The 56,184-nt window shown below is 64.2% G+C and carries 56 protein-coding genes, 1 tRNA gene and 1 pseudogene (1 of these 58 only partly in view); 28 read left to right on the top strand and 30 right to left on the bottom strand.

Going from position 1 to position 56,184, the window contains the following annotated elements; all coding sequences use genetic code 11:
• The 3 genes in view from ACZ4TW_RS19220 to nudC are tightly spaced (at most 54 nt apart) and all read left to right on the top strand, a layout consistent with a single transcriptional unit that may run on beyond the window.
• Positions 1-1,235: the 3' end of a UvrD-helicase domain-containing protein gene (locus tag ACZ4TW_RS19220; protein WP_465545358.1), read on the top strand. The gene continues 2,149 nt to the left of window position 1, outside the view; the window shows 1,235 of its 3,384 coding nt (coding positions 2,150-3,384); its start codon lies beyond the left edge, outside the window; it ends in the stop codon at positions 1,233-1,235.
• Positions 1,236-1,289: 54 nt separating this feature from the next.
• Positions 1,290-2,357 (top strand): potassium channel family protein, encoded by a 1,068-nt coding sequence (locus ACZ4TW_RS19215; RefSeq protein WP_465545356.1) that lies wholly within the window; start codon positions 1,290-1,292, stop codon positions 2,355-2,357.
• Positions 2,354-3,283 (top strand): NAD(+) diphosphatase, encoded by a 930-nt coding sequence (nudC, locus tag ACZ4TW_RS19210; protein WP_465545354.1) that lies wholly within the window; start codon positions 2,354-2,356, stop codon positions 3,281-3,283. Before ACZ4TW_RS19215 ends, nudC begins: the two co-directional genes overlap by 4 nt.
• Before the next feature lie 39 nt (positions 3,284-3,322).
• On the opposite strand, the gene ACZ4TW_RS19205 is transcribed toward nudC, so the two are convergent.
• Positions 3,323-4,222: a hypothetical protein gene (locus ACZ4TW_RS19205; RefSeq protein WP_465545352.1), complete on the bottom strand. Its 900-nt coding sequence runs from the start codon at positions 4,220-4,222 to the stop codon at positions 3,323-3,325.
• A 499-nt stretch (positions 4,223-4,721) separates the two neighbouring features.
• Here ACZ4TW_RS19205 and ACZ4TW_RS19200 point away from each other — a divergent pair, with 499 nt between their 5' ends.
• The 5 genes from ACZ4TW_RS19200 (at position 4,722) to ACZ4TW_RS19180 (ending at position 10,014) form a co-directional block, all read left to right on the top strand.
• Positions 4,722-4,946, top strand: coding sequence for a mycoredoxin (locus tag ACZ4TW_RS19200; RefSeq protein WP_465545457.1), 225 nt, complete (start codon positions 4,722-4,724; stop codon positions 4,944-4,946).
• A gap of 51 nt (positions 4,947-4,997) precedes the next feature.
• The gene (locus ACZ4TW_RS19195; RefSeq protein ID WP_465545350.1) at positions 4,998-7,121 is read left to right on the top strand and encodes an ATP-dependent DNA helicase UvrD2; all 2,124 of its coding nucleotides are present in this window, start codon (positions 4,998-5,000) and stop codon (positions 7,119-7,121) included.
• Positions 7,122-7,686: 565 nt separating this feature from the next.
• Complete coding sequence (locus tag ACZ4TW_RS19190; protein ID WP_465545455.1) at positions 7,687-7,944, top strand: WhiB family transcriptional regulator; 258 nt, start codon at positions 7,687-7,689, stop codon at positions 7,942-7,944.
• Between the two features lie 227 nt (positions 7,945-8,171).
• Positions 8,172-8,927, top strand: a complete 756-nt coding sequence (locus tag ACZ4TW_RS19185) for a methyltransferase domain-containing protein (protein WP_465545348.1) — start codon at positions 8,172-8,174, stop codon at positions 8,925-8,927.
• Complete coding sequence (locus tag ACZ4TW_RS19180) at positions 8,914-10,014, top strand: polysaccharide deacetylase family protein (protein WP_465545346.1); 1,101 nt, start codon at positions 8,914-8,916, stop codon at positions 10,012-10,014. The genes ACZ4TW_RS19185 and ACZ4TW_RS19180 overlap by 14 nt, the downstream gene beginning before the upstream one ends.
• Here the strand turns inward: ACZ4TW_RS19180 and ACZ4TW_RS19175 are convergent.
• From ACZ4TW_RS19175 to ACZ4TW_RS19165, 3 genes are all read right to left on the bottom strand, one after another.
• The gene (locus tag ACZ4TW_RS19175) at positions 9,980-11,296 is read right to left on the bottom strand and encodes an ABC1 kinase family protein (RefSeq protein ID WP_465545344.1); all 1,317 of its coding nucleotides are present in this window, start codon (positions 11,294-11,296) and stop codon (positions 9,980-9,982) included. The genes ACZ4TW_RS19180 and ACZ4TW_RS19175 overlap by 35 nt on opposite strands.
• 91 nt (positions 11,297-11,387) lie before the next feature.
• Complete coding sequence (locus ACZ4TW_RS19170) at positions 11,388-12,281, bottom strand: hypothetical protein (RefSeq protein ID WP_465545343.1); 894 nt, start codon at positions 12,279-12,281, stop codon at positions 11,388-11,390.
• 76 nt (positions 12,282-12,357) lie between these two features.
• Positions 12,358-13,830 (bottom strand): zinc-dependent metalloprotease, encoded by a 1,473-nt coding sequence (locus ACZ4TW_RS19165; RefSeq protein ID WP_465545341.1) that lies wholly within the window; start codon positions 13,828-13,830, stop codon positions 12,358-12,360.
• A 76-nt stretch (positions 13,831-13,906) separates the two neighbouring features.
• Here ACZ4TW_RS19165 and ACZ4TW_RS19160 point away from each other — a divergent pair, with 76 nt between their 5' ends.
• Positions 13,907-14,947: a YlbL family protein gene (locus tag ACZ4TW_RS19160; RefSeq protein ID WP_465545339.1), complete on the top strand. Its 1,041-nt coding sequence runs from the start codon at positions 13,907-13,909 to the stop codon at positions 14,945-14,947.
• 9 nt (positions 14,948-14,956) lie between these two features.
• Here the strand turns inward: ACZ4TW_RS19160 and ACZ4TW_RS19155 are convergent, their stop codons facing one another.
• Entirely contained in the window at positions 14,957-15,571 is a 615-nt protein-coding gene (locus ACZ4TW_RS19155) for a PPA1309 family protein (protein ID WP_465545337.1), read from the bottom strand.
• Positions 15,572-15,683: 112 nt separating this feature from the next.
• On the opposite strand from ACZ4TW_RS19155, the gene ACZ4TW_RS19150 reads away from it, so the two are divergent.
• A complete protein-coding gene (locus ACZ4TW_RS19150; RefSeq protein ID WP_465545335.1) occupies positions 15,684-18,653 on the top strand; it encodes a UPF0182 family protein in 2,970 nt (989 codons plus the stop codon).
• An 88-nt stretch (positions 18,654-18,741) separates the two neighbouring features.
• Here the strand turns inward: ACZ4TW_RS19150 and ACZ4TW_RS19145 are convergent, their stop codons facing one another.
• A complete protein-coding gene (locus ACZ4TW_RS19145) occupies positions 18,742-19,026 on the bottom strand; it encodes a hypothetical protein (RefSeq protein WP_465545333.1) in 285 nt (94 codons plus the stop codon).
• A 106-nt stretch (positions 19,027-19,132) separates the two neighbouring features.
• Positions 19,133-19,417 (bottom strand): hypothetical protein, encoded by a 285-nt coding sequence (locus tag ACZ4TW_RS19140; protein WP_465545331.1) that lies wholly within the window; start codon positions 19,415-19,417, stop codon positions 19,133-19,135.
• A gap of 319 nt (positions 19,418-19,736) precedes the next feature.
• Here ACZ4TW_RS19140 and ACZ4TW_RS19135 point away from each other — a divergent pair, with 319 nt between their 5' ends.
• The 3 genes from ACZ4TW_RS19135 (at position 19,737) to ACZ4TW_RS19125 (ending at position 21,394) form a co-directional block, all read left to right on the top strand.
• Complete coding sequence (locus tag ACZ4TW_RS19135) at positions 19,737-20,765, top strand: Mce/MlaD family protein (RefSeq protein WP_465545330.1); 1,029 nt, start codon at positions 19,737-19,739, stop codon at positions 20,763-20,765.
• A gap of 98 nt (positions 20,766-20,863) precedes the next feature.
• Positions 20,864-20,940, top strand: a tRNA-Met gene (locus ACZ4TW_RS19130).
• A gap of 325 nt (positions 20,941-21,265) precedes the next feature.
• Entirely contained in the window at positions 21,266-21,394 is a 129-nt protein-coding gene (locus tag ACZ4TW_RS19125; RefSeq protein ID WP_465545328.1) for a hypothetical protein, read from the top strand.
• 324 nt (positions 21,395-21,718) lie between these two features.
• On the opposite strand, the pseudogene ACZ4TW_RS19120 reads toward ACZ4TW_RS19125, so the two are convergent.
• The 13 genes and pseudogenes from ACZ4TW_RS19120 to ACZ4TW_RS19060 form a co-directional block, all read right to left on the bottom strand.
• Positions 21,719-22,681 (bottom strand): annotated as a pseudogene (locus ACZ4TW_RS19120) (recombinase family protein); the annotation flags it as partial.
• Positions 22,682-22,731: 50 nt separating this feature from the next.
• Positions 22,732-23,382, bottom strand: a complete 651-nt coding sequence (locus ACZ4TW_RS19115; protein WP_465545326.1) for an ImmA/IrrE family metallo-endopeptidase — start codon at positions 23,380-23,382, stop codon at positions 22,732-22,734.
• A gap of 26 nt (positions 23,383-23,408) precedes the next feature.
• Positions 23,409-23,801, bottom strand: a complete 393-nt coding sequence (locus ACZ4TW_RS19110; protein WP_465545324.1) for a helix-turn-helix domain-containing protein — start codon at positions 23,799-23,801, stop codon at positions 23,409-23,411.
• Positions 23,802-23,993: 192 nt separating this feature from the next.
• Positions 23,994-24,263 (bottom strand): hypothetical protein, encoded by a 270-nt coding sequence (locus ACZ4TW_RS19105; RefSeq protein ID WP_465545322.1) that lies wholly within the window; start codon positions 24,261-24,263, stop codon positions 23,994-23,996.
• A gap of 126 nt (positions 24,264-24,389) precedes the next feature.
• Entirely contained in the window at positions 24,390-24,977 is a 588-nt protein-coding gene (locus ACZ4TW_RS19100; protein ID WP_465545320.1) for an antirestriction protein ArdA, read from the bottom strand.
• Positions 24,974-25,999 (bottom strand): DNA-methyltransferase, encoded by a 1,026-nt coding sequence (locus ACZ4TW_RS19095; RefSeq protein ID WP_465545318.1) that lies wholly within the window; start codon positions 25,997-25,999, stop codon positions 24,974-24,976. Before ACZ4TW_RS19095 ends, ACZ4TW_RS19100 begins: the two co-directional genes overlap by 4 nt.
• Positions 25,996-26,958: a replication-relaxation family protein gene (locus ACZ4TW_RS19090; RefSeq protein WP_465545316.1), complete on the bottom strand. Its 963-nt coding sequence runs from the start codon at positions 26,956-26,958 to the stop codon at positions 25,996-25,998. Before ACZ4TW_RS19090 ends, ACZ4TW_RS19095 begins: the two co-directional genes overlap by 4 nt.
• Positions 26,955-29,078, bottom strand: coding sequence for a type IV secretory system conjugative DNA transfer family protein (locus tag ACZ4TW_RS19085; RefSeq protein ID WP_465545314.1), 2,124 nt, complete (start codon positions 29,076-29,078; stop codon positions 26,955-26,957). The genes ACZ4TW_RS19090 and ACZ4TW_RS19085 overlap by 4 nt, the downstream gene beginning before the upstream one ends.
• Entirely contained in the window at positions 29,071-29,274 is a 204-nt protein-coding gene (locus ACZ4TW_RS19080; RefSeq protein ID WP_465545313.1) for a hypothetical protein, read from the bottom strand. Before ACZ4TW_RS19080 ends, ACZ4TW_RS19085 begins: the two co-directional genes overlap by 8 nt.
• 161 nt (positions 29,275-29,435) lie before the next feature.
• Complete coding sequence (locus ACZ4TW_RS19075; protein WP_465545311.1) at positions 29,436-29,630, bottom strand: hypothetical protein; 195 nt, start codon at positions 29,628-29,630, stop codon at positions 29,436-29,438.
• Positions 29,627-30,199 carry a hypothetical protein gene (locus tag ACZ4TW_RS19070; RefSeq protein ID WP_465545310.1) on the bottom strand — a complete coding sequence of 191 codons (573 nt, stop codon included), beginning with the start codon at positions 30,197-30,199 and terminating at the stop codon, positions 29,627-29,629. The genes ACZ4TW_RS19075 and ACZ4TW_RS19070 overlap by 4 nt, the downstream gene beginning before the upstream one ends.
• Positions 30,196-30,453, bottom strand: coding sequence for a hypothetical protein (locus ACZ4TW_RS19065; RefSeq protein WP_465545308.1), 258 nt, complete (start codon positions 30,451-30,453; stop codon positions 30,196-30,198). Before ACZ4TW_RS19065 ends, ACZ4TW_RS19070 begins: the two co-directional genes overlap by 4 nt.
• Entirely contained in the window at positions 30,453-30,812 is a 360-nt protein-coding gene (locus tag ACZ4TW_RS19060) for a hypothetical protein (RefSeq protein WP_465545306.1), read from the bottom strand. Before ACZ4TW_RS19060 ends, ACZ4TW_RS19065 begins: the two co-directional genes overlap by 1 nt.
• A 118-nt stretch (positions 30,813-30,930) precedes the next feature.
• On the opposite strand from ACZ4TW_RS19060, the gene ACZ4TW_RS19055 reads away from it, so the two are divergent.
• From ACZ4TW_RS19055 to ACZ4TW_RS19020, 8 genes are all read left to right on the top strand, one after another.
• Positions 30,931-31,317 (top strand): site-specific integrase, encoded by a 387-nt coding sequence (locus ACZ4TW_RS19055; protein WP_465545304.1) that lies wholly within the window; start codon positions 30,931-30,933, stop codon positions 31,315-31,317.
• 183 nt (positions 31,318-31,500) lie between these two features.
• Entirely contained in the window at positions 31,501-33,069 is a 1,569-nt protein-coding gene (locus ACZ4TW_RS19050) for a type I restriction-modification system subunit M (RefSeq protein WP_465545302.1), read from the top strand.
• Positions 33,066-35,126, top strand: a complete 2,061-nt coding sequence (locus ACZ4TW_RS19045) for a DUF262 domain-containing protein (RefSeq protein WP_465545300.1) — start codon at positions 33,066-33,068, stop codon at positions 35,124-35,126. The genes ACZ4TW_RS19050 and ACZ4TW_RS19045 overlap by 4 nt, the downstream gene beginning before the upstream one ends.
• Positions 35,123-36,355: a restriction endonuclease subunit S gene (locus tag ACZ4TW_RS19040; protein WP_465545298.1), complete on the top strand. Its 1,233-nt coding sequence runs from the start codon at positions 35,123-35,125 to the stop codon at positions 36,353-36,355. The genes ACZ4TW_RS19045 and ACZ4TW_RS19040 overlap by 4 nt, the downstream gene beginning before the upstream one ends.
• Complete coding sequence (locus ACZ4TW_RS19035) at positions 36,352-39,474, top strand: type I restriction endonuclease subunit R (protein WP_465545296.1); 3,123 nt, start codon at positions 36,352-36,354, stop codon at positions 39,472-39,474. The genes ACZ4TW_RS19040 and ACZ4TW_RS19035 overlap by 4 nt, the downstream gene beginning before the upstream one ends.
• A gap of 31 nt (positions 39,475-39,505) precedes the next feature.
• Complete coding sequence (locus tag ACZ4TW_RS19030; RefSeq protein WP_465545294.1) at positions 39,506-40,402, top strand: nucleotidyltransferase-like protein; 897 nt, start codon at positions 39,506-39,508, stop codon at positions 40,400-40,402.
• The gene (locus tag ACZ4TW_RS19025; protein ID WP_465545292.1) at positions 40,403-41,050 is read left to right on the top strand and encodes a Cap15 family cyclic dinucleotide receptor domain-containing protein; all 648 of its coding nucleotides are present in this window, start codon (positions 40,403-40,405) and stop codon (positions 41,048-41,050) included.
• Positions 41,047-42,480: an ATP-binding protein gene (locus ACZ4TW_RS19020; protein ID WP_465545291.1), complete on the top strand. Its 1,434-nt coding sequence runs from the start codon at positions 41,047-41,049 to the stop codon at positions 42,478-42,480. The genes ACZ4TW_RS19025 and ACZ4TW_RS19020 overlap by 4 nt, the downstream gene beginning before the upstream one ends.
• A gap of 25 nt (positions 42,481-42,505) precedes the next feature.
• Here the strand turns inward: ACZ4TW_RS19020 and ACZ4TW_RS19015 are convergent, their stop codons facing one another.
• Both ACZ4TW_RS19015 and ACZ4TW_RS19010 read right to left on the bottom strand, forming a co-directional pair.
• Entirely contained in the window at positions 42,506-42,637 is a 132-nt protein-coding gene (locus tag ACZ4TW_RS19015; RefSeq protein ID WP_465545289.1) for a helix-turn-helix domain-containing protein, read from the bottom strand.
• Positions 42,638-43,039: 402 nt separating this feature from the next.
• Entirely contained in the window at positions 43,040-43,759 is a 720-nt protein-coding gene (locus ACZ4TW_RS19010; RefSeq protein ID WP_465545287.1) for a nucleoside/nucleotide kinase family protein, read from the bottom strand.
• A 67-nt stretch (positions 43,760-43,826) separates the two neighbouring features.
• Here ACZ4TW_RS19010 and ACZ4TW_RS19005 point away from each other — a divergent pair, with 67 nt between their 5' ends.
• The 3 genes from ACZ4TW_RS19005 to ACZ4TW_RS18995 all read left to right on the top strand — a co-directional run bounded on the left by ACZ4TW_RS19005 (position 43,827) and on the right by ACZ4TW_RS18995 (position 46,771).
• Positions 43,827-44,444 (top strand): MSMEG_1061 family FMN-dependent PPOX-type flavoprotein, encoded by a 618-nt coding sequence (locus ACZ4TW_RS19005; protein WP_465545285.1) that lies wholly within the window; start codon positions 43,827-43,829, stop codon positions 44,442-44,444.
• A gap of 37 nt (positions 44,445-44,481) precedes the next feature.
• Positions 44,482-44,730 carry a DUF2630 family protein gene (locus tag ACZ4TW_RS19000; protein ID WP_465545283.1) on the top strand — a complete coding sequence of 83 codons (249 nt, stop codon included), beginning with the start codon at positions 44,482-44,484 and terminating at the stop codon, positions 44,728-44,730.
• 160 nt (positions 44,731-44,890) lie between these two features.
• Entirely contained in the window at positions 44,891-46,771 is a 1,881-nt protein-coding gene (locus tag ACZ4TW_RS18995) for a propionyl-CoA synthetase (RefSeq protein ID WP_465545281.1), read from the top strand.
• A gap of 9 nt (positions 46,772-46,780) precedes the next feature.
• Here the strand turns inward: ACZ4TW_RS18995 and ACZ4TW_RS18990 are convergent, their stop codons facing one another.
• Complete coding sequence (locus ACZ4TW_RS18990; RefSeq protein WP_465545279.1) at positions 46,781-46,981, bottom strand: hypothetical protein; 201 nt, start codon at positions 46,979-46,981, stop codon at positions 46,781-46,783.
• 202 nt (positions 46,982-47,183) lie between these two features.
• On the opposite strand from ACZ4TW_RS18990, the gene ACZ4TW_RS18985 reads away from it, so the two are divergent.
• Genes ACZ4TW_RS18985 through crcB form a run of 3 tightly spaced genes read left to right on the top strand, consistent with a single transcriptional unit; the run spans position 47,184 to position 48,396 of the window.
• A complete protein-coding gene (locus tag ACZ4TW_RS18985; protein ID WP_465545278.1) occupies positions 47,184-47,558 on the top strand; it encodes a winged helix-turn-helix transcriptional regulator in 375 nt (124 codons plus the stop codon).
• Positions 47,555-48,031, top strand: a complete 477-nt coding sequence (locus ACZ4TW_RS18980) for a fluoride efflux transporter FluC (RefSeq protein WP_465545276.1) — start codon at positions 47,555-47,557, stop codon at positions 48,029-48,031. The genes ACZ4TW_RS18985 and ACZ4TW_RS18980 overlap by 4 nt, the downstream gene beginning before the upstream one ends.
• The gene (gene crcB / locus ACZ4TW_RS18975) at positions 48,028-48,396 is read left to right on the top strand and encodes a fluoride efflux transporter CrcB (protein WP_465545274.1); all 369 of its coding nucleotides are present in this window, start codon (positions 48,028-48,030) and stop codon (positions 48,394-48,396) included. The genes ACZ4TW_RS18980 and crcB overlap by 4 nt, the downstream gene beginning before the upstream one ends.
• An 83-nt stretch (positions 48,397-48,479) precedes the next feature.
• On the opposite strand, the gene ACZ4TW_RS18970 is transcribed toward crcB, so the two are convergent.
• Both ACZ4TW_RS18970 and ACZ4TW_RS18965 read right to left on the bottom strand, forming a co-directional pair.
• The gene (locus tag ACZ4TW_RS18970) at positions 48,480-49,709 is read right to left on the bottom strand and encodes an acyl-CoA dehydrogenase family protein (RefSeq protein WP_465545272.1); all 1,230 of its coding nucleotides are present in this window, start codon (positions 49,707-49,709) and stop codon (positions 48,480-48,482) included.
• 28 nt (positions 49,710-49,737) lie between these two features.
• Positions 49,738-51,108, bottom strand: a complete 1,371-nt coding sequence (locus ACZ4TW_RS18965) for an acyl-CoA dehydrogenase family protein (protein ID WP_465545270.1) — start codon at positions 51,106-51,108, stop codon at positions 49,738-49,740.
• A gap of 167 nt (positions 51,109-51,275) precedes the next feature.
• On the opposite strand from ACZ4TW_RS18965, the gene ACZ4TW_RS18960 reads away from it, so the two are divergent.
• Positions 51,276-51,770, top strand: coding sequence for a DUF2752 domain-containing protein (locus tag ACZ4TW_RS18960; RefSeq protein ID WP_465545268.1), 495 nt, complete (start codon positions 51,276-51,278; stop codon positions 51,768-51,770).
• Between the two features lie 4 nt (positions 51,771-51,774).
• Here ACZ4TW_RS18960 and ACZ4TW_RS18955 read toward each other — a convergent pair whose 3' ends face one another.
• The 5 genes from ACZ4TW_RS18955 to ACZ4TW_RS18935 all read right to left on the bottom strand — a co-directional run.
• Complete coding sequence (locus ACZ4TW_RS18955; RefSeq protein WP_465545266.1) at positions 51,775-52,890, bottom strand: LLM class flavin-dependent oxidoreductase; 1,116 nt, start codon at positions 52,888-52,890, stop codon at positions 51,775-51,777.
• The gene (locus ACZ4TW_RS18950; RefSeq protein ID WP_465545265.1) at positions 52,887-53,618 is read right to left on the bottom strand and encodes an ABC transporter ATP-binding protein; all 732 of its coding nucleotides are present in this window, start codon (positions 53,616-53,618) and stop codon (positions 52,887-52,889) included. Before ACZ4TW_RS18950 ends, ACZ4TW_RS18955 begins: the two co-directional genes overlap by 4 nt.
• Positions 53,615-54,487, bottom strand: a complete 873-nt coding sequence (locus ACZ4TW_RS18945; protein ID WP_465545263.1) for an ABC transporter permease — start codon at positions 54,485-54,487, stop codon at positions 53,615-53,617. The genes ACZ4TW_RS18950 and ACZ4TW_RS18945 overlap by 4 nt, the downstream gene beginning before the upstream one ends.
• Entirely contained in the window at positions 54,484-55,362 is an 879-nt protein-coding gene (locus ACZ4TW_RS18940; RefSeq protein ID WP_465545261.1) for an ABC transporter substrate-binding protein, read from the bottom strand. The genes ACZ4TW_RS18945 and ACZ4TW_RS18940 overlap by 4 nt, the downstream gene beginning before the upstream one ends.
• A 321-nt stretch (positions 55,363-55,683) precedes the next feature.
• Positions 55,684-56,184 (bottom strand): hypothetical protein (locus ACZ4TW_RS18935; RefSeq protein ID WP_465545260.1); only part of this gene is annotated, 501 nt, incomplete at its 5' end.

Below are 56,184 nucleotides of genomic sequence, written 5' to 3'. Positions count from 1 at the left end.
CACCCGCCGAGGATCCCGATGCCACCGGCGAGGGATTCCCGCGCCTGGACCTGCGTCACCCCTTCAACGACCGGAAGGAACTCGAACAGGCCATCGACGATCACAAGGCGGCCATCGCCGAACGCCGCCTTGAGGAGGATCGTCGGCTGCTCTACGTCGCCCTCACCCGAACAAAGGACGCGCTGCTGCTGTCGGCCCATCACTGGTCGCCGGGCAGGGACAAACCGCGCGGGCCGTCGATCTTCTTCGACGAACTGCACACCGTGATGAGTGAGTCGATCGCCGATCCGACGACGGACTCCTCCGGGCTGATCATCGATCACATCGCCCCCGACCCCGAGGACGGCGCGGAAAACCCACTCGACGACGAGGACACGAGCCGAGTCTGGCCCTACGATCCGCTCGCCGAGCGGCGCCACACCATCGAACGCGCCGCCTCCGCGGTGGTGAGCGAGCTCGCGGCGCGGGACGTGCAGACCCTCTTCGACGACGGTCCGGGAGCTGCGGTCGCGCAGGCCCCCGAGGAGCCGGACCTTCTCGACGCCGCCGAATCCGACCCGGCGATGATCGAACTACTCGCATGGCGGGCCGAGGTGCGCGCGTTGCTCGCCGAACATCACTCGACCAACGTGGCCCTCGTCGACGTCGCGCTGCCCGCCCATCTGTCGGTGAGTCAACTCGTCGAACTCGATTCTGACGAGCAGGGTTTCGCGCAGCGGCTGCGTCGGCCGATTCCGTTCGCGCCCAACCCGACTGCACGCCGCGGCACGGCGTTCCACGCGTGGGTGGAACGCTTCTTCGGCGCAACCAACCTGCTCGACATCGACGAGTTGCCCGGCGCCGCCGACGCCACCGCCACCCCCGACGCCGATCTCGACGAACTGCGCGACCGCTTTCTCGGGTCGGTGTGGGCGCAGCGCAGTCCCACCGAGGTGGAGGTGCCGTTCGAGACGGTCATCGGGACGACGGTGATCCGCGGACGCATCGACGCGATCTTCGCCGAACCCAACGACGGCTGGTTGGTGATGGACTGGAAGACCGGTGCGGTTCCCGAGGGCGCGAAGCGGACCTCGGCGTTGGTTCAGCTCGCCGCGTACCGGATCGCGTGGGCCGAACTGGCCGGCGTCGCACCGGAACGTGTGCGGGCGGCGTTCCATTACGTCCGCAGCGGCTACACCCTGGAACCCGATGACCTGCCGGATGCCGCGGCACTCGCGGGAATGCTCGCCACATGAGTTAGATTCGTCGAAGAATTATGAGACTGGTTCAACCTGGCTGCGGGAGGCGTCATGCGTAACCGGATTCGGCGGCGCCTCTCGCGTGGTGAGCTCGCCGACCGCCCCGACTATGCGCTCGTCGGAGTCGTCCGGATTCCGGAACTGCAGTCGAGTCCGGGACGGGCGATCGGCAAACGCGTCGTCTTCGCGATCATCGCGCTCTTCTTCACCGCGACGATCGTGTATCTCGACCGCGACGGGTATCGGGATGTGCAGGACAACTCCCTGTCCTACCTCGACGCGCTGTACTACTCGGCGGTCACGCTCTCGACGACCGGCTACGGCGACATCACCCCGATCACTCCCGAAGCCCGCCTGCTGAACGTCCTGATCATCACGCCACTGCGTGTGCTCTTCCTGATCGTCCTCATCGGAACCACTCTCGAGGTGCTCACCGAGCGCTCCCGGCAAGCACTCAAGATCCAGCGCTGGAGGAACACCGTGCGTAATCACACCGTGGTCATCGGATACGGCACCAAGGGCCGCACCGCCGTCGACGCCATGATCGGTGACGGCACCAAGCCCTCGGAGATCGTCATCGTCGACGCCGATCCGACGGTGCTCGAGTCCGCCGCCTCCGATGGCCTCGTCACCGTGCGCGGCGACGCCACCAAATCCGATGTGCTGCGTCTGGCGGGTGTCGCGCACGCGTCGTCGATCGTCGTGGCCACCAACCGCGACGACACCGCGGTGCTCGCGACCCTCACCGCCCGCGAGATCAATCCGCGCGCCAAGATCGTGGCGTCCATCCGTGAATCGGAGAACACCCACCTGATGCGCCAATCCGGCGCCAACTCGGTGGTCGTGTCGTCGGAGACGGCCGGCCGCCTCCTCGGCATCGCGACGGCCACACCGTCGGTGGTGGAGGTCATCGAGGATCTGCTCACTCCTGATCAGGGGTATGCCATCGCCGAGCGCGAGGTGGACCCGACGGAGACGGGCGGCTCGCCGTCGCACACCAAAGACATCGTGCTCGGCGTGGTGCGGGGAGGTGTGCTGCACCGTGTCGACGACAGCGAGGTGGAGCAGATCGAAGCCGGCGACCGTTTGCTGTACGTCCGGAAGGGGCCGTCGGAGTGAGCGCGAGATTCGAACTCACCCAACCGCCGATGCTGTCGCGGGCGACGTACTCGCGCGCCGACGAGATCCGCGACGAACCCGAGCGGATGATCACCGGATGGCCGAGTGCCCGCGTCCTGCTGATCGACGCCGCCGGACGCTATCCCATGCTGCCGAACGGGTCGTTGCGGTGGGTCGACGCGTTGACGGTCGCACCGCAACCACCCGCCGACGCGGCGTTCCTCGGCGTCCTCGGTACCGACCTGTGGGCGCTGCGCACCGACACGATCGACGGCGACTCCTCGGATCCGCGTCGTGGTGCCGCCCACCTCGACGCCGACGAGGCCGGGCTCCTCGCCGCCGCCCTCGGCATCCTGAATTGGCATGCGAGCGCGTCCTTTTCGCCGGTGAACGGGGACGAGTTGGTTCCCGCGCGTGGTGGTTGGGTCCGCCGTCATGCCTCCGGTCACGACGAGTTCCCGCGCACCGACCCGGCGATCATCACCGTCGTCCACGACGGCGCGGACCGTATCCTCCTCGGCCGTCAATCGGTGTGGCCCGAGGGCTGGTACTCGACCCTCGCCGGTTTCGTCGAGCCGGGGGAGTCGTTGGAGCAGTGCGTGATCCGTGAGGTCCGTGAGGAAGTCGGCATCGAGGTACACGATCCGCAGTACCTCGGGAGTCAGCCGTGGCCGTTCCCGCGCTCTTTGATGCTCGGCTTCGAGGCGATCGGGAATCCCGACGACGAACTGCAGTTCCTCGACGGCGAGATCGGCGACGCCATCTGGTTCGATCGCGCCGAGGTGATCGCCGCACTCGAGCTCGGCAACAACTGGTCCCGCGACGAGACCCCGGGCACGCCGGCCGCCGACGCCCCTCGCCTGCGCTTGCCCGGGTCGATCTCCATCGCCCACGCGATGATCACGGCCTGGGCCTACGCGAACTGACCCGGCCGCCGATCGCGTCGGCTGTTACCCGGGCAGATCTCAGGCGATCACCTGCGCGTAGGCGTCGCGCAGCCGGTTGAGGTCGGGGGACTGGACCTTGGTGGCCGTGTAGATGCCGTCGATCGTCTGCTGCTTCTCGGTGACGCACTGCTTGAAGTCCGCGGACGATCCCATCATCTCGATCATGCGCATCTCGTTATCGACCCCGTACGGGTTGATAAGTGCCATCGGCTCGATCTGCATCGGCGGCCCCGAGTCGGGAACCAGGGTGAGCTTGACGGCCAGGGCGAAGGGAACGTGAGTTTCCTCGGACAGCCCGACGGTGACCACCATCCGGTCGGTCGATCCGGGCTGCACGGTGAAATCGATCGGCGCGGACACGTTCTTCTGCACGCCGCCGGCCTGGCTGAACGGAATCGTGAGCGAGTACTCCGCCGACACCCGCGTCTCGCCGCCCTGCCGACCGCAGTCGACATTCTCCCCGATCAGCACGTCGGCCTTGATGGTGCCGATGTGCGCCGCGGTGCCGCCGTTGTTCTTGATGGTGATGTCGATCGGCGTCACGGTGCGATCGGTGACCGGAGTGGTGGCCGACGGATTCGTGACGTCGTAGGTGACGGCCTTGATCGGTTCGGGGTTCTGCAAGGTCACCGCCGCGAACTCGAGACTCCCGGCGGAGGCGCTGCCGTCCTGGCGCACCTGAAAGTAGGTCACGATCAGTCCGGCGACGGCGATCAGGGTGCCCAGCGAGATCCACACCGGATGCTTGAGTGCGCGCATCACCGACGACGACTTCTTCGGCGGCGCCGCATTGGGCAGGTACTCGGTGGGGCGTTGATCGAAACCCGGTGCGGTATAGCGCGGTTCGGGTTGCGGCGCGATCGGGATCTGCCACCCGTCGGGCGGCCCCGGGGCGTTGATCGAATGCGTCGGTTGCACCTCCGAGTACGCGGTTGCCGCCCGGATCGCTGTCGTCGGGATAGTCGTCGTCGGAGGGGCGTCGGGTTCGGGTGAAGCGGGTTCGGGTGCCGCGGGGTCGGGTTCGGGTGCGACGGTCGACGGCCCAGGTGTCGACGGCGCGTCCTCGAGCCACAACTCCCACCCGGTCGGCGGCGGACCCCACGCCGGATCGGGGCCCCAGTTCTCGGGCGGTCGCCAGTCCGGCGACGGCGGTGGCGGCCAGTTCGGGGGAGGGTTATAACGCACCGCGGCGGAGTCCTTCGGTTCGGTAACGATGTCGTGCGCGAATTATCGCGGAGCGATTCTCCGCATGGGTACCGTGCGGGTCGTCGACCCTCGGAATTAGTCCGTTCGGGCTCATGCCGCCGCTGCGTCGTTCATCCGGAACACGATCGCCGGACGTGGTGTTATGAACAGCATGAGCAACGTGATCGACGACGACGCCGGCGCCCGCACCTCCGATTCCGGCGAACTGACGATGTACACCACCTCGTGGTGTGGATATTGCGCCCGCCTCAAGACCGGGCTCAAGAGTGCAGGGATTCCGTGGCAGGAGATCGACATCGAACTCAATCCCGATGCCGCGGAGTTCGTGGGCAGTGTCAACGGTGGCAATCATGTGGTGCCCACCATCCTCTATGCCGACGGTTCGACTGCCACTAATCCGTCGATCGCCGAGGTCAAGGCCAAGCTCGGCGCCTGAGCGACCGATGGCTTCCGGTGAGTGTCGGGAGCGTCTGGGATAGTGGTCGGCGTGACCGATCCCAGCATTGTTCGCGGTGGTGCCATCGTCGCCGGACTCGATCCGGAGCAGAGCGCTGCCGTTCTCGCGCCTCGCGGACCGGTCTGCGTGCTGGCGGGTGCCGGGACCGGCAAGACCCGCACCATCACCCGTCGGATCGCGCACCTGATCGATACCGGTCAGGTCAATCCCGGCCAGGTACTCGCGGTGACGTTCACGGCGCGGGCGGCCGGCGAGATGCGCGGGCGGCTGCGGTCGCTGGGTATCAGCGGTCCGGGAAACTCGGTGCAGGCGCAGACTTTTCACGCGGCGGCGATGCGGCAGCTGCGGTATTTCTGGCCCCGGGTGTTCGCCGGGATGAGTTGGGAACTGCTCGACAACAAATTCCCCATCGTCTCGCGGGCTGCGCGTCGGGCCGGCCTACCGACGACCACCGAGTCCCTGCGCGACCTCTCCTCGGAGATCGAGTGGGCCAAGGCGTCGCTGATCTCGCCCGAGCGCTACACCGAGGCGGTGACGTCGGCCCGGCGTGATTCGCCCGCGCCGCCGGACAAGGTCGCCGCGGTGTACGCCGGCTATGAGCAGGCCAAGTTCTCCGAGACCGGTGATCGTCTCCTCGACTTCGACGATCTGCTCATCTACACCACCCAGATCCTCCGCTCGGATCCGGCGATCGCCGAGGAGTTCCGATCGCGATACCGCTGCTTCGTCGTCGACGAGTATCAGGACGTGACGCCTGCTCAGCAGGGCCTGCTCGACGAGTGGCTCGGGGAGCGCGACGATCTGACCGTCGTCGGCGACGCCAACCAGACGATCTACACCTTCACCGGCGCCACCCCGAAATACCTGCTCGACTTCACCCGCCGATTCCCCGACGCGACCCTCGTCCGACTCGAGCGTGACTATCGGTCCACCCCGCAGGTCGTCGATCTCGCCAACGAGGTCATCGGTGCCGCCCGCGGGCGGATCGCCGGTACCCGCCTGCGGCTGATCGGCCAGCGCGATCCCGGGCCGCGCCCCGAGTTCGCCGAGTATCCCGACGAGCCGACCGAGGCCGCTGCGCTGGCCACCAAGATCAAGCGCCTCATCGAGTCCGGCGTGGCGCCCGCGGAGATCGCGATCCTCTACCGCGTCAACGCCCAATCCGAGAATCACGAGCAAGCGCTGTCCGAGGCGGGGATTCCGTATCAGGTTCGCGGTGGGGAGGCGTTCTTCACCCGCGGCGAGGTACGTCAGGCAATGCGTAATCTGCAGGCCGCCGCCGCCCGTGACGATCTCCCGCCCGCGGAGGCCGCCGACGGCAGCAACACCGTGCCAACGCTGGTCCGGGCGGTGCTGGTCCCGCTGGGTCTGACCGATGAGGAACCCACCGGCGCGCAGGCCAAGGCTCGCTGGGAATCGTTGCGCGCCCTGGTGACGCTGGCCGAGGGCCTCGTCGAGGACACCCCGGATCTCACCCTGCAGGGGCTCGTCGCCGATCTCGCGGCCCGCGCCGAGGCGCGTCACCCACCGACGGTGCAGGGCGTCACGCTGTCGTCGCTGCATGCCGCCAAGGGACTCGAGTGGGATGCGGTCTTCCTCACCGGCCTGACCGACGGTTCACTGCCGATCAGTCAGGCCATCACGGCCGGCGACGACGAGGTGGAGGAGGAGCGTCGGCTCTTCTACGTCGGCGTGACGCGTGCCCGCGAGCATCTGCATCTGTCGTGGGCGTTGGCCCGCAACGAGGGCGGACGCTCCCGACGCCGGTCCCGCTTCCTCGTCGACATCATCCCCGACGATTCGCCGGCGTCGAAGATCGCCGAACCACGCAAGCAGAAGAAGGGCCCCGTCTGCCGGGTCTGCGGCACCCGCCTGGTCGGATCGTCGGCGGCCCTGCTCGGTCGCTGTGATCGGTGCCCGAGCGACCTCGACGAGGATCTGCTTGTCGCACTGAAGGAATGGCGTCTGGCCCGCGCCCGCGAGCGCGACGTGCCCGCATTCACCGTATTCAGCGACAAGACCCTCATCGCCATCGCCGAACAGCGCCCCGACGACGAGCAGGGATTGCTCGGCATTCACGGGATCGGGCAGAAGAAACTCGTCGACTACGGCGAAGAACTGATCGACGTCATCAAAACCGCAGGTCAAAAATAGGTTGTGCATGTCCGCCCGGGCGTTTTAGGCTGGTCGGGTCATCACGGGGAGATCGTCGTGTGTCCGTCGCAGTGCGGCGTGCACCTGACCGGTCTCCGACGACACACCACCGCACCAACGACGAGCAGAAAGGAAGGTCTTCGACGATGATCGGAATCGTGATCTCGGGCGTGACATTCGCACCGAAGCATGCACTGCCGGCGCAGACCCTCGCTCTGCCCATTCGTGGTCGTGCGTGGCATGCCGTCGAGAAGCTGCGCGCTGCAGCAGCAGTGGCCGCCAAGCCGGCACACGTGCACGCCGCACGAGCGCATCAGCGATTCCCCGTGTATCACCGGATCATCCCCCACGCGTCACACGCGTAAGGAGACCATCCGAGACATACAGGCCACGGGCGAATCGCGACCAGCGAACCCGTGGCCTTTTTGTCTGTGATCCCTCTCCCGCCTCACCGGTGAGTAAGAGATCCACAGTCGACGGGCACCCGGTTCGCACAGAGACCGAGAACAACCTGATCGATGTGGAGGAACAACTGATGAGTACCGGATTGGTGCTGGAGTCGTGTATGACGGCGGGGGACTCCCGCCGCTCCGTCGACGTCCCCTGCCAGGTCAGCGACGCCGACCTGTGGTTCGCCGAGGACCCCCGAGATCTGGAGCGCGCCAAGGAATTGTGCGTCGACTGCCCGTTGCGGTCGGAGTGTCTGGCCGCCGCGCTGGACCGCTCCGAGCCGTGGGGTGTGTGGGGCGGCGAGATCTTCGACCGTGGCACCGTCGTCGCGCGCAAGCGTCCGCGTGGACGTCCGCGCAAGAACGCCGCATGATCCCGCGCGCCGCGGGGGCGAGCACAACCGAACGGCCGACCACGCCGCGAGTGATCACCGCACTCGCGGCGTGGCCTGCGTTTCGGGGTCACGTGGTCCCTCTCTTTCGCGCGCTCCTTTCCGCGCTGTCGGACCTCCGAGGGGACATCCGATGCGGCGACCTTGCCGCCACACAGGTAAGGTTCACCTAACTCGCAGGAATGGGTCGGTAGCCGGAACGGGATGCGATGACGCAACTGCAGAGCACGCGGACCGCACTCGCACGCAAGGTGCTGGGCGAGGAGAAGTACCAGCGCGCGATCAAGGTCATCGGGGAACGCAAACAGCGCCCCCGGATCGGCAAGGTGAAGTTCGGCGATCTGCGTCGGCTGGAGCCCGTGTGCCGCGGCTACGGCTATGACCGCGGTCAACCCATCGACCGCTTCTACATCGAGAACTTCCTCGCCGAGCACAGCCCCCTCATCACCGGCGCCGTGCTCGAGGTCGGGGAGCGCACCTACACCGAACGATTCGGGACCGGCGTCACGCGCTCGGACATGCTGAACTACGTCGACCACGACGACGCGACCTACGTCGCCGATCTCACCGACGCGTCGGAGATCCCGGACAACTCCTACGACTGCATCATCATCACCCAGACCCTGCAGATGATCTTCGACGTCCGCGCGGCCGTGACCACGATGCATCGCATTCTGAAGCCGGGCGGCGTCGTGTTGTGCACCGTGCCCTGCATCAGCCAGATCGCCGACCCGGCATGGACCTGGTACTGGGGTTTCACCGAACTCGCTCTCACCCGACTGCTCGCCGAATCCTTCTCCGCCGACGGCGTGCGTGGGCGTGGCTACGGCAATGTGCTCTCCGCGACGTCGTTCCTGCAGGGGATGTCCGCGCGGGAGTTCTCCGAGCAGGAACTCGCCGTCGTCGATCCGGAGTATCCGGTGATCGTGGCCGCCGTCGCACGGAAAATCGATGTCACGCCGTAGCGCCGTGATCTCGGCACTTCGGTTGCGGGCGCGGCATTTTCGGCGGCGCGGCGGCATCCTGATGTACCACCGCATCGCCACCGAGAGTGTCGACCCGTGGGAGATCTGCGTCAGTCCCGCAGCCTTCGACGAGCAGATGAGGGTGCTCGCCGCCACTCGTGCCGCCGTCGACCTCGGGGCGTTCACCGCCGACCGGGGTGGCGTCCTCACCTCGGGCGGCAGCCGCCTCGCGGTCACCTTCGACGACGGCTACGCCGACAATCTGACCGCCGCACTGCCGATCCTCGAACGCCACGAGATCCCGGCGACGATCTTCATCATCGGCAACGGCATCGGCCGCACCCGCGAATTCTGGTGGGACGCACTGGAACGCGCGATCCTGTGCAGCGGCCCGCTGCCCGAGCACCTGAGCTTTCCGTTCGGCAGCGGTCCGCAGGAGTTCACGCTTGCCCGGCGCGGCTGCGATCGCAACGACGACCCGCGCTGGCGCGCCGACTCCTGCGAGCCGCGCACCGAGCGGCAGCGATTGTTCCGCACACTGTGGGATGGGATCGTCGTCCTCGAACCCGCCGAGCAGGATGCCGCGATCGATCACCTGCTGGCCTGGGCGGATCAGCCCGCGACATCACCGCCGCACCGACTCCCGGTCACCGACGAACAGTTCGACGTGCTGGCCGCGCATCCCCTGATCACCATCGGCAGCCACACCCTCGATCACGCCTCCCTCACCGATCATCCGCTGACCCGGCAACGGGTACAGATCGCCGGGGGACAGGCACTGCTCACCGAGCGCGTCGGGCGGCCGGTCACGCGATTCTCCTACCCCTACGGCAGATTCGACGACGCCACGCGTGCGCTGGTCGCCGACCTCGGCATCGATTCGGCGTGCACGAGTGTGCCGATGTCGGTCACCGCGGCCGATGATCGACACGCGTTGCCGCGGCTCCAGGCGATCGAGATGGACGGTGATCGGTTCGCCCGGTGGTTGCGGGTCGGGCACGGGCTCCTCGCGGACAGCTCGCCGAGCACCACCGGGATCGTCGAGAAGTCCGTCACCCGGCCAGGCCGGGCACCCACTCTTCCATGATCGCCCGGTAGGGGGCCTCGGCCTCGAGTTGGGCGGCGATACCCACGCAGCCCGCCAACACCCGGAACACCATCACATACTGCTTGGGCACGTTCAGGTTTCGTGACGTCTTGTACACGTCGCCGCGCACATCGGTGGCCTTGCCGGCCGCACGCTGCATCCACTTGCGGGTGAAGTGGAACGACTCGCTGTAGAGCGGATCGACGTAGGGCTTGAGGTACGCCTCGATGTCGGCGGCGCTCACCTTGTCCGCATGGGAGCGGCGGATGAACTCCGTCTGCACCATGAGCTCTTTGAGCTCGTCGTACTTGCGGTCGCGCGCGAGCCGCAGAATCGGCCCGGTCTCGGGCGGCAAACCGTTCGGATAGTGCCCGACGGCACCGAAGTCGAGGACGCCGAACCGGCCGTCGTCGGTGATGAAGAAGTTGCCCGGATGCGGGTCACCGTGGATCAGTCCGACGCGGAACGGTGAACTCACCTCGAAGGTGGCCATGCGGGCGGCCGCCTGGTTACGCGTGTCCTGATCGCCGGAGGTGATGATCCGTGACAGCGGTGTGCCGTTGATCCATTCGGACACGACGACCTTCGGGGCGCTCGCGACGACCTTGGGGACCACGAAATCGGGGTCGCCGTCGAAGGCCTTCGCGAAGGCGCGTTGATTGTCGGCCTCGCCGAGATAGTCGAGTTCTGCCTCGGTGCGATCGATGAGCTCGTCCATCATCGCCTTGACGTCGGTGCCGGGGGAGAGCTTCTGCAGCAGACCCGACATCCGGGAGAGGGTCTTGAGGTCGGCCTTGAGGGCGTGATCGGCGCCGGGGTACTGCACCTTCACCGCGACCTCGCGACCGTCGGACCACATGGCCTTGTGGACTTGGCCGATACTCGCCGAAGCGGCCGGCTCGTCGGAGAACTCGCGGAAGCGTTCACGCCATTTGGTGCCGAGCTGCTGATCGAGGACCTGATGGACCTTCGACGCCGGTAGCGGCGGTGCCTCGGCCTGGAGTTTGGTCAGTGCCTCGCGGAACGGTTCGCCGAACTCCTCCGGGATGGCGGCCTCCATGATGGACATCGCCTGGCCGACCTTCATGGCTCCACCCTTGAGCTCACCGAGCACCGCGAAGAGCTGTTCGGCGGCCTTCTCGAGGAGTTCCTGGTTGACCTCGTCCTTGTCCTTGCCGACCATGCGTTTGCCCAGTCCGGCGGCGGCGCGTCCGGCCATACCCAGCGGCAGCGAGGCCAGCTTCGCGTTGCGGCGACCCTGTCCCCGTGTGATGTCACTCATCGAGATCCTTTCCCCGGATCAAGGATAGAGGAACCGCCCACCGATTCCGCCGACCGCCGCAGACTCGGCGGCCGTAGTCGGGGCGATGTCGTCAGGGCAATACCGCCGGCGCGCAGCCGCACAGCGGATGGGTGCGGCGTGCGCGTTCCACCAACCGCATGGGGGTCGGCCGCAGTTCCAGCGCACGATTCTCCAGTTGCGGTCGCCCGCCGGGCAACGACGACGGGTCCCCGACACCCCGCGACAGTTGCTCGATGTGTTCGTGGGCGAGGGCGGCGGTGGCGCGCGTCGTCGCGACGCTTGCGACCCCCGGGCGCCCGATCAACTGGGTGGCGATCACCGGCCAGGCCGGGTCCAGCATCGACCGGTGATGATCGGCGCAGCGCAGGCAACTCGTCAGGCCGGGAAGCACGAGCGGCCCCACCACGCCCACGCCGTCGCGGACGAGGACCGGCAGATGGGGAATGCGCAACTTCATCAGGTCGGCGATGAGCAGAGGCTCGCACACCAGATCGTCGGCGAGGACGACCAGGCTGGCCCCGAGTAGGTCGGTCAGGGGAAAGCCATTCGGCCGCAACATATCCCGCAGCGCGGACCCGACCGACCCGTGCCCGTGCACATGGATGCGCAGCGGTGGGGTGGCCGGTTCGGTGTTCGCGGTGACGAGCTTGTCGGCCGCGGTGAGGGCCGCGAGGATCACCGCGGCGTCGTGCTGGGTCAGCCCCGCCGACCGTGCCCGCCGCGCGAAGGTCGCCCGGTCACGCGGCGTCGACAACCACCGCAGGAGGGTCGCCACCTTGATCGAGTCGACGGCGGGCTTCAGCTCGATGAGCAGGCCGTCGGGACCTCCACCCACGCGTATTCGATTGTCCGGCAACGTGATAACCAGCGTGTTGGGGCGCAGCTCCGGCACCGGCGAGGGGATCTCGACGGGGCCCGTCCGGGTGGAGGCGAGGGGCGTCGGGGTGATGTCGAGGGCTGCCATGGCGCAACTCTGCCACCGATCGGGCGGCAGCGGCGGAACTCATCCACAGGCTCGGTTCCGACCGGCGTGCAGGCGCTCAGCGGCCGGGGGTGTCGTCCTGATCGTCCTCGTCCGGGCCGTCCGGTGCCGCATCGGAACCGCCTGTGGCGCCGCCCTTTTGGGCCTCGCGCTCGGCGGCGATGGTCTTCTCCAGTTCGGCGATCGGATCGTCGAAGGTGCTGACGTCGCCGCCGATGACACGGTCGATGAATCCTGCCGGATTGTCGAGATCCTCCGAGTCGGGCATCAGGTCGGGGTGGGCCCACACGCCGTCGCGGGTCTCGATATCCGACGACTCCAGCAACTGGCGCCACAGCGCCGATGCTTCCCGCACCTTGCGGGGGCGCAACTCCAGGCCGACGAGGGTGGCGAAGGTCTGCTCGGCCGGTCCACCCGATGCCCGACGACGACGCATCGTCTCGGTCAGTGCGCTCGCGCTCGGGAGTCGGTCACCGAGGGCGGCCGAGACGACCTGCTCCACCCAGCCCTCGACGAGGGCGAGGAGGGTTTCGAGCCGGTTCAGTGCGGCCGTCTGCTCCGGTGTCGTCGTCGGTTCGAACGACGTGGAGGAACTGATCAGTTCCTCCAGCTTGGACGGATCGGAGAGCAGCTGCGTCGGATCGATCTGCGAGGTCATGTTCTCGATACCGCTGAAGTCGATGCTGATGCCGCGGGCATACTCCTCGACGGTCGACAGCAGTCGTTGACGGAGCCACCCGACATGGGCGAACAGCCGCACGGTGGCTGCCTCACGCGCAGCGAGGAAGACGACGATCTCCTGGCCGGGCTGCTCGAGTCCCTCGGCGAAAGCGGCGATGGCCTCGGGGAGCAAAACCGCGGTGCCCTCGGGTGCCAGCGGGAGTCCGATGTCGGTGCCGCTGAGCACCTCCTTGGCGAGGTGACCGAGTCCCTGGCCGAGTTGCGTGCCGAAGGCCATGCCGCTCATCTGGGTGAGCATGCCCATCATCGGGCCGGCGAACTGCGCGGCCTCGGGCGGCAGATTCTTCTCCCAGGTGGTGGAGAGCTGCTCGGCGACCGGATCGCACAGACGCTTCCATGTCGGCAGAGTCTCCTCGAGCCACTGCACCGGCGTCCATGCGACCGACGTCGTGACGCCGCTGGGCAGGGTCGTCGCGTCGTCGAGCCACACCTCGGCCAACCGCACCGCGTCGTTGACCGCACCGGTCTCCTTGTCCAGGATCGGCGTGAAATTGCCGATCTGCTGGCGGGCGAGATTCGTGGCGACCTGATAGTTCACCGGGCCTCCGCCGCCGCCCGACATACCGGTGCCCATGCCGCTGAACATGTTGCCGAGCTGGGAGAACATCTGGCCGAGTTGGGACGGGTCGAAGGACGAGGGATCGAAACCTTCCGTGCCGCCGAGCGGGAATCCGAACGGATTCTGCCCGCCGGCATTGCCGGAGGAATCGCCGGGGGAGTTGTCGCGGCGCTTGTTCTTGTCGTCGTCGGAGTTGTCGGACGACGAGAAGCCGAAGGGGAGATCGGTCATGACATCCACGGTACCGCCCGGCCGCGCGGGGTGAGGGCGACGTTCGACGATCCCGCGGTCCACTATCCTCGGCGGAATGTCCATGACACCCGGTCACCGGAGACTGGCCACCGTCGCGGTGACGGTTCTCGTCTTCGTGCTGCTGTTCTTCCTCGGCACCACCGTGCGGGTTCCCTACGTTGCTCTCGGCCCGGGCCCCACGGTCAACACCCTCGGCAGCTACGACGGCAAGAGCGTCGTCGACGTGTCGGGCGCACCGGTGGATCCGACGACCGGCAACCTCAACCTCACGACCGTGTCGGTCACCGATGGGCTCTCGCTGTTCCAGGCGATCAGCATGTGGTTCTCCGGCGATTACTCGCTGACCCCGCGGGACCGCATCTATCCGCCCGGGAAGTCCGATGAGGAAGTGCGACAGGGCAATCAGCAGGAGATGTCCGGCTCGGAGGACAACGCCACCGCCGCCGCGCTCACACATCTGGACCGACCCACCAAGCTGATCGTCGCCGAGGTCGCCGCCGACGGACCCGCGGGCGAGGTCCTCAAGAAGGACGACGTCATCCTCGGCATCGACGGGCAGCCCGCCTCGACCACCGAACAGGTGCAGACCGTGGTCCGCGGCAAGAAGCCCGGCGATGTCGTGTCGATCGAGATCCGACGCGGGGAGGCGACGCAGACCGTGCAGGTCACCCTCGGCGCCCGCCCGGACGACAAGAACGCCGGATACCTCGGTGTGACTCCTGCCGTCGTCAATGCGGACCCGAACCTGAAGATCGATTACAACGTCGGTGACATCGGCGGGCCGTCGGCCGGATTGATGCTGACCCTCGCGGTGATCGACAAACTCAGCCCCGGCGAGTTGACCCACGGCAAGTTCATCGCGGGCACCGGGACCATCGATCCGTCCGGCACCGTCGGGCCGATCGGCGGCATCACGCACAAGACGCAGGCAGCCCGCGAGGCCGGGGCAACCGTCTTCCTCGTCCCCGAGGCCAACTGCACCGAGGCGAAAGACGACGCCCCGGACGGGTTGGACCTGGTCAAGGTCACCGACCTCGATTCGGCCCTGAGCTCACTCGAGGCGATCGGCGCCGGAAAAGACGCCCCGCACTGCTGAGATTCCCACTCACACCTCGTCGTGATCGAAACTGGCGGCGAGGGCGGCGAGCAGCGTGGTCGCCAGATCGGGGTGGGTGAGGAGTTCGATCGGGCCCGACGGCTCGTCGGACGCGTCGTCGTCGGGTCGTAATTGCAGCAGGCTCAATGTGTGTCCGCCGCGCAGTGCCCCGGAGATGAGCCGGGCGACGCGACTGCCGGGATGGGCCCGGGCGGCCTGCGCGGCCGCCGCATCGGCAGCGGCCGGGTCACCGAGGAGTGGTTCGAAGACGGAGTCGATCTCGGCCTCGGCCTCCGGCGGTACGACGACGATCTCCTGCACCAGCGCACATCCGGCGACGGCCGGTGGCCAGGACAGCGTGGCTAGGAACTCTTCGAGCTGATCCCCGTCGGTCACCGCGTCGAGCGGATCCTGGGCGATGGGGCTGAGCTCCGAATCGTCGTCGGGATCGACCAGGTCGGGGCGGCTCGCGGCCAGCACCCGGGTGGGGACGAGCGCGAAGAGGGCAGGTGGCTGATTCCACCCGCCGGCGTCGATGTACTGCGCGACGTCACGCAGGGCTCCACCGAGCGCGTCGGGCGGTGTGCCGGCACCGGGGGCGTCCGGCGGAAGGGGTGTGCTCACGGCGACCATCTTGCCAACCCGGACCCTGTTCTGGCGCGACCAGTACAGTGAACTGCGACCGGCGTGGAGACGCCGAACCGGGCGCGAATGTCCGGCTTGAGAACTTTGGAGTGTGGATCAGGTGAGCGTCCGAGGGCCGGCCGGAATGCCGACACTGTCGCGCAGGAGCAAAATCGCGATCGGGGTCGGGGTGGTGATCCTGGTCTTGCTGCTCGTGGGGCCCCGCGCGGTGAGCCTGGCGACCGACTGGTTGTGGTTCTCCGACATCGGCTACACCCGGGTGTTCTCCACCATCGCGTGGACGCGGATCATCATCTTCCTGATCGTCGCGATCATCACCGGACTCATCATCTTCGGCGCGATTGCACTGGCGTACCGGTCTCGGCCGATCTTCGTGCCGGCCTCCGGACCCAACGACCCGCTGGCGCGTTACCGCACCACGGTGATGGGCCGCGTCCGCTGGTTCGCGCTGGCGCCGCCGATCATCATCGGTCTGCTCGCCGGGCTCGTCGCCCAGGGCTCGTGGGCGACGGTCCAGATGTATCTGCACGGCCAGTCGTTCGGCACCACCGACCCGCAGTTCGGTCTCGATGTGGGCTTCTATGCCTTCGATCTGCCGTTCTTCCGCCTGGTGCTGAATCTGCTGTTCGTCATCGTCGTGGTGGCGTTCCTGGTGAACCTGTTGACGCACTACATCTTCGGCGGCATCCGGCTCGGCGGCGGCGGCAACAGCGGCTCGATGACCGTGGCCGCGCGAGTGCAACTCGCGGTGCTCGCGGGTCTGTTCTTCCTGTTGAAGGCGGTCGCCTATTGGTTCGACCGGTATTCGCTGCTGTCGAGTGAGCGCAAGCAGGAGATCTTCACCGGCGCGAGCTTCACCGACATCAACGCGGTGCTGCCCAGCAAGCTGATCCTGATGTCGATCGCAATCATCTGCGCCGTCGCCTTCTTTGCCGGCGTGGTGCTGCGGGATCTGCGGATTCCGGCCTTGGCGACCGTCCTGATGCTGCTGTCGGCGTTGCTGATCGGCGTGGGCTGGCCGCTGGCGATGGAGCAGTTCTCGGTCAAGCCGAACGCCGCCCAGAAGGAAGCCGAGTACATCTCGCGCAACATCCAGGCGACCGAGCAGGCCTACGGGATCGGCTCAGATCATGTGACGACGCAACCGAACTGGACGTCGGGCACGTTGACACAAGCCACCGTGAACGCCGACGAGCCGACACTGTCCAACGTCCGCATCCTCGATCCGAACATCATCTCGCCGGCATTCACGCAGCTGCAGCAGCGTCAGAACTTCTACGGCTTCCCGAGCCAGCTGGCTCTCGACCGGTACGAGATCGACGGCCAGCTGCGTGATTTCGTGGTCGCCGTGCGTGAGATCGATCCTCGACGCCTCGCGGAGAATCAGCAGAACTGGCTCAACAAGCATCTCGTCTACACCCATGGCAACGGCTTCGTCGCCGCGCCGGCGAACCGGGTGAACGAGGCCGTCTCCGACGAGAACGACGTCAACGGTGGCGGCGAGCCCGTCTTCTACGTCAGTGATCTCTCGAACTTCCAGACCGACGAGTACAAGGCCGACGCCCCGATCAAGGTCACTCAGCCGCGAATCTACTTCGGCGAGTTGATCTCCAAGGTCGACCCGGACTACGCGATCGTCGGCTCCGACGGAGGATCGGCTCGTGAGTACGACACGCAGGAATCGAAGTACACCTATCAGGGCGGCGCCGGTGTCTCCCTGGGCAACTACTTCAACCGGTTCCTCTACTCGGTGAAGTTCGCCGAGCGGAACTTCCTGCTCTCCGGTGAGATCAACCAGAACTCGAAGCTGCTGTACCAGCGTGATCCCCGTGACCGTGTGAAGAAGGCGGCGCCGTGGCTCACCGTCGACTCCAAGACCTACCCGGCCGTGATGGAGGACGGGTCGATCAAGTGGATCGTCGACGGGTACACCACCCTCGACAACTACCCGTACGCCCAGCGGACATCCCTGCAGGACGCGACCACCGACGCCCAGGAACTCAATCAGGGTCAGACGGGCCGTACCCAGATCAATCAGGATGTGTCCTACGTGCGGAACTCGGTGAAGGCAACGGTCGACGCCTACACCGGCGAGGTCACGCTCTATCAGTTCGACGACAAGGACCCGGTCCTCAAGACCTGGATGCAGGTCTTCCCGGGCACCGTGAAGTCGCGCGCCGAGTTCGATCAGCAGTCGGGGCTGCGTGATCACGTCCGCTACCCGGAGGATCTGTTCAAGATCCAGCGGCAGTTGCTGACGAAGTATCACGTCACCGACCCGCAGGCCTTCTTCCAGGGCAGCGACTTCTGGTCGGTGCCGACGGACCCGACGAGCCCCGATGCGGACTCGCGCGGACTCGATCAGCCGCCGTACTACTTCGTCGCCTCGTCGCCGGAGACCGGCAAGCCGTCGTTCCAGTTGACGTCGGTCCTCACCCGACTCAACCGCCCGATCCTGGGCGCCTACATGACGGTGTCCTCCGATCCGTCGGACTACGGCAAGATCACCGTCAAGACCATCCCGACCAACATCCAGCGCGATGGTCCCAAGCAGGCGTTCAACCCGATGCAGACCGACGACCGAGTGGCCGAGAGTCGCAAGAGTCTGGAGAACACCGCGACGGTGACCTTCGGTAACCTGCTGACACTTCCGGTGGGCGACAACGGAATTCTGTATGTGGTGCCGATGTACGCGCAGGCACGTGGACTCGATGCGACGTTCCCGCGTCTGTTCCGGGTGATCACCCGGTACGAGAACCGCGTCGGCTATGCGTCGACGACGGCGGGTGCGCTCGCGCAGGTCGGTATCGATCCGAGTCAGGCGGCCGCGGTGCCCGGCGAGGGTGATCAGCAGACGGCCCAGACCGACACCACCAACACCCAGCAGCAGGCGGCGGCCGACACCGCACAGTCGAGCCAGAAGGAAGCGGCGATCCAAGAGATCGGCGCGGCCATCGACGCGTTGCAGGCCGCCCAGACCTCGGGTGACTTCAAGGCCTACGGCGAGGCGCTCGAGCGTCTGAAGCAGGCCACGCAGAAGTTCGAGGCAACGCCCAACTGATCGGTCTCGAACCGGATCTCGCCGACTGGCCTGGCACCCGCACCCGCGGGGTCGGGCCAGTCGCGATCAGGGCGGCTGCGAGCTCAGGTCAGTCGCGGTACTCGTGCATGTAGCGCGAGAGTTCGTCGGGTGTGCTGTCCGGCAGGATCGGACTGTGGTGATTGCGGTGCACCAGCGACATGAAGATGGACACCGCGCCGGCGAACGCGGCGACCATCAACAGGCCGAAGATGACCGCGGGCATCACGTTGCCGCCGGCCATCGATACCAGCCAGACCGCGGCGCACGCGAAGCCGACCAGGACGAGCACGAACCCGACAAAGCTCATCGGGTGATTGCCATGACTCTCGTGGTGATGCGGATGTGCGGACATGGTGACCTCCTCGACGTGGAGTTCGGACAGCAGCAAAGCCTACGTCTATGTGATGCGCATCACATAGGCGTAGGCGTCTTTGGGATAGTTCAGAAGAACAAGCAGGTCAGCTGCGGTACTCCGCGAGGTAGTGGGCCTCTTCGACGGAGGTCGTCGCGGGGATCAGCGGGCTGTGATGCGTTGCCTTGGTGATGGACGTGTAGATCACCGCGCCGGCGGCGATCGACGCCGCGGTCAGGATGCCGAAGACGATGGCCCCGACGGCGAACGAGTTGGCCAGGGAGGTGAGCCACAGGCCGGCGAAGCCGATCGTGAGCACGATGGCGACGTAGGCGACCCATCCCATGGGGTGCCGGTCGGACTCGGGGAAGGACATGTGCGCGGTGGTCATCGTTGGCTCCTTGAGGTGTGAAATCCCTGCTCATCGAGCATGCGCGCACCTGCTGGGGCGGGGCGTGAGTCCAAAGGCCCGCGCGGGCAGGACCCAAGGCTCCGATTGCGGGCTGTGGCGCGCATCTCAATACCGGATAAGCATGCGCCGAGCCACCTTTCGACTCCTGAGTGATGTGTGATCGCCGGCTGTCGCATGCTGGTTACTCGTCGGTAAGGTTCGCTGCGGGGCGCGGCGTCCCGGGGGTGGGCGCGCGCGGAGAGGATCGTCGGCTGATGCCACCCCGCTGTCACGTCTGGTCCGATTGCAACTGGTGGTGATGGCACTCGCCGCGATCCTCGCCACCGCATACGCGGGGGTGAAGTACGCCCGTGGTCCGGAGATCCCGGCGTCGGCGGTGGCGGTGGTGGCGAATCGGTCGGCGATCGGTGAGCAGTTCATCGATTTGCAGCCCACGTCGGCGGCGGGTCCGTATCTGGTGGATGGGTCGACGATCACGAAGTCGTCGTTGCCTGCTCCGTTGGAGGATGTGGTGTCCTCGGCGATCGATTTCACGCAGTCGATTCCGGTGGATGATCTGCATACGGTGATCACCGAGTTGGGCAAGGCATTCAATGGTCAGAGTGACAATCTGACGCGTTTGGTGGATTCGTTGGACAAGCTGTCGGCGGCGGGTGTGGAGTCGTTGCCGGAGACGATCTCGTTGATCGAGAATTCGGATGCGGTGTTGGCGACGCAGGCCGAGCAGTCCGACGAGATCCTGGCCTGGTCACAGGGTTTGGACGTCGTCACGGCGACGCTCGCGACCGCTGATCCCGATCTGCGTCGTCTGTTGACGACGGGTACCGCGTCGGCGACGCAGATCTCGGAGTTGATCCAGAAGAACGGTGGCGACATCTCGAAGGTCGTCGGTGATCTGTCGGAGGTCGCGCGGACCGTTCAGCCCGCGGGCAAGCTGACGTCGTTCACGTTCTCGATGTTGAGCAACCTCTCGGCCGGCAGCCACTCCACGGCTCCCGGTGATGGCCAGATCCACTTCGGTGTGGTGCTCGAGACCAATAACCCCGCGGCGTGCACCAAGGGCTACGAGTCGACCGACGAGATGATCGACGAGATCAAACGCAAGAACCCCACCTTCGACATCCGGTACGACGAGTTCCCGTTCAACACCGAGGCGTCGTGCACAGCGCCCGTGGGCAATCCGACGGGTGTCCGCAGCGCCGACCGCGCCTCGATGCTGACGACACCCCAGCCGTGGGATCAGACGCCGAAGAAGGATCCGGACAAGCTGAACCTGAACCCCCTCGCGACCCAGCTCGCGATCATGATGGGCGTCCACCCCAGTTGACGTCACATCCCAAAACCCCAGGTCACCACCCCCGACTTCGCTCTGAGAGAACCGATTTGCTTCCGCGACGACGCGGTGTGTAACGTTGTGTTCACCAACGCGGGGTGGAGCAGCTCGGTAGCTCGCTGGGCTCATAACCCAGAGGTCGCAGGTTCAAATCCTGTCCCCGCTACCAAAGAGATAATGTTAGAACCACGGTCCTCAGGGGCCGTGGTTCTTTCTTTCTCCCACGGCATCGCACCCCTGGGGCGTTCGATGGTCAGGAACCCGGGGATTCGGGCGTCTGGGGCGGTTCTGCGGGCGCGTGTCGGTAGGTCCCGTGGGATTGATTCGCCGCCCGTGTCGCCGACCTCGGTAACCTCTGTGGCGCCGATGAGGTCACTGGTTCTAACGACCTTGTTTTGCTCCCGCTTCCGTTCGGCTGCCAGTGTCGCGGCCAGATCGCCGTTCATGAGCAGCTGGTAGGCCGAGGTCAGGTCGCTGGCCACGATGTCGTCGTCGTGGACGTACAGGTGTGTGAAGATGCTCTGGTTGAGGTCACGGCGGGACTTCACATCCGCTTCGAGGTAGTAGTGACGGGCGTTGCCGAGGATTTCCAGGCAGCCTTCGAGCTTCGTGGTGAGGTGTGATTCCTGGAGCTCGAACTCACTGAGCTTCGTTTCTTCCTTCGCGCGCTCGGTTGCGATGCGTGCTTGCTCAGCACGGAGTTCTGGCGTGCCGATCGCGTCGGCATAGAACGCTTCGAGCAGCTTGCGGCTGTCCTGTTCGAGCTGCTGGAGTCGTTCGGAGGCTGTCTGTCGGGACTGAGCGGCATCGGGCAGCAGGACGCGCATGTGATCGAGGACGAGCGCACGGATTGCGCTGGTCTGCTGCTCGCTGAGCGTGACGGTTTGCCAATGAGCGGTCACCAGGTCTTCAAGGTGCGGCGCTTGGATAGCGCGGAAGGTGCAGCCGTTCTTGAGTCGCTGACGGCCGAGGCAGTAGAAGTAGTCGTAGGTGGTACCTGCCCGATTGCGGGTCTTCTCGAACGTGAGCGGTTCGCCGCATTGCCCGCAGTAGACCGAGCCCTTCAGATAGTGATTGTGTACCCGCGGCTTCTCGCGGCTCTGGTGGCGGGCTTCGCGGACACGCTGCACTTCGGCGAACAGCGCTTCGCTGACGAGTCCAGGGTGACTGCCGGGGTACTCGACGCCCTCGAATCTGACTGTGCCTGTGTAGTAGCGGTTCTGGAGCATCGACGTGATGTGCGAGTGCGCGATCGGCCGGCTGGGGCGATTCGGTCGGGTCACAGTGGTCACGCCGCGCTTGTCGAACTCGTCTTTGATCATTCCGGCTGTCCACTCGCCGGTGGCGTAGCGCTCGAACATCCAGGTGACCCAATGTCCGCGCTCAGGGTCGATGACGACGGTCTTCACTTCTCTGCCGTCGTCGGTGCGGATGCGGCTGTTGAGGTAGCCGAAGGGCGCCATGCCCGGAGTACCGCCGCCCTTTGCCTTCTGAAGCATGCCTTTGCGGGACTCGGTGGCCAGGTTGCGGCTGTAGAACTCGGCGATCGAACTCATGATGCCGTGGAGCAGCATCCCGCTCGGTGTCTCATCAATGTTCTCCGAGCAAGAGACCAGTTGTGCGCCGACGGACGTGAGGTGGAGGTTAATCTCGACGTCGTCGACTCGGTTACGGGCAAGGCGGTCGACTTTGTGCACGATGACGTACTGGATCTTGTGAGCCTTGACGTAGTCGAGCATCTTCTTCAGTTCCGGACGATTGGCTGAGCGGGCGCTTTCACCAGCGTCGACGAACTCGGCAACCGTGACGGCGTCGAGGCTCTGTGCCTTGCGCAGGCAGGCTTCGCGCTGGGCGGGGATCGAGAAGCCTTCTGCTTCGCCACCGCGTTCGGCTTGGTCCTTGGTGCTCACGCGGAGGTACTGAACCGCCAGCGGCTTGATCCCGAGTGATGGTGCGGCGGTCACGCGTAGCTCCTTTGTTGGGTTGATCGTGGTGCGCGGATGAACTTCTGGCGTTCAGACCGTCCAGTGTGGACAGGCCGGGCGCAGCGGGTCGCGAGGGGTGCATCGTCGGTCTTGTCGAGTCCAGTTTGTGCAAGACGGACGCGGATGGCGGGTTCGCTGACACCGAAGTGAGACGCCAGATCGGCGACGCGCTGAATGCCGTTGCCCCAGGCGGCTTTGAGTGATCGTTTGGAGACGAGGGCACAGCCTGCGAAGTAGTCGGCAGCGGCTTCGGCTTGCTCGGCCGCAGTCATCTTGTGGGTGGCGCGGTAGAGCTGATCGGTGTGGCCGTGATCGACGATGTGCTTGAACTCGTGCAGGAGCGTGAAGCGCTGACGAACGGCGGGTTCTTTGGCCGAAAGCACGATCACCCACTGCTGGCCGTTCCAGTAGCTCATGCCTGAGACGGGGATGTTCTCGCGAATGACGACCATGCGTGGCAATCCGGTGATGTGATGCTCGAGGATGCCGCGTTCGTCTCCGATCAGATCGGCGAGCTTGGCAGCCTGGGTCTCGGCGGTACGCAGTGTTTCCAGGAAGCTCGCGTCGCGCTGTGGGATGACGGCCCGGAGGCTCGTAAGTACTGATGGTTTGTAAGTATGTGTCATGGTGAGCCTCCTTTCATAGTGGGCTGCTAGTTATTCACCTTCGTCTTCTCCGTCGCGAGGTCCATTCGGGTCATATCCGTGCTTTGCTGCAATTCTTGCGAAACTGGCCTCCATTTCTTTCGCTGCCGACTCCGGGAGATCTGAGTATTTGCTGCGAAGGTAGGGGAGAAGCTCGGCAGTGTTTTCGGTTGAACGTAGCCTGCGAGGTTGAACAAGTCGGAGAGTTCAAGTCCCAGCACATCAGCCAAGGACTTCAGCGTTTCCGGTCTCGGCTGCGGGATGTCACCACGCTCGATACGAAGCACGTTGGAGTCGGTCATATCAGAGCGACGAGCCACCTCCTTGATAGTCAACTCGAGTTCGTTCCTACGCTCTTTGAGCGCCATTCCGAGTTTGACTGCGTTAGTAGTGTTCGTCATGGTGATGTATCTCCGATTCATTCGTTTCTATATTTCTATTTTATTCCCAAAATTGCATAAATGCAGTACCAAAATCGTTGTAGAATTCGGCGAGGTTGTCCTTACCTCTTTGAATATTTTGTCGGGATATGTGGGGAGTCAGGGAGCTGCTGGCTGCAGCTCGACCTGACTCCCCGGTTGTGGATGGGTGACTCACTCCTTGGTCTGGCGACCACGCGGTGTTGCTCGCTTGGTGGTGCCGAACAGGGTGGCGATGGCGTCGCGCTGCTCGGCGGCTTCGCGGTCGATCTCGGCGGTCAGTGCTTCGGCTTTGGCCGCGATCTCTGGGTCTGCTGCCAGCGTCTCGATACGGCTCTCGATCGCGTCACGGATGGTGTCCGTGAGCGATATGCCGCTGAGCTTGGCCAGGATCGACAGGCGCGCGTGCTGCTCGTCTTCGAGACGAATTGCCAGTGTTTTCATGAGTTTCCTACTCCTTCCTGAAGGTTGTTTCCGGGGGTCCGGTCACCGTCTTCGAGGTGGTGCGGCCGGTGAGCGGAATGCTCACTGGGGCGGCCGCAGTCTCTCGACGACGGATGACCGGCTGCACTAGATCACTCGGAAGAGCCAGACTTTGCCATCGGGTGCGTTTTCGATGTGGACGTCGCCGCTGAGCTGGAGGTCACGAGCGAATCCGTCGTAGTCGAACTGGATGTAGGCGCGGAGATCGGCCGGTACCTCACGGTCGAGTGTCTCCTCTATGCCGCTGCCTTCGAGCACCTCGCGGCCCCAGTCGGACGGTGAGTCGTAGGTGCCGATGAAGCAATCATCGAACTGGGCGAGCATGTCGGGATTGCCGTCGTGGATCTCGGCCCAAGTGGCGAAGGTCGGGCCATGCTCTGCGATGCCGCGAGCGACGTCGGCAACCTGGTCGAGCGCGTCGTACTCGCCGACTTGATAGCCACCGAAGTCGTCGTAGTCGAAGATGCCCCACTCCTCGGCGTCTGGTTCGTGGGAACTGACCAAGATACGGAAGACGGCTGCCCGAAGGTCGCTTGGTTCGACGGCGGCATCGAGCCAGTCGCCGTGGAGCCGTCCGGCGTTGTAGTCGGCCAGGCTTCCGACCCAGATGCGGGGCTGGAGTTTTCGGGTTGATTCGTCCTCGTGATGTGGTTCGTGGTTGTGTTCTTGGTTCATAGCACCTCCTTTCGTTTCGTGGGCTTGGTTGTGTTGTGCTGCAGCGCGGTTCGGATGCGTTCTTCGGCTAGCTCGACGTAACTGGGGTTGATCTCAATCCCGAGCCAATCGCGCCCAGTACGAGCGGCGGCGACGGCCGTGGTGCCGGAGCCGATGAACGGATCGAGCACCAGGCCGGGTTCGGCGGGCGCGTCGCAGGTGCAGCTTGGCCGCGGTGGTTTGCGGCGAGCGTGGCCGCCGCGTCGGACAAGTTCCCGAGTCCACGGTGAGCGGCAGTGTGAACAGCGCAGACGTGGGCAGCCGGCCAGGATCATGCGACGGACGAGCAATTCCGGGTAGGTCGCGATGTGACTGCTGCGGAAGCTGCTGACGCGCATGGCCCAGACGTCACCGGGGTTCTTGCCGAGGGGATGACCAACCCGTCCGCTGGCTCGGAGGTATAGCAGGCCGCGGTCGCTGTGGGTGTTGGGCCCTCGGCCTGCCTTCTCCGCGCGGTTCGCTGGTCGAGGTGATCGGCGTGGTGGTCGTGAGACGTGGGGGATACGGATCTCGTCGACGTCGAAGTAGTAGCGCGGTGACCGTGTCAGTAGGTAGATGACCTCGTGCGAGGCGGTCAGTCGATCCCGCACACTCGATGGCACTGTGTTGGTCTTGGCCCAGACGATCTTGTTTCGAATTGTCCAGCCATCCGTGATCAGTTGGAGCGCCAGACGTTCCGGGCCAAGTAGCAGACTTTTCCGCTCAGCGCCTTCCCGGGTGTGGGTGCTGTAGGTGTCGCCAAGGTTGAGCCACAGAGTCCCGGTCGGCACGAGGACGCGGGCGCATTCGGTGAGCACGGTACGTAGCTGGGCAACCCAGGAGTCGACGTGTGTTTCGAGGCCGAGCTGGTCGTCGTGGCCGTAGTCGCGCAGCCGGAAGTACGGCGGGCTGGTGATGACACAGTCGATACTGGCGTCGGGCAGTGTCTTCAAGTGTGCGAGTGCGTCGCCGGTCAGGATCTGGTTTCGTGGTGGCCCGCTCATTGCAGCCACTCCTGTGCGCTGGCGGCAAAGCCGTTAATCGTCGTTACGCGGTACAGGTTGGGAGTCAGCCGGGGGGAGCGCAGGATGGAGGACTTCACCTTCTCGGCACGCGTCTGGCCCGTAAAGATCCAGATCACCAGCGGGAAGGCGTGGTGTGCGTCCTGCTCGATGCCGCTCGCTCGGTAGGTCTCGTACTGGCCGCATTTCTTGAGCACGGTGGGGAGTGATTCGGTGCCGAGGTCGACTTCGATGAACCAGCGATCGACGTAGTCTCTCGTCCGAACGGCACTGGCAAGATCCGGCTGCAACCAGCGCTGTTCGCCGCCGGGACCGATGTAGCGCCGCCAGGACGCGGGCTCTGTCGCCACGTCGATCGCTTCGACGGCCTCAAGCGCGGTCAGGTTACGTAAGCCGAGGTGGACGTCAGCGACCACCAAGCAGTGCTGAAGGAAGCGCAGCGACGGTTCATGGCTGCGGTACGTCTGACCCTCATCGCGGAGCAGCCGGGCACCGGCCGGAGCGAGTTGCCAGATGCGGGCAGCACTACCGGCTCGGACCCCACCCACCCGGCGCGGCAGCGACCGGATCAAGGCGAGACGTTCAAGCCGAGCCAAGACGTAGCGGGTGGTGCGGGCGGCCGAGTCGGCACTGCCGTGCGCGGTGAAGGCGAAGGACTGGACTTGGTGCGTGGTGAGGTAGCGGTGCTCGTCGATGCGGTGGAGCACCTCGCGATCACGCTCCGGCATCGCCTCACTGATGCGCCGGAGCTCGTCGCGGTCGATTCGTCGCCGCCGCTTGTCCGGCTGCATTACTCGGGCGCTCTCCGTCGACATCGTCGGCGGAGTATTCGTCCCCCGACCGCGCACGGATTCGCGACTGGCCTGCGACGACGAGGATGTGGCGGATGAGCCGGCCGGAATGGCGGGCGGAATGCCCTGACCTGGGGTGTAGCTGGTCATGACGCGCCCCCTTCCGTGTCGGATCGCTTGATGCGGCCGAAGGATTCGCGGGAGGATCGGCGTTCGGTGAGCGACAGCAGATCGGCTTCGACATCGCTAAGCGGCTGGCCGTAGCGCTCGCGGGAGCGTCGTCGGATTGACCCGGCTGACCGGACGGGGTCGGGCATCTTCGTGGTGGTGACACTGACCCATGGGCCGGGCGTGTTCTGGTGCAGGATCTGGGCGTACGCGTGGTAGGCGGGCAGCGCTTCGAAGTCGGCGGGTTCAAGCTGGCCGCTGGTGAGGCTGGCGAACTCGCGGGCGTCAGGGTGACTCAGTTGGAAGGCGATGCGCGTCCTGGCGTTTGCGGTGACGGCTTCGCGGATCGACTTGGGGAGCTGGCCGAGGTGCTGGTGTGCGAGTGTGTAGCCGACGCCAAGGCCGCGAGCTTGAGCCAGTGCATCACCGATGTCACCGGGGAGTCGGAGGTAGTCCTGGACCTCGTCGATCAGGATCGTGACCGGGTGCCGATACTGAGGTGGCTGCGAGGCCCGAGCGAGGGTCGCGGTCCACAGTTGCGAGACGATCAGGGAACCGAGCAGTGCGGCAGCTTCGGGGCCGATCTTGCCTTTCTCGAGACTTACGAGCAGGATGCGGCGCTTGGTGAATACGTCGGACAGGTCGAACTTGGGGCGGCGTTGGCCGAGGATGCCCCGCAGGCCCGGACGCAGCAGGATCGGGCGAACTCTGCGCAGCAATGGCGCGGTGGCCTGTGCCTGCTCGTTTTCGCTGAGACTCTCCCACCACGCCCAGAAACCACCGAGACCCATGGGGTCCTCGCGGGCCACTCGGCCGACGATCGAGCGCCGAAAGCCGGGATTGGTGAGCAGCAGCGGCAACATCGCGATCGAGGCGTCACCGCGCCGGGCGAGCGTCAGGAGGCTGGCGTGCAGGACATCTTGCGTGCGTGGGCCCCACGCGTCGGCCCACAGTGAGTGGAAGACGCCGAGAGTGGTGTCGGCCGCGAGGTCTGGATCGATGGCACCGACCAGTCCGTTGATGCCGATGGGTGCAGGGTCGGTGGCGTCGACGACGGCGATGTCGTCGAGTCGTGATTCGTCAGCGCGCTGCAGGATGTCGTCGATCAGATCACCCTTGGGATCGATCACCACGACCCCGCGTCCCGCAGTGATATCTGCCAGGGCGAACTGACCCAGCAGGTTTGACTTGCCCACTCCGGTCGGGCCTGTGATGGCGATACCGGACAGCGAGTCGCGTACCGAGATCCCAACGCGGCGATCTGGCTGTGCGGTTGATACGCCGAATTCCCGACCTCCCTTTGGGGCGCTGGCCAGAGTCGGGAGCAGCTTCGGATGTCGCGAGGGCACACCGGGGAGCGGCGCGGCGTCACGATGAGCGATTGGCCAGGCCGTCAGTGCGACGACCTCACTGACGCTCAGCGTCGTCGTCCAGAACCAAGGCGCACGAGCGCGGTCGAACGATGCAGTGGCTATGCGGGTGGCGGTGAGCTGTGCGTTCGGCGCGTTCAATCCGCGGACCGCGGCGATGACACGATCCGCAAGCCGACGAGCTCTGTCGTCACCGGGTGCGGTCGCCGCCACGCGGATGGCGCAGGCGAACCGAAACTCGCGGAGCTTGGCCGCGGCGTGTGTGCGGTTGTCGCCACGCACCTGTTCAGGGGGTACCTGGGGCGCCTTGCGTGGTCCGAGCACCACCTGGAGATAGACGCGCTCATCACTGCCAGCGACCGCCAGGGCACCGAGGAGCCCCCGTGTCACCGACTCGGTGGACTCGTGTGCCAGAGGACCATCAACGCCAGACCGGGATCGGACACGAACCTTCGCCGCGATATTTGCCCGCGGACCGGCTGCGAGGAACTGCGGTTCGTCGACCAAGAGGCCAGGAAGATGGGTCCGCAGTACCTCGATCACCTGGTGGCGGTGGCGCACCGGCATTCCGATGCGCCACCGCACCTGGCGATTGCCGCCGAGCGCCTCGATGACGACCTGAGGTTGTCCGCTGAGTCCAGCCAGCGCGACCACGGCCGCATGCGCAGCCTCGATCGATAGTGGAGCGGGGATCGACAAGGTGACGAAGACCAATCGGTTGGCCTCATTCATCGCCGGTCTCCTGGCCCTCCGCGCGGCGTTCGACCTCTTCCTGTGCTTCTTTCTCGGCCTGTGCGACCGCGATGGCAACCACCGTGCGGGCAATCCGTCCCAGATCTGGGTCGGAGCGGAGCTGGCTGCGAATCCGCATCTGCCGATTCCTGCCGCGCTTCTGCGGTTGCGATTTGCGTGAATGCTTTTTGGACATAGTTAATACACCCTCCTTTCGGTGGTTACCTGATAATTTGAATGGCGATTGGTGTGCTGCATTTATGCAGCGGCCATGCCCTTACTATGAGCTGCACGAATGCAGCGGTCAATATTTCCTGCGCATTCCACAACACCGGCTGGAACTCGGGCTGATCTGAACTACCAGCGTCGAAAATGTCGATAAATGACTGCGGAAGATCCGCCGACAATTGCGACGGTCGTGATGGTGATGCAGAGCGGAACCCAGATCGCTTGAAGGATGTAAATGGCGCCGTAGAGCGCCACGGCGCTGACGAATATTGCGATGCAGGCGTTGAGCAGCCGGCCCCCGAGCCCGCCGGGGTCGCCACTCACGACGACTCCCGGCGGATCTCGCGAAGGATGCCCTGCTCGAAACCGTACAGCTGACATTCGAGGTCGAACAGCTCCTGATCGGCCGGGAACCGACGCACGACCGCGTTGATGATCACCTGGCCGAGCGTGTCGGCCTTCAGGAGTGCGTACTCCAAACTGTCCGTTCTGAACCCGTCCCGCTCCAGCTCGGACAGGTGCCATAACGCCAGCTCGTACTCGTCGGGCAGCGAGAAGCTGAGGCCACGTTTGACGTGTGCCACGTCGTGCACGAATCGCCAGGCGAAGTTGGCATCGGGCGAAGTCAGGATGGCCGAGGCCGAGTTCTCCGACGACACCGGCAACGGCCCGCCCGCCTCAGTCGAGCGGGAGTACGCGGCGCAGAGCTCCAGATAGGTCGACGGGGCGTCCGGCCGTGGCATCCAGGCGAAGCCGCACTCTCGCGCCTTCGTCGTCGCGGCGGTGAATACCCACCGTGTCAGCCCCCGTCTGGCCCGTTCGATCTGCTCGGTCGAGATGTAGTCAGACTGAACGCCGAGCATTATGTCGAGGTTCGGTGACGTGTCGGTCATCGCTGACCTCCGCGCCCGACACAGCGCGCGCACTGGCAGAACACTCCGTGCGGAGCGGCCGCATTGCTCATCTGCTGCATTGCTGAATAGGTCAGACGGTTGATCCGAGCCTCAGCCAACCTGCGTTCCCGATTGATGCGGGCGATCTCTAGCTGACGGTCCGACTCGTCGAACACGTCGACGAGGAACCTCGCGATGAACAGCATCGACAAGATCGCGGCGACGACCACGAGGATGATCATGAGCGCGGTCATCACCGGTTCACCGCCCGGCCCGTATCAGCGACGATCTGGCCGATGCCCATCACAGTCATGGTCCTGATGAAGTCCAGATCGCCAGACGCTGCCGGGGCCGCCAACGCAAGTTGCTGCTGCATCTGTGATACCAGGGCGACCTGCTGCAGGGCATACGCGCCGGTTCGGGCGACGGCGTCGATTCTGGCCTGCTGCACTTCGCCAGCTGCCGCCACGCGTGCGGCGCGAATCTCTGTCGAGTGGTCGATAGCGGCCAAGTCGCGAGCGGTCTGGCGGGATAGCCGGCCGCCCGAGTAGGTCGAAAAAGGGGCGGTCGTACTAGCTGAGTAGCGCTCAAGTGCGGACACTGTGATCTCCATCTTTTCGGCTGTTCGGGCAACTCCGCGAACAGGTGATCTGACGGAAATCACGATATTTGTGCAGGTAGCGGGTCCAAAAGCATAAGCGTGATAGCACTTCACCCGATACAGTCGCGGTGTGCGAGAGCGTGATGACGAATCGAAAGCCGACCAGTCTTCGTACTACCCGGACTACCTACTGCCGATCATTCGTGAGCTCGAGATCCGATATGAGCGCTTCGGTGAGCTTCGTGAGCAGGTCCTACTGCCACACGGCTACAACACCGCGAGGGCCTACTGGGGTGATCTGGACCATGTGTTCATGTGGGCAGAGGAACGTGACAAAGACGTCCTCGCGCTGACTGAGAAAGACATCCGTCAGTACGTGGCGCTTCTGCGCAGGAGAAAGTACAGCGAGAGCACCATCCGCCGACGGGTCACTGCGATGCGGAAGCTGTACGACGTCGTTGGAGTCGAGCCGAACCCGGCTAGTGCTGTCGTGATCAGGCGTAACGGCAAGCGCTGACTGGGCATAGCTGTCTCACATCGTGGCTCGGGTCATGACGTCCCCGATCTTGTCCCACAGCTCTGGCATGCTGATCGCATCAGATTACGCAAGTGACGATGTTCGCACATATGTTCTAAAGAATGTTAAAATGTGAACATCATTAAATGGGGCAGTCTATCGCGATGCCCGGGAGAGATGGATATGTCACCGACGACAAAAGAAGGGCAGCGGGCCGAGCTGCACAAGACAATTTGGCGAATCGCCAATGATCTTCGTGGAAGTGTGGATGGCTGGGATTTCAAAAGTTATGTACTCGGCATGCTGTTCTATCGATTTATCTCCGAAAATCTCACCGCATACTTAAATAAGCTCGAACACGAAGCCGGAGACGCGGGCTTCGATTACGCAAAGCTCGACGACAAGAACGCTGAGTTTGGTCGTAAAGATACTGTCGACGAAAAGGGCTTCTATATCCTGCCGTCTGAGCTCTTTCAGAACGTCCGCGAGCGTGCACCTCGAGATGTGAACCTGAACGAGACCCTTGAGCGGGTCTTCAAGAACATCGAAGGGTCGGCCGTCGGCACTGAAAGCGAGGATGACCTCAAGGGCCTGTTTGACGACCTCGACGTCAACAGCTCCAAGCTAGGCAACACCGTCGCCAAGCGCAACGAGAAGCTAGTCAAGCTGCTCGATGCGATCGGCGATCTTCCGCTCGGCAACTTCGAGGACAACTCGATAGACCTGTTCGGCGATGCCTACGAGTACCTCATGCAGATGTACGCCTCTCAGGCCGGCAAGTCGGGTGGCGAGTACTACACGCCGCAGGAGGTCTCCGAAGTGCTCGCAAAAATCACCGTCGCGGGCAAGAAGCGGGTGAATCGGGTCTATGACCCGGCCGCTGGGTCGGGATCGCTGCTGCTCAAGTTCGCCAAGGTGCTCGGCAAGGAGAACGTGGGCGGCTTCTACGGCCAGGAGATCAACCTGACCACCTACAACCTCGCGCGCATCAACATGTTCCTACACGACGTGAACTACGAGAAGTTCGACATCGCCCACGGTGACACGCTCACTGATCCGCAGCACTGGGACGACGAGCCGTTCGAGGCGATCGTCTCCAATCCGCCCTACTCAATCAAGTGGGAGGGTGACGCCAACCCACTGTTGATCAACGACGAACGCTTCGCCCCTGCGGGCGTGCTTGCGCCGAAGTCCAAGGCCGACTTGGCGTTTACGATGCACATCCTCTCCTGGCTAGCAGTCAACGGCACGGCGGCGATCGTCGAGTTCCCGGGCGTGCTCTATCGCGGTGGTGCGGAGGCGAAGATCCGCAAGTACCTGATCGACAACAACTACGTCGACGCGGTGATACAGCTACCGCCAGATCTGTTCTTCGGCACCACGATTGCGACCTGCATCATCGTGCTCAAGAAGTCCAAGAAGGACAACAGTGTGCTGTTTGTCGATGCTTCAGCGGAGTTCAAGCGCCTCGGCAACAAGAACAAACTGCTTCCGGAGAACCAGGATCACATCCTCGGCACCCTCGCGGCTCGCGAAGACGCCGATCACGTCGCGAAGCTTGTGGCAAACGAAGGCATCGCAGCCAACGACTACAACATCGCGGTGTCCAGCTATGTCGAGCAAGAAGACCTCCGTGAGATCGTCGACATCGCGGAACTGAACGCCGAGATCGCGCGGATCGTCGTCCGGCAGCAGCAACTCCGCAGGTCTATCGATGAGATCGTGGCCGACCTCGAAGGGGTCGCCAAGTGAAGGCAGTCGACACAAACTTGCTGAAGCTGCTGAAGCAGAGTGATCGGTTCGTCGTGCCGATCTATCAGCGGGTCTACTCGTGGGGTGAGGCGGAGTGCGAGCAGCTGTGGCAAGACATCATCCGCGCTGGTGCACGTGAGAAGCTGAACAGCCATTTTACCGGCTCGATCGTCTACATCGAGCGAGACCAAGGCTCCAACACTTCGCGCGAGCCCGACCTGATAATCGACGGACAACAACGCGTCACCACAGTGACACTTGTTCTGGCCGCGCTCGCCGCCAAGTTGGAAACCCTGCCGGTAGATGAAAAGGAACCCGAGCCGGGCTTCGCCCCACAGAAGATTCGGGGGCTGTACTTACGGAATGAGTATGAATCCGGCGATGACTACTTCAAGCTGACACTGTCTCAACGCGACAGAGACGCCTTGAAGGCAGTTGTCCGAAGTGCTCCGATGCCTGATACGACCTCACGGGTAGCGGACAATTACGCATACTTTGTCGCCCGACTCGATGATCCCGAGATCGACCTGACCCACGTCTGTAAGGGGCTCGACAAACTCGTAGTGGTCGATGTGAAGCTCACCCGCGGTATGGACGACCCGCAGCTGGTGTTCGAGTCGATGAACGCCACCGGCAAGAAGCTCTCCCAAGCTGACCTCATCCGCAACTTCGTGCTGATGGACCTACCGCCAGCGCAACAGGAGCAGCTCTACGAGGACTACTGGTTCCCGATGGAGCGCCTGTTCCAGGGTGACGACGAGAAGCGGTTTGACGAGTTCGTCCGTCACTATCTAACCGTCAAGACCAACTCCATCCCGCGCCTCATCGAGATCTACGAGGCTTTCAAGGCATACGCCTTTGAGCAGGAAGCCGCAGGTACCAGCAGAGATGACCTGGTCATCGACCTCAGCCGCCACGCGACATGGTTCGCCAACATGGCACTTGGGAAGGAACCCGATACGAACCTGGCGCGCAGATTCGCCGAAGTCGACCAGCTTGCCACCGTCACGTACCCGTTCCAACTGCGCCTCTACGCGGACTACGCAGCCGGTGTCCTCAGCGGTGATGACTTCGCCGCAATCCTCGACGCGGTGATCTCGTACCTGTTCCGCCGGGTGGTATGCCGCATTCCTACCAACAGCCTCAACAAGACCTTCGCGAACCTGTCTGCCGCGATCAACGAGGACAACTATGTCGTAAGCGTCTGCGCACGCCTCCTGACACTGCCGAACTATCGGCGATTCCCGACCGACGAAGAGTTCGAGGAGGCCCTCAAGACCACCGACATGTACAACGTGAAGCGTCGCAGCTACTTCTTCCGAAAGATGGAGAATCACGGCCGCAAGGAAGAGGTGTCGATCGCCGAATACACGATCGAACACATCATGCCGCAGAACGCCAATCCCGCGTGGCAGCAAGCGCTCGGGGCCAATTGGGAGGCCGATCACGACCGCTACCTCCATACCCTCGGCAACCTCACCTTGACCGGCTACAACCCGGAGTACTCCGACCGCCCGTTCGACGACAAGAGAGACATGGAAGGCGGATTCAAGCACAGTCCGCTCCGTCTCAACCAAGGACTTGCGCAGCTTGACTCCTGGAACGCAGTCGAGATCGGCAAGCGCGCCAATACTCTTGCAGCACAAGCAGTTGCGATCTGGGGTCGACCCAAGTATGACGATGCTCTCCTTGCAGGATACAAAGAGAGTTTCAGCGATCAGAAGCGATTCGACTGGTCGCAGGCGCACGCCATCCTGGACGCTCTGCCCACTGGGCGATGGACGAGCTACAACAACCTCGCCGAGGCTGTGGGAACCGGGCCCGTCGCGATGGCCGGCCACCTCAGCCGCAGCGCAGATTGCGACAACGCCTACCGTGTTCTGAGGTGGGACGGGCGGGTCGCCGACGAGTTTCGCTGGCATGACCCCGAGGATCATCGCGATCCGATTGATGTCCTGCGCTCGGACGGTATCAGGATTACCGATGGCCACGCAGACCCCGAGCAGCAGCTCGCGGTTGAAGACCTTCTCGCGCTGGTCGGGGAGGACGAACTGTGAGCCGTATCGATGACTTGATCGCAGAGCTCTCTCCGAACGGAGTTGAGTTAAAGGCCCTTGGAGATATTGCTCAGCTGGTTCGTGGGAACGGCATGCCAAAGAGTGTGCTTACCGATTCTGGTGTCGGCGCGATTCATTACGGGCAAATCTATACTAAGTATGGTGCGTGGACAGACCAAACACTGTCTTTTGTTTCCCCTGAAACCTCCGAAAAGCTCGCAAAGGCCGATCCTGGCGACATTATCATCACGAATACGAGTGAAAACCTCGATGATGTCGGTAAAGCTGTTGCCTGGCTGGGAGATGGTCAAATTGTGACAGGCGGCCATGCAACCATAATTAAGCACTCGATGGAGTCGAAGTACTTGTCTTACTGGTTACAGTCTCCAGCCTTCTTTGACCAGAAACGCGTACTCGCTACCGGGACCAAGGTAATTGATGTTTCTGCTAAGAAGCTCGAAACTATCAGAATCCCCGTGCCGCCTCTCGAAGTCCAACGCGAAATTGTGCGGATATTGGATCAGTTCTCTCAGCTGGAAGCAGAGCTGGAAGCAGAGCTGGAAGCAGAGCTGGAAGCCCGCCGCCGTCAGTATGACTTCTACCGGGACTCACTCGTATCGGCTGCGGACGGGCCGAAGGTTCCAATGGGTGAACTTGGAACGTTCGTCCGTGGACGTCGATTCACGAAGAATGATGTTGTCGAGTCCGGAATACCCAGCATCCATTACGGCGAGATATACACCGACTACGGCGTGTCAGCGTCGGTCGCAGTGCGCGAGGTTCGACCTGAACTGGGTACTCAACTGCGATTCGCTCAGCCTCGCGACGTGGTCTTCGCAGGAGTTGGCGAGACTGTCGAGGACGTCGGAAAAGCTGTTGCGTGGCTTGGGGAGGGTCCCGTCGCAGTACACGATGACACTTTCTCTTTCACGTCGACGCTTAGCCCGAAATATGTGGCGTATGCAGTTCAGACAGATGACTTCCACGCGCAGAAGGCGAATCACGTCGCCCGAGGCAAAGTCAAGCGGCTGTCGGCATCTGGACTGGCGAAGATTGCGATCCCTGTCCCCAGTCTTGAAGAGCAGGAACGAATCGTCACCATCCTTGACAGGTTTAATGCTCTTGTGAACGACCTGAGCGTCGGTCTACCTGCCGAGCTTGCGGCGCGCCGCAAGCAGTACGAGTACTACCGCGACAAGCTGCTGACCTTTGAGGAGGCCACAGCATGAGTGAGGCGAAACCACGCAAGTACGATCCGATCGCCGTCTCCGCAGAGAGTACGGTCGTCGCCGAGTATGTGCCGGATGCAACGGCGGAGGCTGCCTACCAGTCCGAGGCAGCGCTGGAGCGCGAACTGGTCAAACTATTGGAATCGCAAGCGTACGAGTACCTCGCCATCACTTCTGAGGCGCAGATGGTGGCGAACCTCCGCGTGCAGCTAGAGGCGTTGAACCACATCACATTTTCGGATGCGGAGTGGACTGACTTCTTCGAGAACAAGATCGCCGGAAAGAACGACGGCATCGCTGAGAAGACCGTGCGTATCCAGGAGGATCACGTGCAGATCCTCAAGCGTGACGATGGTTCGACAAAGAACATCACCCTGCTGGACAAGCAGAACATCCACAACAACCGGCTGCAAGTCATCAACCAGTACGAGGTCGACCGCGCGGACGCTGCCGACGAGGAAAGTGCGGGAGGGCGCTACGCCAACCGCTACGACGTGACGGTTCTGGTGAACGGCCTGCCGATGGTGCACATCGAGCTCAAGCGGCGTGGTGTCGATATCCGCGAGGCGTTCAACCAGATCAATCGCTATCAGCGCGATAGCTTCTGGGCGGGTTCTGGGCTGTTCGAGTACGTGCAGTTGTTCGTCATTAGTAACGGCTCGCTGACGAAGTACTACTCGAACACCACGCGCAGCCAGCACCTCAGGGAGGGGCAGAAGCCAGGCAAGGGTCGCAAGACCTCGAACTCGTTCGAGTTCACATCCTGGTGGGCGGATGCACAGAACAAGCCGATCCAAGACCTGACGTCGTTTGCGAAGACCTTCTTTGCCAAGCACACGCTCCTCAACATCCTGACCCGCTACTGCGTGCTGACCGCTGACCGGCTATTGCTGGTGATGCGTCCGTACCAGATTGTCGCGACCGAGCGAATCTTGCAGCGCATCGACATCGCCACGAACTACAAGCAGCTCGGCTCTGTCGCGGCCGGCGGTTACGTGTGGCACACCACGGGCTCGGGCAAGACGTTGACGTCGTTCAAGACGGCGCAGCTTGCCTCGAAACTACCGAGCGTGGAGAAGGTGCTGTTTGTCGTGGATCGCAAGGACCTCGACTATCAGACGATGCGCGAGTACGACCGCTTCCAGAAAGGTGCGGCGAACTCGAATACCTCGACGGCCGTACTGAAGAAGCAGCTCGAGGATCCGACCGCGCGGATCATCATTACGACGATCCAGAAGCTCTCGACCTTCATCAAGGTCAACAAGAATCACGCGATCACAGGCGAACATGTCGTGATCATTTTCGACGAGTGTCATCGTTCGCAGTTCGGGGATATGCACACCGACATCACCAAGGCGTTCAAGCGCTACAACCTGTTTGGCTTCACCGGCACTCCGATCTTCGCCGAAAACAGTGGCAGCGGAGGCAATCCACAGTTCAAGACCACCGAGCAGGCTTTCGGCGAGAAGCTGCACACCTATACGATCGTCGACGCGATCACCGACAAGAACGTGCTGCCGTTCCGGATCGACTACATCAACACGATCAAGGTCGGCAATCCCGATGACAAGCAGGTCTCGGCGATCGACCGGGAGAAGGCGCTGCTGGATGAGCGCCGCATCGGTGAGATCGTCAAATACACCCTGGAGCATTTCGATCAGAAGACGAAGCGGTCGTCGAGCTACGAGCACTCGGTGGTGACCAACGTGCCGCAAGCGACACGTACACGCCGCCAAGCCGAAGCACTGCGAGAACGCAAACGGGTGCGCGGCTTCAACGCCATTTTCGCTACTGCCTCGATCCAGGCGGCACGTATCTACTACAACATGCTGAAGTGGGAGCAGGAGAAGCTGCCCGCCGATAAGCGCCTCAAGATCGGGCTCATCTACTCCTACGGCGCCAACGAAGCCGTCGACGACGGCATCATCGATGACGAGGGATTCGAGACCGACGATCTCCCGACCGACGCACGCTCGGCCCTCGAAGACGCGATCATCGACTACAACGAGATGTTCGGCACCAGCTACGACACCAGTGCCGACAAGTTCCAGAACTACTACAAGGATCTGTCGCAGCGGTTGAAGAACCGCGAACTCGACCTGGTGATCGTGGTCAATATGTTCCTCACCGGGTTCGATGCAACCACGCTGAACACCCTGTTCGTGGACAAGAACCTGCGCGCGCATGGCCTGATCCAGGCGTACTCCCGCACCAACCGCATCCTGAACTCAGTAAAGACCTATGGCAACATCGTGGCCTTCCGCGACCTCGAGGACGCCACCAACAAGGCGCTGGAGCTGTTTGGCAACAAGGACGCGCGCGGTGTGGTGATCCTCAAGCCCTACGGGGAGTACTACAGCGAGTACTCCGAGAAGGTGAACGAGATGCTGTCGGCGTTCCCACTCGGACAGCCGATCGTCGGCGAGGCCGCGCAGAAGGAGTTCATCGCGCTGTTCGGGCAGATCCTGCGGCTGGAGAACATCCTCACCTCGTTTGATGACTTCGCCGGCAACGAGATCCTGACCGAACGCCAAGGTCAGGACTACCGCAGTGTCTACCTCGATCTGTACGCCGAGTTCCGCAAGGGAACTGATGCCGACAAAGAGCTGATCAACGACGACGTGGTCTTCGAGGTCGAGCTGATCAAGCAGGTCGAGATCAACGTCGACTACATCCTGATGCTCGTCGCCAAGTATCGCGAGGAGCACGGCGGCAATGGCGAAGACAAAGAGATTCGCGCCGAAATCTCCCGCGCGGTCGATGCCAGCCCGACGTTGCGTAACAAGAAGGATCTCATCGAGGACTTCGTCGACTCTGTATCGGTTGACGGTGCGATCGACGAAGAGTGGCAGGCGTTCGTTGCAGCTAAGCGCGACGCTGAGCTGGCCAAGATCATTGAGGACGAGAACCTCCGTGCCGATAATGCCCGCGCCTTCGTCGATACAGCGTTCCGTGACGGCGCGCTGCGCACTACCGGAACGGCGATCAGCAAGGTACTGCCTCCTGCCTCCCGATTCGCAAGCGGCGGTGGGCATGGCGAGAAGAAGCAGCGTGTGATCCAGAAGCTGGAAGCGTTCTTCGAGCGGTTCTTCGGGCTCGCCTCGGGAGCGGATAAATGACGTCAACAGTGACTACTGAAGGTACGAGGGCATGACAGCCTTGGATGACAAGCTCGCAAGCTGGACCGGACCATCGAGCGTAACCGAGCAGGATAAGCAGGATCGGACAGAACGGATGATCCGCGAGGCCATTAATGCACATGAACCGTTTCGCGGCATGTCGCGCGCGGTTTATGCGAAGGGCTCTTATGCGAACAACACGAATGTGCGCTCTGACAGCGATGTCGACATCGCTGTGGAATGCGAGGAAGTGGTCTATTGGGATGAACATACACCAGGTGTCCACCCGTCAGGAGGATCACCTTACACCGGTGAATGGACGCCAACGAAACTGCGGTCTGAATTGGTAGTTGCTCTCAAGGCCAAGTTCGATGGTGCCGTCGACACGAGTGGATCTACGGCGATCCAGATTCACTCGACGTCAGCCCGCGTCGAGGCGGATGTGGTGCCGTGCTTCAACTATCGGTACTATTTCTCGCCAACGAGCTTTCGAGAGGGAGCGAAAGTCTTCAAGACTGACGGCACTTCTGTGGTCAACTACTCCGCACTGCAACTAGCCAATGGCCGCGCGAAGAACACGCGGACGAGCCAAGCGTTCAAGAAAACAGTCCGAATACTTAAGCGGTTAGAGAATGCGATGGCCGAGGCGGACTATCACCGGGAGGTACCCTCATTCTTTGTTGAGTGTCTTGTATATAACTGTCCGGATGAGATCTTCAGTCGTTCGCCCTGGACTACGGTCGTGAAGGCGGCACTCGCGCATATTTATACTTCGTTGGAAGGACTCGAACCAAGCGCGCAAGATGATCGTTGGGTCGAGGTCAACGAAGCGAAATTTCTGTTTAGCGGAGCTCAGAAGTGGACGCGACAGGATGCGCGAGACTTCGCGTACGCGGGCTGGAACTACCTCGGCCTGGGAGATGCATAGATGGGTCGGCCGACGGTACTCGCGCGCACGATTGCCCTCGTAATCTCGGGGATATACTCGATTGTTCTGTTCAGTCTTGGCTTTGAGCTCCCCAGCTGGTGGCGATTTGTAGTCTCTTTTCTGCCCACGGTTGTGGTGCTTGGCGTTGTTGCTTGGGATCTTTGGCTGTGGCGGCTGCCTGGCGTACAGCGCTTCGTCCGTCGGCCCGATCTCCGCGGGCTATGGTGCGCTACATTGACCCCGCACCCGGATTCGGCGATTCCTGATGGCGGAAATCGCGGTCCTATATCAGCATTTATTGAGATCAAGCAATCATTCTGGACGATTTACTTACGTCTGTATTCAGATCAAAGTTCGAGCAAGAGTACTGCGACAACCTGGCTTCCGACCTACGAAAATTCTGTCGACAGCCTAACTTTCACCTATGACAACAGACCTAAGGTCTCCGAGTCTCATCGGAGCATGCGCAGCACAGGTGCGTGCAACCTGTTGCCAACAACGCTTAAGCCGCGGGAAATCGAAGGAAGTTACTTCACCGATCGCTTCACGAAGGGTGACATGGTGTTGTCTCTCGTGGATCGGACAAGCGGATACTCATCGTTTTCGGCGGCGGCGAAGTACGTGGAGGAAAAGGAGTCGCAGCGATGACAGTTGACCTAGATGTTTCGCGTGCCCCTCTCGGGCAAATCGCTGCTGCGCGACTCGTTTCGGCTGTCGCGGCGAGTGACGACCGAGTCGAGCGCCATTTCTTGGAGGTCAAAAGCGATCTCGATCTGACAAAGAAGACGGATGTAGCGAAGATCGCCAAGTACATCCTCGGGTCTGCCAACCGCTTGCCTGATGTGGCGGCGACTGCGTTTGAGGGGTACGGCGTCATGGTGATCGGTGTTGCGCCCGGTGAGGCACGCGGCGTACCGCCGATCGAAGTTCTCGAGATTGACAAGATCGTGAGTCGATATCTTGGGGCGGCTGGTCCTCGGTGGGATCTTGTTCGAGTTCCAGTTCCGGACTCCGACAAAGAAGTGCTGGTGATCGTTGTTGACCCACCAAAGGACGGCCAGCAGCCATTTCCGTGCCGGAAGGACGGCGATGGTCTGATTGATGGGCGCATCTACATCCGAGCGGACGGCGAAACCCGTGAAGCGAAAGGCGATGAGTTCGATGGACTGCTTAAGCGAGGTGCTATCCAGGAGGTGCCCGAAGTCGCTTTTGAAGTGACTATCGACGGCGTCGCGCACCCTGTCGCGGTAGATGTCAACCGAACGCTGGATGACTATGTTGGTCAGACGACTCGGCGGTTAGCTGACGCACTTCCACAACCCGAACCTGCACCGGCGGCTGGTATAGCTGAGATACCGCCCTCGCTAGCCAAGTCTCTGATGCCGCAGATCAACGCGGTCGCACGAATGCAAGCATCAATGTTTCCCACTGAGCCTGAAGAGCGGACCGAAGCCGAATATGAGGCGTCAATCACGGAGTGGGAGAACAACTTCCGTCAGTGCTGGCCGGGTGCGGTTGACCGACTGGCGGGTCAGTTGCTCGGATCTATCTCTATTCGAGTGAAGAATGAAGCGAAGACCTTTCTCCATGATGTGGAGGTGAAGATCCACCTCCAGGGAGCAGTCCAGGGAGTTGAGTGGACAGCCGACGACGATTTCGATTCTGCTGACATTGGCCTTCCCGAGGCTCCTCGCACATGGGGCCCCACGCAGCGGTCGACCTTCGCTCACTTGCAAGGAGCCCCTTACTTGCCAAGCGTTGCTGTTCCATCGGCCTATCGATCGTCCCTTGAGTGGCGCAACTCTGGGTCAGTCGATCTGTGCCTCGACGTAGGTGATCTCCGGCCGCGTGAGGAGTACGTGTTTGATCATGAGGAGCTCATTCTCGTCGTCCCCGCGGAAGCTGATACGGAGACGGTCCGCGGTACATGGGAAATTACAGCTCGCGGACACAACGAGATCTACACAGGAACGATCGTGGTCGAAGTCGCCGATCCAGTGGACCTCACGAACGCTATGCGGATACTTCTTGGGCTCGACCCGAGCGACCGAACCGACGAAGGCGGCGAAGAAGGTTAATGTGGCCAGGCGTCGCGAGCGAGGGTTAGTCGTGCGCTCCGTGTGGTCGTACTTCTGCACCTTCGCGTTTGAGGATGTTCAGCACCGTGGTCCGTCCGATTCCGACCTGCTCGGCGACTGCTCGACTGCTCATACCGCTCTGATAGAGCCCTAGCACGTCGCTTCGTAGCTGTGCGGTGATCCGCGATCGGAGACGTCTGTGTGCCGATTGTGCCTGGTCAGGCCGTCGGTCGGCGGACCTTGGGGTGTTGGCCTTGGCGCCTGCGAGGACTACCACGACTCAGGCCCTGACCAATTCGGTCGGGGCCTGAGTTTTTTCCTGTCCATCCGGCGGCTGGGTAGGGTCTTGCTCCGGACACCCCGGATCTGGAGCCCGGACGAGCCTTCCCGCGCGGGTTCTTCACTCCCGCTGATTGATTTACACCGAAAACCGATAAGCGGCAGTCGAATAGGTGCGCGGGAAGCTGGTGTGGGGGCGGGGTCTCGATACGCCGGCGGGCTCGCTTCGCTCGCGCGACGGCTACTCGACCACCTGATGGGTAGCGGGCTACTCGACCACCTACCGGAGGTGCACGGTGGTGACGACGTCGGCACGCGCGCGAGTCGCCGCGATCAGCTCGGCGTTGGGGCGGTCGACGGATTCGATCCACGCCCACGCCTGATCCTCGCTGCGCCCGAACTGCATGTGCCGCGCCGCCAGTCGCTGCTCCCGTTGATCATCGTCGGAGTCGAGGTACCAGCTGAGGTCCAACGCCGAACGCACCCGATCCCACGGATCCCGGTCGAGCAGAAGGTAATTGCCCTCCACGATGACGACGCGGGTGCTCGGGTCGATGCGCCCGGCCGCGGCGACCGCCTCGTCGAGCTCGCGCGTGAAGCCGGGGATGAAGATGGGGCAGGACGTGTCGGTACGCAGTCGGCCGAGGAGCGCGAGCAGGCCGTGCGCGTCGAAGGTCTCCGGCGCGCCTTTCCGATCACGCAGCCCCAGCTCGGACAGCTGGGCATTCGACAGGTGATACCCGTCCATCGGCAGGATCTCGGCCGCGACGCCGCGCGTGACCAATGCCGCGCGGGCGGACTCGGCGGCATAACTCTTCCCGACGCCGGGCGGCCCGACGATTCCGAGCACGAAGCGGCTTACCCCACCGCCAACAGCGCCGTCGGACCCCACAGCGCCGTCGGACCCCACAGCGCCGCCGGCAACAGCGCCGTCGGACCCCACAGCGTCGACGACCTGCGCCAGCACGGCGTCATCGGTCGTCGGTCGCGGGTTGGCCACCCGGTCATTGTGCACGCTGCGATCACCGTCACTTGGGTGTGTCCGATTCGGCTGGCACCATGGCGTCATGGAGATCACCACCGAGGAGCAGTTGAGGGAGATCGTCGGGCACCCGCACGAATCGGTGGTGAACAAGGTCAAACCGGCGCTCGAGCAGGTACATCTCGAATGGCTCGCCGCCACCCCGATGATCTTCCTCGCGACAGCGGACGCCGACGGCCGCCTCGACGTGTCGCCCAAGGGTGATCCGCCGGGCAAGGTCGTCCATGTCATCGACGAGCGCACCATCGCGATCCCCGAGCGTCCCGGCAACAAGCGGGTCGATGGTTACCTCAACGTTTTACAGAACGGGCATGCCGGCACCATTGCGGTGATCCCCGGTCGTGCCGACACCTTGCGGGTCAACGGTTCCGCGCGGATCGTCGGAGAGGCCGATTACTTCGACGCGTTGATGGTGAAGAAGAAGCGCCCCATCCTCGCCGTGGAGATCACCGTCGAGGAGGTCTTCTTCCACTGCTCCAAGGCGTTCTTCCGATCCGATCTGTGGAAGCCGGAGACCTGGCACCCCGACGAGATCTCCAGTCCCGCGCAGATCGTCAAGACGCTGTGGCCGCATCTGGAGATCTCCGACGAGGATCTGGAAGAGCAGATGGCCGAGGAGAACTGGCGCAAGATCCTCTACTGAGACGGGCTCGGGTTGCCGCGAGGGCTACGGTGGATTCATGACCTCAGATGCCAGCATTCACGACCGGATCACCGACCTCATCGCCGAGGAGCACGAGTTGCGTGAGAAGCTCGGCCGCGGCGAGATCTCCCCGGAAGAGGAGAACAAGCGGCTCAAGCAGATCGAGGTGTCGCTCGATCAGTCGTGGGATCTGCTGCGTCAGCGCAAGGCGCGCCGCGAGGCCGGCTTCAACCCCGACGACGCCCAGACGCGCCCCGCCGACGTGGTCGAAAAGTATCTGGACTGACAGAACGGGCAGGTTCCGGGCGCCGTTCGGCGCGGCGAATCGACCGGTGGGCGCAGCGTCGTCGAACCGTCGCCGTGGCGATGCTCACATCGCTACCCTGTGAGCGCGGTGGATTACACCGGTACCACCGGGATCGGCGATCGGCGAAAGAGGCACGACGATGGGGCGTTACAGCGACGCATTCGCGCAGGCAGCAGACGACCGCGAGGCCTTCTGGCTCACCGCGGCACAGGCCGTCGACTGGAGTACCCCGCCGACCAAGGCCCTCGACGACTCGAACCCACCCTTCTACCGCTGGTTTCCCGACGCCGAACTGAACACCAGCTTCAACGCCCTCGACCGGCACGTCGCCGCAGGCAACGGTGAGCGCACCGCGCTCATCTGGGATTCGGCGATGGTCGGCACGGTGCGCCGCTACACCTACGCCGAACTGCTCGACGAGGTGTCCCGGTTTGCCGGAGTTCTTGCCGCACAGGGTGTTTCCGCCGGGGATCGGGTCGTCGTCTACATGCCGATGATCCCCGAGGCTGCCATCGCGATGCTCGCCTGCGCGCGCATCGGTGCCGTCCACTCGGTGGTGTTCGGCGGGTTCGCCGCACCTGAACTCGCCACCCGCATCGACGACGCCGAGCCGGTCGCCGTCATCACCGCCTCCGGCGGCCTCGAGCCGGGACGCGCCGTCGAATACCTGCCGATGGTCGCCAAGGCGATTGAATTGGCGCAGTCCAAGCCGACGACGGTCATCGTCAAGGACCGCGGTCAGATCGCCGGTTCCGCCGCCGACCATGCCGGCTGGATCGATTGGGACGCCGCCATCGCCGACGCCGCACCGGTCGCCCCGACGCCGGTCGCGGCGACCGATCCGCTCTACATCCTCTACACCTCGGGAACCACCGGGAAGCCCAAGGGCGTGGTCCGCGACAACGGCGGTCACGCCGTCGCCCTGACCTGGTCGATGAGCAACATCTACGGCATCGAACCGGGCGACGTCTGGTGGACCGCCTCCGACGTCGGATGGGTTGTCGGCCACAGTTACATCGTCTATGGACCACTGCTCGTCGGTGCGACGTCGATCATGTACGAGGGCAAGCCGGTCGGCACCCCCGACGCCGGTGCGTTCTGGCGGGTCATCTCCGATCACCGGGCCAACGCGCTGTTCACCGCGCCCACCGCGATACGCGCCATCCGCAAGGCCGATCCCGACGCCGCGGAGCTCGCGAAGTACGACACCTCCAGTCTCCGAACGCTTTTCGCCGCCGGTGAACGCCTCGATCCGGACACCTACGAGTGGGCGAGCGAGGTTCTGGGCGTACCTGTCGTCGACCATTGGTGGCAGACCGAGACCGGCTGGGCGATCGCCGCGAATCTACGTGGGCTGGAACCGATGCCGCTCAAGGCGGGCTCGCCGACGGTGCCGGTGCCCGGCTACCTGGTCGGCGTCCTCGACGGAGAGGGCAAGCCGGTCGGCGCGGACACCGAGGGCAACATCGTCATCAAACTGCCGCTGCCGCCCGGCACATTGGCCGGCCTGTGGCACGACGACGACCGTTACCTCAAGTCGTATCTGTCGGCGTTCGACGGCTATTACCTCACCGGCGATTCCGGCTTCATCGACGCCGACGGCTACGTCTTCGTCCTCGGCCGCTCCGACGACGTGATCAACGTTGCCGGACACCGGCTCTCGACGGGATCGATCGAGGCGGTCGTGGCGTCGCATCCGGCAGTCGCCGAGTGCGCGGTCATCGGTATCCACGACGATCTCAAGGGCCAGCGCCCCAGCGGCTACGTCGTCCTCAAGGCCGGCGTCGACATCGAACCCGACACCCTGCGCAGCGAGCTGGTGGCCATGGTGCGCAACGAGATCGGTGCCGTCGCCACCTTCCGCGACGTGACGGTGGTGCCCGCACTGCCCAAGACACGCTCGGGCAAGATCCTGCGCAAGACGATGCGCCAGATCGCCGATCACGAGGAGTACACCGTCCCGTCGACCATCGAGGACGTCGCCGTCCTGGAGGATCTGGCCAAGCAGCTCGGCGGGTGAGCCGAACCGTCAGGACTTCTCGGCGAACGGGTCGGCGACGACCTTCTCGCCGCCGTAGTTGTTCCAGAAGTTCTGCAGCACGTACCCGTACTCGGACAGATTCTGATTGAACGGTTCGAGCATCGCGCTGCTCCACGGCTTCTTCCAGTCCTCGACCAATTCGCACGCCAGCGCGAACGTCGACACCGGCTGCGCCCCGGCCTGCACCATGCGCGCCAGCGCGGCGTCGGCCTGGAGGCGCGCAGCCCGATCTGGTGATCGATCAGCAGCACGATGGAATTGTCGACGGTCGGCTTCGAATGGCCGAAGCGTCCGGCCGCCTGAGCATCGGCGCGCGAGACCTTGTCGGGCAACGGAGCGTCGTGGGGCTCTGCGGACGGTGGGTCTATGCTGGCGACCTCAGGAGGTGGGTGTGAGCGAGACGTTATGGAATCCGTTCAGCCGCAACTGTCCGTCGCGTGGGCTGTTGGACCGCATCGGTGACCGATGGACGGTGCTCGTCATCGGTGCTCTCGACGTCGGACCGCAGCGGTTCTCGCAGTTGCAGACGACCGTCGACGGGGTATCCCAGAAAATGCTGTCCCGAGCGCTGCGGTCCATGGAGCCCGACGGTTTGGTGACTCGCACCGTGTATCCGGAGGTGCCGCCGCGGGTCGAGCACGAACTCACCGCGCTCGGACGCACGCTGCAGATCCCGCTCGCCGCGTTGACCGAGTGGTCCACCGAGCACATGTCGGCGGTACTCGATGCCCGGACCGAGTACGACGCTCGGTCGGGTGGGGCATGAGCGAGACGCCTGACTCCCGTCCTGAACTCGGGGTCGATCCCGACTCGCCGCCGCTGCATCGGCAACCCGTCGCGCTGGCCCTCGTCTTCGCGGGCGGCGTCGTCGGCACCGGCGTGCGGTACTGGCTGGAGAAGACCTGGCCGGCCGCGAGCGGAGCCTGGCCCTGGGCGACCTTCGGCATCAACCTGACCGGCGCGTTCATCCTCGGCCTGCTGCTGGAGACGCTCGCCCGCCTCGGCCCCGATGATGGCTGGCGCCAACGTATTCGGCTTCTCGCCGGCACGGGGCTCTGCGGTGCGTACACGACCTACAGCGCGTTCGCGTTGGAGATCTCCCTGCTCGGCCGCGATGGGGCAGTGGGCATCGGGATCGCGTACGCGGTGACCAGCGTCGTCGTCGGTGTGCTGTGCGCGTGGCTCGGGATCGTCGTCGCAGCCCGCGTGCTGCCCGCTGCGCGGGAGACCGCGGCATGACGGTCATCGCCGTGATGCTCGCCGGTGCACTCGGTGCGGTGCTGCGCTTCGTCGTCGATGGCGCGGTCAAGAAGCGATGGTCGACGACGGTCCCGTGGGCCACGGTCGCGATCAACGTGACGGGATCATTCGTGATCGGTGTGGTGGCGGGTGCGGTGCTCTTCCACGCCGTGCCGGTCGAGTACCAGACGATCATCGGCACCGGATTCTGCGGCGGCTACACCACTTTCAGCACCGCGAGCTTTGAGACGGTGCGCCTCGGGCAGGGTCGTCGAACGGTGTTTGCGCTGGCCTACGCCGCCGCCACGCTCGTCGGCAGCGTCGCGGCGTGTGTCGCCGGGCTGGCCATTGCCTGGGCCGTGTAAGAGCGCACACCTTCCGATACAAAAGAGATCGCCCTTCCCCCACACCCAGGGGAAGGGCGATCCGAGTCCCTACGAGAGGACGCCTACTTCAGCTCGGCGCTGCTCTTGCCGAGCACGCGCCGGGCGATGATCAACTGCTGGATCTGCTGGGTGCCCTCGAAGATGTCCAGGATCTTCGAGTCGCGCGCCCACTTCTCCACCAGGAGCCGCTCGGAGTAGCCGAGGGTGCCGGTCAGCTCGACGACCTTGTTGGTGACGTCGGTGCCGGTGCGGCCGGCCTTCGCCTTGGCCATGGAGGCCTCCAGCGAGTTGGGCTGCTTGTTGTCGGCCATCCAGCACGCACGCATCGTGTGTAGGTAGGCGGCTTCCCAATCTGCTTCCAGGCGAAGGAATTCCGCGGCAGCGGCATGCTGGTCGGCGGCCGGACGATCGTAATCGATCTCGATGCCTTCCTCCTCCAGGATGCGACGCAGTTCTTCCAACGATGCCCGTGCGACGCCGACGGCCATCCCGGCCACGAGTGGACGGGTGTTGTCGAAGGTCTGCATGACACCGCCGAAGCCCTTCTTGGTGTCCACCTCCGGACTGCCGAGCAGGTTCTCCTTGGGGATGCGGCAGTTCTCGAAGCGGATCACCGCGGTGTCCGAGACGCGGATGCCGAGCTTGTGCTCGAGCCGCGCGACCTCGACGCCCGGATGCTCACGCGGCACCACGAAGCTCTTGATCGCGGCGCGGCCGGCGCTCTTGTCGACGGTCGCCCACACCACGATGTGGGTCGCGCGCGAGCCGGCGGTCACGAAGATCTTTTCCCCGTTGATGACGTACTCATCGCCGTCGAGTACCGCGGTGGTGGTGACCGCCGCGGAGTCCGAGCCGAAGCTCGGTTCGGTGATGGCCATGGCGGCCCACACCTTGCCGAACCGGTCGAGCTGTTCGTCGGTGGCCACGGCGGCGATCGCCGAGTTGCCCAGTCCCTGATAGGGAATCGACAGCATGAGGCCGACATCGCCCCACGAGGTCTCCATGACGTTGACGACAGACTGCATGTTGCCGCCGTTGACGATGGCACCCTCGGGCTTGGGCTTGCCCTGCTGCTTCTTCTCCTGGCTGCGGCCGCCGTCGGCGCCCGCACCGGCCTGACCGGTAGCGGAGAGTGCGTCGTAGAGACTGGCGAGGGTGTCCAGCTCGATCGGGTAATCGTGCTCACGCAGGTCGTACTTGCGGGAGATTGGGCGGAAGATCTCCGCCGCCGCCTGGTGCGCCTGATCGATCGTGACGCCCAGCTTCTTGGGGAGTTCGAGATTGATGCTCATGTCAGTTGCTCCTGAAGATTGATCGCGTCTACAGGACGACGATGCCCTCGCCGATGCCCGCGCCACGGAGGTCGCGGTACCAGCGCTCGACCGGATGCTCCTTGGTGAAGCCGTGGCCACCGAGCAGCTGAATGCCGTCGAGGCCGATCTGCAGGCCCTTGTCGATGGTGAGCTTGCGGGCCAGGGCGGCCTCACGGGCGAACGACAGGCCCTGCTCGGCGCGTGCGGCACCGCGCAGCGTGACCAGGCGGATGGAGTCGACCTCGGTGGCGATGGTGGCGACCATGAAGGCCACCGCCTGACGGTTGGAGATCGGCTCGCCGAAGGCCTCACGCTCGTTGACGTAGGGGATCACGTAATCCAGCACGGCCTTGGCGGTACCGGCGGCCAGCGCCGACCAGCCCAGGCGCGACAGGCGGACGATGTCACGGTAGATCGCGAACGAGTCCTCGCCGTCGTTGCCGCCGAGCAGTGCCGACTCGGGCACCGAGACGTCCTGCAACAGCAGGCGTCCCATACCGGCGGCGCGCACGCCCATACCCGGATCGGCCTCGACGATCAGACCCTTGGTGTCCGACTCGACGATGAACAGGGCGGGCTTGCCGTCGAGCTGTGCGCCGACGATGAAGATCTCCGACGACCCGGCGGCCGGCACGAATGACTTGACGCCGTTGAGGCGGTAGCCGCTGGGCACACGAGTTGCCGTGGTGGACAGGCTGAATGCATCGAAGAGTGGCTTGGGCTCGGCGATGACGACGGCCGACTGCGGCACGTTCTCCCCGGCGAAGTCCGGCAGATAGGTGCGCTGCTGCTCGTCGGAACCGAAGTTGGTCAGCGTGGTGGCCACACCGCTCGGCGCGAGCAGCGGGAGGGTCAGACCCATGTCGCCGTAGGCCATCGCCTCGGCGACGAGTGCGTTGGTGACGACGCCCCGCTCGGAGGCGGCGCCCTCGAAGTCCTCGGGGACGTTGATCATGGTGATGCCGAGTTCGGCGGACCGCTTGAGGATCTCCTCGGGCGCGGTGGCCTTCTCGTCGGCCTCGTAGGCGGCCGGGCGCAGGATCTCCTCGGCGAATTCCCGCACCGTCTCGGCGATCATCTGCTGCTCGTCGTCGGGGGTGAGGTTGAAGTAATCCTTGGGCGTGGTGGTCAGGCGCTTGGCGTCGCCGGAGCCGCCCTGGACCTTCTTGAACGCGCGGTTGGCGGCGCCGAGGGTCTGGAAGCCGGTCTTGGTGGCCTGGTAGGCGATCCGGTTGATGGGCTCGCGGATCTGGTACTTCTCCGCGAACTCCGATCCGGTCACGGTGGTCAGCACGCGCATCGCGGTGCCGATGAAGTTCCGGGGGTGCTTGCTCTTACCCACGGCAGAGGTGTCGCGCGGTTCGGTGTGAGTGGTCATGTTCACCAGCTTTTCGACAAGGAGGTTGACGGGATTCTCGTAGGGCGCTGACCGGGTGAGGATCGGTCCGCTGCGGCACGATCTTACTCGGTAGTAAGTACGTACCTTACTACTCGGTAAGGAAGTTGTCACGCATGGCTGCGTGACTCGTCATTACCCTGGTGTGGGTGAGCATCAATTCCCCGGTCGGCCGCGGCCCCGTTGCGTCCGGAGACGACGGCGCGTCGTCGTCGTCGGAGCAGGGGAGTCGCAGTACGGCTGCGGTGCTGGTCATCGGGGGTGGTGCCGCGCTGGCCGCAGCGTGTCTGTTCACTCCCGCAGCCATCAACAACGGTCCGGAACTGTGCCCGTTCCGGGCGATGACGGGACTCCCGTGCCCGGGCTGCGGACTCACGCGCAGCTGGGTGGCGCTGACCCACGGCGACCTCTCGCACGCGGTCGCGCTGAACTGGTTCGGGCCCGTCACGTTGGTGTTGACCGTCGTCGCGGTCATGGTGGGTGCGTGGGCGTGGATCCGGCGCACGAACGCGCCGCTCACACGGCTGCGTCGGGTGCTGGCGGGGCCGGTCGGGATCGTGCTGATCCTGATGTGGCTGACCTACGGCGCGACGCGGTTGCTCGACGCCTGGCAGGGGTGGGGGATCTTCCCGAGCGTCGTGTGACGACCTAGGCGACCGACTCCGCGGCCGCCGCATTCTCCCGCGCCCGCACCAGCGGTACGACGCCCTCGGAGAACCACAGTGCCTCTTCGATATGCGGTTGCCCGGACAGGATGAAGTGATCGACTCCGAGTGCCCGGTACTGCTCGATCAGCTCGGCCACCTCCGCGTGCGAACCGACCAGGGCGGTGCCCGCGCCGGGGCGTGCGAGTCCGTATCCGGCCCACAGGCCGGGGTAGACCTCGAGATTGTCGACGTCGGCATTGAGCTCCAGCTGCCGACGCTGACCTTCGGACTCGGACTGTGACAGCCGATCCCGTGCCAGCTGGATGATCGCCGGATCGATGCGGCTCAGCAGTTTCCGCGCCTCGGCCCACGCCTCTTCCCGGGTGTCGCGTGCGATCACGTGTGCGCGGATTCCGTACGAGAGTTCCCGGCCATGCCGTGCCGCGCGTGCACGCACGTCGTCGATCAGTGCCCCGACCCGCTCGGGTGGCTCGGTCCAGGTGAGGTAGGTGTCGACCGTTTCCGCGGCAACCTCACGGGCTGCCTCGCTGGCGCCGCCGAAGAAGATCGGCGGGACCGGTGACGGCGGATTGGCGACGACCGCACCGGTGACGTCGTAGTGCTCGCCGCGGAAGTCGAAGGGGGTACCCGTCCACGCCTGCCGGACGATCGTCACGAACTCGCGGGTTCGTGCGTAGCGCTCCTCCTTGCTGAGCCGATCACCGAAGCGGTGCTGCTCCTCGGCGTCGCCGCCGGTCACGACGTTCAGTGCGAGCCTGCCGTCGGAGAAGGCCGCGAACGTTGCCGCCTGCTGCGCCGCCAGGGTCGGTGTGATCAGCCCGGGGCGGAATGCGACGAGGAACTTCAGGCGCGTGGTCTCCCGGATCAGCGCGGCGGTCGTGAGCCAGGCGTCGTGACACCACGTGCCGGTGGGGGTGAGGACGGATTCGAAACCGGCGTGCTCGGCGGTCTTGGCCACCAGCGCCAGGTAGTCCAGGCTCGGTGGCCGAATCGCCGACGCCGTGCCGATCACCCCGGCCGACTGCAGTCCGCCGATCACCTCACGGCCGTCGCCCGAGGTCGGCAGGAACCAGTGAAAGTGCGCCTGTCCGCTCATGATTCGCTCCCTGACGAGGCGCCGACCAGCGGTCCGACACCGAGGTAGGCCAGGACCTGTTCGCGCAGTGCGACCAGTGCCCGGTCATCGCGTTCCCGTGGACGCGGGAGGTCGACGGCGACGTCGTGCGCGATGCCACCGTCCTCCAGCACGAGGATGCGATCGGCCAGGACGACGGCCTCCTCGACGTCGTGCGTCACGAGCAGCGCGGCGAATCCGTGATGTTCCCAGAGGCGGGTGAGGAGCCCATGGGCCTCGAGGCGGGTGAGTGCGTCGAGGGCGCCGAACGGTTCGTCGAGCAGCAGGATCTCCGGATTGCGGACCAAGGCCCGTGCGAGAGAGGCGCGTTGGGCCTCACCACCGGACAGCGTCAACGGCCATGCGCTCACCCGATGCGCGAGTCCGACCTCGCCGAGGACGTGCTCGGCGTCGGCTTCCGCGGTGCGCCGCTTGAGGTTCAGGGACACGTTGTCGACGACGGTCCGCCACGGTAACAGCCGGGGCTCCTGGAAGGCGACGGCCTTCGATCCGCTGACCTCGAGGCTGCCACCGTGCTCGCCGTCGAGTCCGGCGATGATCCGCAGCAGCGTCGACTTCCCCGATCCGGAGCGGCCCACGAGCGCGACGATCTCGCCCTCGCGCAGGGTCAGATCGATGTCGTGCAGGACATCGACGTCGCCGAACGACCGGGACAGGCCCTGGGCGTCGACCAGCACGCGCGCGCTCATCGGGTCACCCGCCAGCGCAGCAGGTAGCTCTCCAGACCCCGCACGATCGAGTCGCTGAGCAAGCCCAACAGTGCATAGATGACCAGGCCGAGCACGATGATGTCGTTGCGGAAGTACGTGCGGGCGTTCATGACCAGATTGCCGAGACCGGCGTCGGCGTTGATCTGTTCGGCGACGATCAACGACAGCCACGCGACACCGAGTGAGAGGCGAAAACCGGTGAGCGCGCTCGGCAGTGAGCCGGGCAGGATCACCGTGCGTGCCAGCCCGATTCGGCCCAGTCCGACGGACCGGCCGGCCTCGATGAGCTTCGGGTCGACGCCCTTGATCCCGGCCACCAGATTCAGGTACAGCGGGAACAGGACGCCGAGCGCCACCATGTAGACCTTGGGCTCCTCGCCGATGCCGAACCACACCACGAACAGCGGGATGAGTCCGAGGAACGGCACGGTGCGCAGCATCTGCAATGGCGGGTCGATCGCGATGTCGGCGACGCGGAAGAATCCGACCAGCAGGCCGAGGACGACCGCTGCCGAGACACCCAGGATCAGACCGAGACCGACGCGCTGCAGTGACACCGCCAGCGCATCCTGCAGGCTGCCGTCGGACCACAGTTCCTGCGCCGCCGCCCACACCTGCGTCGGCGGGGCCAGCTTGCTCTCCGGGATCACCCCGGCCGAGGAGAGCACCTGCCACAGCACCAGAATCGCGAGCGGCGACAGCAGCCGCAGCCACGGCCCCGACGCGATGCGCCGCAACCGATTACCGCGCGAGTGCTGCGTCGACGATGGTGTCCGTGGCGTCGACGACGCCGGTGCTGCCGACGAGGCGGTGGTGCGCGTGGGTTGCCCGACGATGACCTGCGTCATCCGTCTGCCCCCGCGGTGACCGCGCTGTTGAATCGATCGTCGAAGTAGTCCTTGGCGACCGTCGCCTTCGGGATCTCACCGGCACCGGCGAACAGGTCGATGACACGCTGCTGCTTGGCGATCACCGCGTCGTCAATAGGGACGAGCTGCCCCGACGAGGTCGCGAATGTCGCACGCGCCACCGGCTCGGGCAGCTTGGTGAGCTTGCTGAAGGTCGGAATCCAGTCGTCCTCGTGGGTCACGGCCCACTGGTTGGCGCGCGCCAGACGGCCGACGAAATCCTTGATCGCATCGCTCTTGGCCGAATCTCCCAGTGCCGCTTCAGAAGCCAGATAGTAAGCCTGCTGCGTGGTGAGATCCGAGCCGTCTGCGATGACCTTGCCGCCGGCCTGTTCCTGCGTGACGGTGGCGTACGGATTCCACACCGCCCACGCGTCGAGCTGCCCGTTGGAGAATGCCGAGAGGGCTTCGGTCGGCGAGAGGTAGGTGGCCTGGATGTCGTCGGGGGTGAGGTTGGCTTCCTTGAGCAGCGCCAGCGTCAGGCCGTGTGAACTCGAGCCCTTCGCGAAGCCGATCTTCTTGCCCTTGAGATCGCTGATCGAGGTGGCCGTCGAATCCTTGGGTACGACGAGGAAGTCGTTGGGCTTGGTGCGAGCCTGCACGGCCACGATCTTCAGTGGCGCTCCACCTGACTGCGCGAACACAGGTGGCACGTCACCGGTGCCACCGATGTCGACCTTACCCGCCCCGGCGGCCTCCAACAGCGGTGGGCCGGACTCGAATTCGGCCCAGTTGATGTCGTAGGGCAGATCCTTGAGCTCGCCGGCGGCCTCCAACAAGGACTGCGTCTGGTGGACCTGATCGCCGACGGTCAACGTGACACGTCCCGACGACGACGCCTCGCTCGAGTCATCCGACGACGAGCAGCCGGCCAGCGCGAGAGCGGCGAGCGTGATGATGACCGTAACGGCCCCAACGAGTTTCGAGGACATCCCAACCCTTCCGTGTGCCCGCACCCTCCGGCTTCCGGGGAATGCGGGCGAAAAAGAACTTGAGAGAATCTTCGACGGTGGGCCGGGGTCACCCAAACCTCACGCCATCGACCGGCGCGAATCGTTGACGGATACATGCAGGTCAAACCATCGACGACACGTTGCGCTGAGCGTGGGGGCGCAAATCCGGGCGTCCCGCCGGATTCACTGTGCGGCGAGGAGCGCGGCGAGGCGCCGTTCGAGTTCGCTGTTCGGTCTGATGATGTCGTGGTAGTTGATGCGGAGTTCGGTGATGCCGGGGATCACGTCCGCACCGCGGACATCGGCCGCACCGCGGGAATCGGCGGGGTCGGTGTCAGGGACATCGGCTGGCTCGGTGTCGGGGCGTGTGTCAGCCCCGCCGGTGGAGGGTCCGTCGCTGGTGTCGCGGTGTGATGGATCGCCGTCACCGCTGCTGTCGCCGGTGTCGTCGGTGTCGTCGGTGTCCGGGCATGCTGGAGCCTCCGGCGATGGCTGGTCTGCGTCTTCTGGTGGTGGGCCGTGGATCTCGGCACGTACCTGTTGTAGGTGCCAGCGCAGGTGTCCTGGGATGTCGGGGAGTCGGTTGACGCGTTCGGGGTTGGGGGGTGCGCCAGGCTTACTGTTCAACGTCCACCCGCACCGGCCTTGGTCGGGGCCGTCGGGGATGACCCTCGAACGTAGGTG

The sequence above is a fragment of the Agromyces sp. NPDC029043 genome (assembly GCF_055564615.1).
The sequence above is the reverse complement of the archived record's forward strand: the minus strand, read 5'-3'. Positions and strand labels throughout refer to the sequence as shown.

What these genes read in the sequence shown, in the direction of transcription:
- ACZ4TW_RS19215 (WP_465545356.1), top strand. Translation starts at nt 1,290, where the DNA reads ATGCGTAACCGGATTCGGCGGCGCCTCTCGCGTGGTGAGCTCGCCGAC.
- ACZ4TW_RS19200 (WP_465545457.1), top strand. Translation starts at nt 4,722, where the DNA reads ATGTACACCACCTCGTGGTGTGGATATTGCGCCCGCCTCAAGACCGGG.
- ACZ4TW_RS19190 (WP_465545455.1), top strand. Translation starts at nt 7,687, where the DNA reads ATGACGGCGGGGGACTCCCGCCGCTCCGTCGACGTCCCCTGCCAGGTC.
- ACZ4TW_RS19185 (WP_465545348.1), top strand. Translation starts at nt 8,172, where the DNA reads ATGACGCAACTGCAGAGCACGCGGACCGCACTCGCACGCAAGGTGCTG.
- ACZ4TW_RS19180 (WP_465545346.1), top strand. Translation starts at nt 8,914, where the DNA reads ATGTCACGCCGTAGCGCCGTGATCTCGGCACTTCGGTTGCGGGCGCGG.
- ACZ4TW_RS19175 (WP_465545344.1), bottom strand. Translation starts at nt 11,296, where the DNA reads ATGAGTGACATCACACGGGGACAGGGTCGCCGCAACGCGAAGCTGGCC.
- ACZ4TW_RS19170 (WP_465545343.1), bottom strand. Translation starts at nt 12,281, where the DNA reads ATGGCAGCCCTCGACATCACCCCGACGCCCCTCGCCTCCACCCGGACG.
- ACZ4TW_RS19165 (WP_465545341.1), bottom strand. Translation starts at nt 13,830, where the DNA reads ATGACCGATCTCCCCTTCGGCTTCTCGTCGTCCGACAACTCCGACGAC.
- ACZ4TW_RS19160 (WP_465545339.1), top strand. Translation starts at nt 13,907, where the DNA reads ATGTCCATGACACCCGGTCACCGGAGACTGGCCACCGTCGCGGTGACG.
- ACZ4TW_RS19145 (WP_465545333.1), bottom strand. Translation starts at nt 19,026, where the DNA reads ATGTCCGCACATCCGCATCACCACGAGAGTCATGGCAATCACCCGATG.
- ACZ4TW_RS19140 (WP_465545331.1), bottom strand. Translation starts at nt 19,417, where the DNA reads ATGACCACCGCGCACATGTCCTTCCCCGAGTCCGACCGGCACCCCATG.
- ACZ4TW_RS19135 (WP_465545330.1), top strand. Translation starts at nt 19,737, where the DNA reads ATGGCACTCGCCGCGATCCTCGCCACCGCATACGCGGGGGTGAAGTAC.
- ACZ4TW_RS19115 (WP_465545326.1), bottom strand. Translation starts at nt 23,382, where the DNA reads ATGACACATACTTACAAACCATCAGTACTTACGAGCCTCCGGGCCGTC.
- ACZ4TW_RS19110 (WP_465545324.1), bottom strand. Translation starts at nt 23,801, where the DNA reads ATGACGAACACTACTAACGCAGTCAAACTCGGAATGGCGCTCAAAGAG.
- ACZ4TW_RS19105 (WP_465545322.1), bottom strand. Translation starts at nt 24,263, where the DNA reads ATGAAAACACTGGCAATTCGTCTCGAAGACGAGCAGCACGCGCGCCTG.
- ACZ4TW_RS19100 (WP_465545320.1), bottom strand. Translation starts at nt 24,977, where the DNA reads ATGAACCAAGAACACAACCACGAACCACATCACGAGGACGAATCAACC.
- ACZ4TW_RS19095 (WP_465545318.1), bottom strand. Translation starts at nt 25,999, where the DNA reads ATGAGCGGGCCACCACGAAACCAGATCCTGACCGGCGACGCACTCGCA.
- ACZ4TW_RS19090 (WP_465545316.1), bottom strand. Translation starts at nt 26,958, where the DNA reads ATGACCAGCTACACCCCAGGTCAGGGCATTCCGCCCGCCATTCCGGCC.
- ACZ4TW_RS19085 (WP_465545314.1), bottom strand. Translation starts at nt 29,078, where the DNA reads ATGAATGAGGCCAACCGATTGGTCTTCGTCACCTTGTCGATCCCCGCT.
- ACZ4TW_RS19080 (WP_465545313.1), bottom strand. Translation starts at nt 29,274, where the DNA reads ATGTCCAAAAAGCATTCACGCAAATCGCAACCGCAGAAGCGCGGCAGG.
- ACZ4TW_RS19070 (WP_465545310.1), bottom strand. Translation starts at nt 30,199, where the DNA reads ATGACCGACACGTCACCGAACCTCGACATAATGCTCGGCGTTCAGTCT.
- ACZ4TW_RS19065 (WP_465545308.1), bottom strand. Translation starts at nt 30,453, where the DNA reads ATGACCGCGCTCATGATCATCCTCGTGGTCGTCGCCGCGATCTTGTCG.
- ACZ4TW_RS19060 (WP_465545306.1), bottom strand. Translation starts at nt 30,812, where the DNA reads ATGGAGATCACAGTGTCCGCACTTGAGCGCTACTCAGCTAGTACGACC.
- ACZ4TW_RS19050 (WP_465545302.1), top strand. Translation starts at nt 31,501, where the DNA reads ATGTCACCGACGACAAAAGAAGGGCAGCGGGCCGAGCTGCACAAGACA.
- ACZ4TW_RS19035 (WP_465545296.1), top strand. Translation starts at nt 36,352, where the DNA reads ATGAGTGAGGCGAAACCACGCAAGTACGATCCGATCGCCGTCTCCGCA.
- ACZ4TW_RS19030 (WP_465545294.1), top strand. Translation starts at nt 39,506, where the DNA reads ATGACAGCCTTGGATGACAAGCTCGCAAGCTGGACCGGACCATCGAGC.
- ACZ4TW_RS19025 (WP_465545292.1), top strand. Translation starts at nt 40,403, where the DNA reads ATGGGTCGGCCGACGGTACTCGCGCGCACGATTGCCCTCGTAATCTCG.
- ACZ4TW_RS19020 (WP_465545291.1), top strand. Translation starts at nt 41,047, where the DNA reads ATGACAGTTGACCTAGATGTTTCGCGTGCCCCTCTCGGGCAAATCGCT.
- ACZ4TW_RS19005 (WP_465545285.1), top strand. Translation starts at nt 43,827, where the DNA reads ATGGAGATCACCACCGAGGAGCAGTTGAGGGAGATCGTCGGGCACCCG.
- ACZ4TW_RS19000 (WP_465545283.1), top strand. Translation starts at nt 44,482, where the DNA reads ATGACCTCAGATGCCAGCATTCACGACCGGATCACCGACCTCATCGCC.
- ACZ4TW_RS18995 (WP_465545281.1), top strand. Translation starts at nt 44,891, where the DNA reads ATGGGGCGTTACAGCGACGCATTCGCGCAGGCAGCAGACGACCGCGAG.
- ACZ4TW_RS18990 (WP_465545279.1), bottom strand. Translation starts at nt 46,981, where the DNA reads ATGGTGCAGGCCGGGGCGCAGCCGGTGTCGACGTTCGCGCTGGCGTGC.
- ACZ4TW_RS18980 (WP_465545276.1), top strand. Translation starts at nt 47,555, where the DNA reads ATGAGCGAGACGCCTGACTCCCGTCCTGAACTCGGGGTCGATCCCGAC.
- crcB (WP_465545274.1), top strand. Translation starts at nt 48,028, where the DNA reads ATGACGGTCATCGCCGTGATGCTCGCCGGTGCACTCGGTGCGGTGCTG.
- ACZ4TW_RS18970 (WP_465545272.1), bottom strand. Translation starts at nt 49,709, where the DNA reads ATGAGCATCAATCTCGAACTCCCCAAGAAGCTGGGCGTCACGATCGAT.
- ACZ4TW_RS18965 (WP_465545270.1), bottom strand. Translation starts at nt 51,108, where the DNA reads ATGACCACTCACACCGAACCGCGCGACACCTCTGCCGTGGGTAAGAGC.
- ACZ4TW_RS18955 (WP_465545266.1), bottom strand. Translation starts at nt 52,890, where the DNA reads ATGAGCGGACAGGCGCACTTTCACTGGTTCCTGCCGACCTCGGGCGAC.
- ACZ4TW_RS18950 (WP_465545265.1), bottom strand. Translation starts at nt 53,618, where the DNA reads ATGAGCGCGCGCGTGCTGGTCGACGCCCAGGGCCTGTCCCGGTCGTTC.
- ACZ4TW_RS18945 (WP_465545263.1), bottom strand. Translation starts at nt 54,487, where the DNA reads ATGACGCAGGTCATCGTCGGGCAACCCACGCGCACCACCGCCTCGTCG.